Source organism: Actinosynnema sp. NPDC091369 (assembly GCF_044757065.1).
In the GTDB taxonomy this organism is placed as follows: domain Bacteria; phylum Actinomycetota; class Actinomycetes; order Mycobacteriales; family Pseudonocardiaceae; genus Actinosynnema.
On the sequence record NZ_JBIVUG010000014.1, the window covers coordinates 110,556 to 166,256 of the forward strand.

55 protein-coding genes (2 of these 55 running past the window's edge) are annotated in these 55,701 nt (G+C 70.9%); 25 read left to right on the top strand and 30 right to left on the bottom strand.

Going from position 1 to position 55,701, the window contains the following annotated elements; all coding sequences use genetic code 11:
* Positions 1-228, top strand: the final stretch of a protein-coding gene (locus ACIQMJ_RS34970; protein WP_387495238.1) for a winged helix-turn-helix transcriptional regulator. Its footprint begins 228 nt before the window's first position; the window shows 228 of its 456 coding nt (coding positions 229-456); the start codon falls outside the window, past its left edge; its stop codon occupies positions 226-228.
* Positions 229-571: 343 nt separating this feature from the next.
* Positions 572-934: a hypothetical protein gene (locus tag ACIQMJ_RS34975; RefSeq protein ID WP_499765276.1), complete on the top strand. Its 363-nt coding sequence runs from the start codon at positions 572-574 to the stop codon at positions 932-934.
* A gap of 12 nt (positions 935-946) precedes the next feature.
* Here the strand turns inward: ACIQMJ_RS34975 and polA are convergent, their stop codons facing one another.
* Complete coding sequence (polA, locus tag ACIQMJ_RS34980) at positions 947-3,622, bottom strand: DNA polymerase I (RefSeq protein ID WP_499765277.1); 2,676 nt, start codon at positions 3,620-3,622, stop codon at positions 947-949.
* 52 nt (positions 3,623-3,674) lie between these two features.
* Here polA and ACIQMJ_RS34985 point away from each other — a divergent pair, with 52 nt between their 5' ends.
* Positions 3,675-4,109, top strand: coding sequence for a hotdog fold thioesterase (locus tag ACIQMJ_RS34985; protein WP_499765278.1), 435 nt, complete (start codon positions 3,675-3,677; stop codon positions 4,107-4,109).
* A gap of 61 nt (positions 4,110-4,170) precedes the next feature.
* On the top strand, positions 4,171-4,725 hold the full coding sequence (locus ACIQMJ_RS34990) for a DUF4352 domain-containing protein (RefSeq protein WP_499765279.1): 555 nt from the start codon (positions 4,171-4,173) through the stop codon (positions 4,723-4,725).
* A 28-nt stretch (positions 4,726-4,753) separates the two neighbouring features.
* Here ACIQMJ_RS34990 and ACIQMJ_RS34995 read toward each other — a convergent pair whose 3' ends face one another.
* From ACIQMJ_RS34995 to ACIQMJ_RS35025, 7 genes are all read right to left on the bottom strand, one after another.
* Positions 4,754-5,458, bottom strand: coding sequence for an ABC transporter ATP-binding protein (locus tag ACIQMJ_RS34995; protein ID WP_499765280.1), 705 nt, complete (start codon positions 5,456-5,458; stop codon positions 4,754-4,756).
* Positions 5,448-6,188, bottom strand: a complete 741-nt coding sequence (locus ACIQMJ_RS35000; protein WP_499765336.1) for an ABC transporter ATP-binding protein — start codon at positions 6,186-6,188, stop codon at positions 5,448-5,450. The genes ACIQMJ_RS34995 and ACIQMJ_RS35000 overlap by 11 nt, the downstream gene beginning before the upstream one ends.
* Before the next feature lie 32 nt (positions 6,189-6,220).
* Positions 6,221-7,387, bottom strand: coding sequence for a branched-chain amino acid ABC transporter permease (locus ACIQMJ_RS35005; protein ID WP_499765281.1), 1,167 nt, complete (start codon positions 7,385-7,387; stop codon positions 6,221-6,223).
* Positions 7,384-8,346 (bottom strand): branched-chain amino acid ABC transporter permease, encoded by a 963-nt coding sequence (locus tag ACIQMJ_RS35010; RefSeq protein WP_499765282.1) that lies wholly within the window; start codon positions 8,344-8,346, stop codon positions 7,384-7,386. Before ACIQMJ_RS35010 ends, ACIQMJ_RS35005 begins: the two co-directional genes overlap by 4 nt.
* A gap of 126 nt (positions 8,347-8,472) precedes the next feature.
* Positions 8,473-9,648 (bottom strand): branched-chain amino acid ABC transporter substrate-binding protein, encoded by a 1,176-nt coding sequence (locus ACIQMJ_RS35015; RefSeq protein ID WP_499765283.1) that lies wholly within the window; start codon positions 9,646-9,648, stop codon positions 8,473-8,475.
* Positions 9,649-9,928: 280 nt separating this feature from the next.
* Positions 9,929-10,534 (bottom strand): ANTAR domain-containing response regulator, encoded by a 606-nt coding sequence (locus ACIQMJ_RS35020; RefSeq protein ID WP_073888656.1) that lies wholly within the window; start codon positions 10,532-10,534, stop codon positions 9,929-9,931.
* A 207-nt stretch (positions 10,535-10,741) separates the two neighbouring features.
* A complete protein-coding gene (locus ACIQMJ_RS35025) occupies positions 10,742-11,704 on the bottom strand; it encodes a hypothetical protein (RefSeq protein WP_499765284.1) in 963 nt (320 codons plus the stop codon).
* Positions 11,705-11,928: 224 nt separating this feature from the next.
* Between ACIQMJ_RS35025 and ACIQMJ_RS35030 the strand changes: the two genes are divergently transcribed.
* On the top strand, positions 11,929-13,518 hold the full coding sequence (locus ACIQMJ_RS35030; RefSeq protein ID WP_499765285.1) for a thiamine pyrophosphate-binding protein: 1,590 nt from the start codon (positions 11,929-11,931) through the stop codon (positions 13,516-13,518).
* Between the two features lie 10 nt (positions 13,519-13,528).
* Complete coding sequence (locus ACIQMJ_RS35035; RefSeq protein WP_499765286.1) at positions 13,529-14,038, top strand: DinB family protein; 510 nt, start codon at positions 13,529-13,531, stop codon at positions 14,036-14,038.
* A 116-nt stretch (positions 14,039-14,154) separates the two neighbouring features.
* Here ACIQMJ_RS35035 and ACIQMJ_RS35040 read toward each other — a convergent pair whose 3' ends face one another.
* Positions 14,155-14,739: a hypothetical protein gene (locus ACIQMJ_RS35040; RefSeq protein ID WP_499765287.1), complete on the bottom strand. Its 585-nt coding sequence runs from the start codon at positions 14,737-14,739 to the stop codon at positions 14,155-14,157.
* A gap of 90 nt (positions 14,740-14,829) precedes the next feature.
* Here ACIQMJ_RS35040 and ACIQMJ_RS35045 point away from each other — a divergent pair, with 90 nt between their 5' ends.
* From ACIQMJ_RS35045 to ACIQMJ_RS35060, 4 genes are read left to right on the top strand one after another with little or no spacing between them, the layout of a single operon-like run.
* The gene (locus tag ACIQMJ_RS35045; RefSeq protein WP_499765288.1) at positions 14,830-16,332 is read left to right on the top strand and encodes an aldehyde dehydrogenase family protein; all 1,503 of its coding nucleotides are present in this window, start codon (positions 14,830-14,832) and stop codon (positions 16,330-16,332) included.
* Positions 16,313-17,467 (top strand): NAD(P)/FAD-dependent oxidoreductase, encoded by a 1,155-nt coding sequence (locus ACIQMJ_RS35050; protein ID WP_499765289.1) that lies wholly within the window; start codon positions 16,313-16,315, stop codon positions 17,465-17,467. The genes ACIQMJ_RS35045 and ACIQMJ_RS35050 overlap by 20 nt, the downstream gene beginning before the upstream one ends.
* Position 17,468: 1 nt before the next feature.
* Positions 17,469-18,560 (top strand): CaiB/BaiF CoA transferase family protein, encoded by a 1,092-nt coding sequence (locus ACIQMJ_RS35055; protein ID WP_499765290.1) that lies wholly within the window; start codon positions 17,469-17,471, stop codon positions 18,558-18,560.
* Between the two features lie 43 nt (positions 18,561-18,603).
* The gene (locus tag ACIQMJ_RS35060) at positions 18,604-19,443 is read left to right on the top strand and encodes a S1 family peptidase (RefSeq protein WP_499765291.1); all 840 of its coding nucleotides are present in this window, start codon (positions 18,604-18,606) and stop codon (positions 19,441-19,443) included.
* Here ACIQMJ_RS35060 and ACIQMJ_RS35065 read toward each other — a convergent pair.
* The gene (locus ACIQMJ_RS35065) at positions 19,440-20,714 is read right to left on the bottom strand and encodes a phosphoinositide-specific phospholipase C-related protein (protein WP_499765292.1); all 1,275 of its coding nucleotides are present in this window, start codon (positions 20,712-20,714) and stop codon (positions 19,440-19,442) included. The genes ACIQMJ_RS35060 and ACIQMJ_RS35065 overlap by 4 nt on opposite strands.
* Before the next feature lie 89 nt (positions 20,715-20,803).
* Here ACIQMJ_RS35065 and ACIQMJ_RS35070 point away from each other — a divergent pair, with 89 nt between their 5' ends.
* Positions 20,804-21,223 carry a CoA-binding protein gene (locus ACIQMJ_RS35070; RefSeq protein ID WP_499765293.1) on the top strand — a complete coding sequence of 140 codons (420 nt, stop codon included), beginning with the start codon at positions 20,804-20,806 and terminating at the stop codon, positions 21,221-21,223.
* On the opposite strand, the gene ACIQMJ_RS35075 is transcribed toward ACIQMJ_RS35070, so the two are convergent.
* Together ACIQMJ_RS35075 and ACIQMJ_RS35080 are read right to left on the bottom strand one after the other, a co-directional pair.
* The gene (locus ACIQMJ_RS35075) at positions 21,224-22,408 is read right to left on the bottom strand and encodes an MFS transporter (RefSeq protein ID WP_499765294.1); all 1,185 of its coding nucleotides are present in this window, start codon (positions 22,406-22,408) and stop codon (positions 21,224-21,226) included. It abuts the gene before it with no gap.
* A 70-nt stretch (positions 22,409-22,478) separates the two neighbouring features.
* Positions 22,479-22,862, bottom strand: a complete 384-nt coding sequence (locus ACIQMJ_RS35080) for a RidA family protein (protein ID WP_499765295.1) — start codon at positions 22,860-22,862, stop codon at positions 22,479-22,481.
* A gap of 90 nt (positions 22,863-22,952) precedes the next feature.
* Here ACIQMJ_RS35080 and ACIQMJ_RS35085 point away from each other — a divergent pair, with 90 nt between their 5' ends.
* The gene (locus tag ACIQMJ_RS35085; protein WP_499765296.1) at positions 22,953-23,753 is read left to right on the top strand and encodes an alpha/beta fold hydrolase; all 801 of its coding nucleotides are present in this window, start codon (positions 22,953-22,955) and stop codon (positions 23,751-23,753) included.
* 124 nt (positions 23,754-23,877) lie between these two features.
* A complete protein-coding gene (locus ACIQMJ_RS35090; protein ID WP_499765297.1) occupies positions 23,878-25,878 on the top strand; it encodes an NACHT domain-containing protein in 2,001 nt (666 codons plus the stop codon).
* Here the strand turns inward: ACIQMJ_RS35090 and ACIQMJ_RS35095 are convergent.
* The 6 genes from ACIQMJ_RS35095 to ACIQMJ_RS35120 form a co-directional block, all read right to left on the bottom strand.
* A complete protein-coding gene (locus ACIQMJ_RS35095) occupies positions 25,847-26,287 on the bottom strand; it encodes a hypothetical protein (RefSeq protein ID WP_499765298.1) in 441 nt (146 codons plus the stop codon). The two genes, ACIQMJ_RS35090 and ACIQMJ_RS35095, sit on opposite strands and share 32 nt — an antisense overlap.
* Before the next feature lie 60 nt (positions 26,288-26,347).
* Positions 26,348-27,145 carry a pentapeptide repeat-containing protein gene (locus ACIQMJ_RS35100; protein ID WP_499765299.1) on the bottom strand — a complete coding sequence of 266 codons (798 nt, stop codon included), beginning with the start codon at positions 27,143-27,145 and terminating at the stop codon, positions 26,348-26,350.
* Positions 27,142-28,944: a DNA helicase RecQ gene (gene recQ, locus ACIQMJ_RS35105; protein ID WP_499765300.1), complete on the bottom strand. Its 1,803-nt coding sequence runs from the start codon at positions 28,942-28,944 to the stop codon at positions 27,142-27,144. Before recQ ends, ACIQMJ_RS35100 begins: the two co-directional genes overlap by 4 nt.
* A 249-nt stretch (positions 28,945-29,193) precedes the next feature.
* The gene (locus tag ACIQMJ_RS35110) at positions 29,194-29,814 is read right to left on the bottom strand and encodes a hypothetical protein (RefSeq protein WP_499765301.1); all 621 of its coding nucleotides are present in this window, start codon (positions 29,812-29,814) and stop codon (positions 29,194-29,196) included.
* 3 nt (positions 29,815-29,817) lie between these two features.
* On the bottom strand, positions 29,818-31,476 hold the full coding sequence (locus ACIQMJ_RS35115; protein ID WP_499765302.1) for a DEAD/DEAH box helicase: 1,659 nt from the start codon (positions 31,474-31,476) through the stop codon (positions 29,818-29,820).
* A 4-nt stretch (positions 31,477-31,480) separates the two neighbouring features.
* Entirely contained in the window at positions 31,481-33,814 is a 2,334-nt protein-coding gene (locus tag ACIQMJ_RS35120; RefSeq protein ID WP_499765303.1) for an ATP-binding protein, read from the bottom strand.
* Positions 33,815-34,124: 310 nt separating this feature from the next.
* On the opposite strand from ACIQMJ_RS35120, the gene ACIQMJ_RS35125 reads away from it, so the two are divergent.
* The 4 genes from ACIQMJ_RS35125 to ACIQMJ_RS35140 all read left to right on the top strand — a co-directional run bounded on the left by ACIQMJ_RS35125 (position 34,125) and on the right by ACIQMJ_RS35140 (position 39,325).
* Positions 34,125-35,450, top strand: a complete 1,326-nt coding sequence (locus ACIQMJ_RS35125) for a DNA cytosine methyltransferase (RefSeq protein ID WP_499765304.1) — start codon at positions 34,125-34,127, stop codon at positions 35,448-35,450.
* A gap of 391 nt (positions 35,451-35,841) precedes the next feature.
* Positions 35,842-36,240 carry a very short patch repair endonuclease gene (locus tag ACIQMJ_RS35130; protein WP_499765337.1) on the top strand — a complete coding sequence of 133 codons (399 nt, stop codon included), beginning with the start codon at positions 35,842-35,844 and terminating at the stop codon, positions 36,238-36,240.
* 41 nt (positions 36,241-36,281) lie between these two features.
* Positions 36,282-37,769 (top strand): PIN-like domain-containing protein, encoded by a 1,488-nt coding sequence (locus tag ACIQMJ_RS35135; protein ID WP_499765305.1) that lies wholly within the window; start codon positions 36,282-36,284, stop codon positions 37,767-37,769.
* A gap of 86 nt (positions 37,770-37,855) precedes the next feature.
* Positions 37,856-39,325 (top strand): AAA family ATPase, encoded by a 1,470-nt coding sequence (locus ACIQMJ_RS35140; RefSeq protein ID WP_499765306.1) that lies wholly within the window; start codon positions 37,856-37,858, stop codon positions 39,323-39,325.
* A gap of 24 nt (positions 39,326-39,349) precedes the next feature.
* On the opposite strand, the gene ACIQMJ_RS35145 is transcribed toward ACIQMJ_RS35140, so the two are convergent.
* Positions 39,350-39,556, bottom strand: coding sequence for a DUF397 domain-containing protein (locus ACIQMJ_RS35145; RefSeq protein WP_499765307.1), 207 nt, complete (start codon positions 39,554-39,556; stop codon positions 39,350-39,352).
* Positions 39,553-40,437 (bottom strand): helix-turn-helix domain-containing protein, encoded by an 885-nt coding sequence (locus tag ACIQMJ_RS35150; RefSeq protein WP_499765308.1) that lies wholly within the window; start codon positions 40,435-40,437, stop codon positions 39,553-39,555. Before ACIQMJ_RS35150 ends, ACIQMJ_RS35145 begins: the two co-directional genes overlap by 4 nt.
* A 300-nt stretch (positions 40,438-40,737) precedes the next feature.
* Here ACIQMJ_RS35150 and ACIQMJ_RS35155 point away from each other — a divergent pair, with 300 nt between their 5' ends.
* The 4 genes from ACIQMJ_RS35155 to ACIQMJ_RS35170 all read left to right on the top strand — a co-directional run bounded on the left by ACIQMJ_RS35155 (position 40,738) and on the right by ACIQMJ_RS35170 (position 43,758).
* Positions 40,738-41,022 (top strand): HC3 family zinc finger protein, encoded by a 285-nt coding sequence (locus tag ACIQMJ_RS35155; RefSeq protein WP_499765309.1) that lies wholly within the window; start codon positions 40,738-40,740, stop codon positions 41,020-41,022.
* An 88-nt stretch (positions 41,023-41,110) separates the two neighbouring features.
* Positions 41,111-41,695: a helix-turn-helix domain-containing protein gene (locus ACIQMJ_RS35160; RefSeq protein ID WP_499765338.1), complete on the top strand. Its 585-nt coding sequence runs from the start codon at positions 41,111-41,113 to the stop codon at positions 41,693-41,695.
* A gap of 236 nt (positions 41,696-41,931) precedes the next feature.
* A complete protein-coding gene (locus ACIQMJ_RS35165) occupies positions 41,932-42,744 on the top strand; it encodes an AraC family transcriptional regulator (RefSeq protein ID WP_499765310.1) in 813 nt (270 codons plus the stop codon).
* Between the two features lie 138 nt (positions 42,745-42,882).
* The gene (locus ACIQMJ_RS35170) at positions 42,883-43,758 is read left to right on the top strand and encodes a dioxygenase family protein (protein WP_499765311.1); all 876 of its coding nucleotides are present in this window, start codon (positions 42,883-42,885) and stop codon (positions 43,756-43,758) included.
* Positions 43,759-44,177: 419 nt separating this feature from the next.
* Here the strand turns inward: ACIQMJ_RS35170 and ACIQMJ_RS35175 are convergent, their stop codons facing one another.
* Entirely contained in the window at positions 44,178-44,330 is a 153-nt protein-coding gene (locus ACIQMJ_RS35175; protein WP_499765312.1) for a hypothetical protein, read from the bottom strand.
* A 388-nt stretch (positions 44,331-44,718) separates the two neighbouring features.
* On the opposite strand from ACIQMJ_RS35175, the gene ACIQMJ_RS35180 reads away from it, so the two are divergent.
* From ACIQMJ_RS35180 to ACIQMJ_RS35190, 3 genes are all read left to right on the top strand, one after another.
* Entirely contained in the window at positions 44,719-44,919 is a 201-nt protein-coding gene (locus tag ACIQMJ_RS35180; RefSeq protein WP_499765313.1) for a cold-shock protein, read from the top strand.
* A 489-nt stretch (positions 44,920-45,408) separates the two neighbouring features.
* Positions 45,409-47,220, top strand: coding sequence for a tetratricopeptide repeat protein (locus tag ACIQMJ_RS35185; protein ID WP_499765314.1), 1,812 nt, complete (start codon positions 45,409-45,411; stop codon positions 47,218-47,220).
* A gap of 133 nt (positions 47,221-47,353) precedes the next feature.
* Positions 47,354-47,533, top strand: a complete 180-nt coding sequence (locus ACIQMJ_RS35190) for an RGCVC family protein (protein WP_499765315.1) — start codon at positions 47,354-47,356, stop codon at positions 47,531-47,533.
* 1 nt (position 47,534) lies between these two features.
* Here the strand turns inward: ACIQMJ_RS35190 and ACIQMJ_RS35195 are convergent, their stop codons facing one another.
* The 5 genes from ACIQMJ_RS35195 to ACIQMJ_RS35215 form a co-directional block, all read right to left on the bottom strand.
* On the bottom strand, positions 47,535-48,014 hold the full coding sequence (locus ACIQMJ_RS35195; RefSeq protein ID WP_499765316.1) for a YbaB/EbfC family nucleoid-associated protein: 480 nt from the start codon (positions 48,012-48,014) through the stop codon (positions 47,535-47,537).
* A complete protein-coding gene (locus tag ACIQMJ_RS35200) occupies positions 48,011-48,496 on the bottom strand; it encodes a hypothetical protein (protein WP_499765317.1) in 486 nt (161 codons plus the stop codon). The genes ACIQMJ_RS35195 and ACIQMJ_RS35200 overlap by 4 nt, the downstream gene beginning before the upstream one ends.
* 23 nt (positions 48,497-48,519) lie before the next feature.
* The gene (locus ACIQMJ_RS35205; protein WP_499765318.1) at positions 48,520-49,881 is read right to left on the bottom strand and encodes a putative T7SS-secreted protein; all 1,362 of its coding nucleotides are present in this window, start codon (positions 49,879-49,881) and stop codon (positions 48,520-48,522) included.
* Complete coding sequence (locus ACIQMJ_RS35210) at positions 49,881-50,180, bottom strand: WXG100 family type VII secretion target (RefSeq protein ID WP_499765319.1); 300 nt, start codon at positions 50,178-50,180, stop codon at positions 49,881-49,883. Before ACIQMJ_RS35210 ends, ACIQMJ_RS35205 begins: the two co-directional genes overlap by 1 nt.
* A 129-nt stretch (positions 50,181-50,309) precedes the next feature.
* The gene (locus ACIQMJ_RS35215; protein WP_499765320.1) at positions 50,310-50,804 is read right to left on the bottom strand and encodes an RrF2 family transcriptional regulator; all 495 of its coding nucleotides are present in this window, start codon (positions 50,802-50,804) and stop codon (positions 50,310-50,312) included.
* An 82-nt stretch (positions 50,805-50,886) separates the two neighbouring features.
* On the opposite strand from ACIQMJ_RS35215, the gene ACIQMJ_RS35220 reads away from it, so the two are divergent.
* On the top strand, positions 50,887-51,630 hold the full coding sequence (locus tag ACIQMJ_RS35220) for an SDR family oxidoreductase (protein WP_499765321.1): 744 nt from the start codon (positions 50,887-50,889) through the stop codon (positions 51,628-51,630).
* A gap of 48 nt (positions 51,631-51,678) precedes the next feature.
* On the opposite strand, the gene ACIQMJ_RS35225 is transcribed toward ACIQMJ_RS35220, so the two are convergent.
* The 4 genes from ACIQMJ_RS35225 to ACIQMJ_RS35240 form a co-directional block, all read right to left on the bottom strand.
* Positions 51,679-53,835, bottom strand: a complete 2,157-nt coding sequence (locus tag ACIQMJ_RS35225; RefSeq protein WP_499765322.1) for an MMPL family transporter — start codon at positions 53,833-53,835, stop codon at positions 51,679-51,681.
* Between the two features lie 5 nt (positions 53,836-53,840).
* On the bottom strand, positions 53,841-54,428 hold the full coding sequence (locus ACIQMJ_RS35230) for a TetR/AcrR family transcriptional regulator (RefSeq protein WP_499765323.1): 588 nt from the start codon (positions 54,426-54,428) through the stop codon (positions 53,841-53,843).
* A 104-nt stretch (positions 54,429-54,532) separates the two neighbouring features.
* Entirely contained in the window at positions 54,533-55,522 is a 990-nt protein-coding gene (locus tag ACIQMJ_RS35235) for an alpha/beta fold hydrolase (protein WP_499765324.1), read from the bottom strand.
* Positions 55,523-55,609: 87 nt separating this feature from the next.
* On the bottom strand, positions 55,610-55,701 hold the final stretch of the coding sequence (locus tag ACIQMJ_RS35240) for a vWA domain-containing protein (RefSeq protein ID WP_499765325.1). 1,132 nt of this gene lie beyond the right edge of the window; the window shows 92 of its 1,224 coding nt (coding positions 1,133-1,224); its start codon lies beyond the right edge, outside the window; it ends in the stop codon at positions 55,610-55,612.

Consider the following 55,701-nt stretch of genomic DNA (forward strand, 5'->3'; position numbering starts at 1 on the left):
CGGTACGAGTACCGGCTGACCGAGAAGGGCCTCGACCTCTACCCGGTGCTGATGGCGCTGCGGAAGTGGGGCGACCGCTGGATGTCACCGGCCGAAGGTCCCTCGTTCGACCTGCACCACCGCACGTGCGGCGGGGATGTCGGCGTGCACGTGGCGTGCGAGGGCTGCGGCGCGGAGCTGACCGCGCGGGACGTCCGCGTCACGCCGCTGCGCGACTCGGGCGCGTGAGCACAGCACCTGCCCCACGGCCGCGCCCGCGACCACCGAACACCGGGCCGTCGACCCTGGCCACCCCTTCCGCCACGACGAATGCCGACCCGCCGACCCGCCGAGCGAAGTACGACTGTCCGCACCCCGCGCCGGTGACGCCCGCAGCGGTCAACGACCGGGAAAAGCGTCACCAACCGTGCGCGTTACCGCCCCCGGTCACCTCTTTCCGGTGATTATCGCGTTCCACCGGACAACGGCGTGGCACTCTAACCGGGCATTGCCGGAACAGAAAGGCGACTCCTATATTCGGACAGGCTCGGTGCGATAAACCGAGCCTTTCCCCCGATGAGGAGAAAACGCGATGATGAAGACGGCAAAGGCGTTGGCGGTGACGGCACTGGGTATCGCCCTCGCGTTCGGCCCCGCGGTCGCCGCCACCGCGGCGCCCGCCACCCCGGGCACCGCGACCACCGCTTCGGCGAGCCCGCGGTACGAGAACCTGGGCGGGGTGAACCTCTGGGAGTTCTGCCGCAAGCTCGGCCACCGCGACGTCACGAACGAGTCGCCGCACACCGTCTACAGCTGGTACTGCGTCCGGCAGGACGGCAGCCTCGAGGACATCAACATGTACGCCGCCTGCCAGTGGCAGTACAACAAGCAATGGGCCAAGCCCGCCTACTGGGACGAGAACGACGAGTACAGCTGGTACTGCTACCTCGACTGACCGGGTCGATTCTCAGTGGGCGGCGGCATCCCAGGAACGGCCGACGCCCACTGAGACCTCCAGCGCCACCGACAATTCATAGGCCCCGCCCATCTGCGCGCGGACCAACTCCTCCACTTGTTCGCGCTCGCCCTCGGCGATTTCCAGCACGAGTTCGTCGTGCACCTGCAACAGCATTCGCGACCGCAGACCCGACTCCGCCAGCGCGCGGAACACGCCCAGCATCGCGACCTTGATGATGTCCGCCGCACTGCCCTGGATCGGCGCGTTCAACGCCATCCGCTCGGCCATCTCCCGGCGCTGCCGGTTGTCGCTGGTCAGGTCCGGCAGGTAGCGCCGGCGGCCGAGGATCGTCTCGGTGTAGCCCTTCTTGCGCGCGTCCTCGACCACGGCGTGCAGGTAGTCGCGCACCCCGCCGAACCGGGCGAAGTACGCCTCCTTCTGCTCCCGCGCCTCGGCCGCAGAGATCCGCAGCTGCTGCGCCAGCCCGTACTCCGACAGCCCGTACGCCAGGCCGTACGACATGGCCTTCACCCGGCGGCGCTGCTCTGCGGTGACCTCGGAGGTCGGCACCGAGAACGCGCGGGAGGCGACGAACGTGTGCAGGTCCTCGCCGCTGCGGAACGCCTCGATCAGGCCCTCGTCCTCGGACAGGTGCGCCATGATCCGCATCTCGATCTGGCTGTAGTCCGCGGTCATCAGCTCGGCGTAACCCGGCCCGACCACGAACGCCTCGCGGATGCGCCTGCCCTCGTCGGTGCGGATCGGGATGTTCTGCAGGTTCGGGTCGGTGGACGACAGCCTCCCGGTCGCGGCGATCGTCTGGTGGAACGTGGTGTGGATGCGGCCGTCGTCGGCCACCGACTTGAGCAGCCCGTCCACCGTGGACTTCAGCCGGGTCACGTCCCGGTGCGCGAGCAGGTGCTGCAGGAACGGGTGCTGGGTGGACTCCAGCAGGTTCTGCAGCGCGTCCGCGTCCGTCGTGTACCCGGTCTTGGTCTTCTTCGTCTTCGGCATCTGCAGCTCGTCGAACAGCACGGTCTGGAGCTGCTTGGGCGAGCCGAGGTTGATCTCCTTGCCGATCACCGCGTAGGCGTCCTGCGCGGCCTGCTTCACGCCCGCGGCGAAGTGCGCCTCCAGCGCCGCCAGGTGCTCGGCGTCGATCGCGATGCCGACCGCCTCCACCTCGTCCAGCACCATCATCAGCGGCAGCTCCAGGGTCGCCAGCAGCGACTCCTGACCGGTGGCGACCAGCTCCGCGTCCAGCGCGTCGGCCAGCTCCGCCACCGCGAACGCCCGCACGATCGCCGCCTGCGCGGTCTTCTGCCGGTCCTCCTCCTCGTCGGCCAGCAGCGACAGCTGGCCGTCGTCGGGCTCCTCGGCCCGCAGCTCGCGCTTGAGGTAGCGCAGCGCCAGGTCGTCCAGCGCGAACGACCGCTGGCCGGGCCGCACGAGGTAGGCGGCCAGCGCCGTGTCGCTGCTCACCCCGCGCAGCGTCCAGCCGCGGGCCCGCAGCGCCCGCAGCGGCAGCTTCAGGTCGTGCGCCGCCTTGCTCACCGACTCGTCGGCCAGCCACGCGGCCAGCGCGTTCTCGTCGGCCTCGGTCAGCGCCGCGACCTCGACGTACCCGCCCTCGCCGCCGACCGCGGCCAGCGCCAGGCCCTCCACGTCGCCGCCGGCGGCGCGGATCGCCACGCCGACCCGGCCGGAGCGCGCGTGCGCGTCCAGCCAGGCCGCCAGCCCGCCCGCGGGCACCGCGCCGCCGCTGACCGCGAAGCCCTCCTCGGCCTCCGGCTCGGCGGTGGACAGGGTGGAGAACAGCCGGTCGCGCAGGACCCGGAACTCCAGCTCGTCGAACAACCGGTGCACGGCGTCGCGGTCCCACGGCCGGGCCTGGAGCTCCGCCGGGCCCAGGGGCAGCTCCACGTCGCGCACCAGCTCGGTGAGCTGCCGGTTGAGCATGATGTTGGCCAGGTTGGCGCGCAGCGCGTCGCCCACCTTGCCGGGCACCTCGTCGATGTGGTCGATCAGCCCGTTCAGCGAGCCGAACTGGGTGAGCAGCTTCACGATCGTCTTCGGGCCGACGCCGGGGGTGTTCGGCAGGTTGTCCGACGAGTCGCCGCGCACCGCCGCGTAGTCGGCGTACAGCTCGGGCGGCACGCCCTGCTTCTCCAGCACCAGCTCGGGGGTGTAGCGGGCCAGCTCGGACACGCCCTTGACCGGGTACAGCACCGTCACCTTGTCGGTGACCAGCTGGAGCGCGTCGCGGTCGCCGGTGCAGATCAGCACCTCGAAGCCCAGCGCCGTGGCCTGCGTGGTGAGCGTGGCGATCAGGTCGTCGGCCTCGAAGTTGGGCTTGGACAGCACCGGGATGTTCAGCGTGCCCAGGACGTCCTCGATGAGGCTGACCTGGCCGCGGAACTCGTCCGGCGTCTCGCTGCGACCGGCCTTGTACTCCGCGTACGCCTCGGTGCGGAAGGTCTTGCGCGAGACGTCGAACGCCACCGCCACGTGCGTCGGCTTCTCGTCCCGGAGCAGGTTGATGAGCATCGAGGTGAAGCCGTAGACCGCGTTGGTGGTCTGGCCCGTGCCCGTCTGGAAGTTCTCCTTGGGCAGCGCGAAGAAGGCGCGGTAGGCCATGGAGTGACCGTCGACCAGCAGCAGGCGGGAGGCTTCTGAAGTGCTCACGGGCCGAGTCTAGGGTGGGGGTCCGACAGTTCTGCACCGACTGGAGCAACCCGTGACGCCAGCACCCGAGGACATCCCCGGCGCCGACCAGGACGTCGCCCACGAGCAGCTGACCTCGAAGCTCGGCATCGAGATCACCCGATGGGATGCCGACCGGCTGGTCGGCACCATGCCGGTGAAGGGCAACCGCCAGCCGTACGGGCTGCTGCACGGCGGCGCGAACGCGGCGCTGGCCGAGACGCTGGGTTCGATCGCGGCGGCCATGCACGCGGCGCCGGAGCGGCTGGCCGTGGGCCTGGAGCTGTCCTGCACGCACCACCGGGCCGTCACCGAGGGCGTCGTCACGGGCGTGTGCACGCCGATCCACCGTGGACGCAGCACCGCCACGTACGAGATCGTCATCACCGACGACCAGGGCCGGCGCGCGTGCACGGCCCGGTTGACGTGCTTCCTCAAGGACGCCCCGAAAGACCAACCGAAGGTGTGAAGGTGCGGTTCGGCCGGCCGAGGTGTGCAATTCAGGGTGACCCGGTGAGTCGGAGGTGGGCGTGCGGCGCGTGGTGCTGGTGATGGCCGTGGTGTTGGCGGCGGCCGGGTGCGGTGACGCTCCGGTGGTGGCCGGTCCGGAGACGACGGCGAGTTCGGCGGAGACCTACCCGGTGCCGCCGCAGACGGTGCGGCCGGACGAGAAGCCGCTCAAGATCCCCACCACCTCGGACGGCGACACGGCGTTCACGCTGGTCGGGCTGACCGCCGAGATGCCGACGCTGATCGGCAGCCACGCCGAGTTCCACGCCAAGGGCCAGTTCGTCCGGATCCGGATGAGCGTGATCAACAACGGCCGCAGCAGCGTGTCGTTCGACGCCCGCAGGCACGTGCTGATCGACGACCACGAGGTCGAGCACCAGGTGGACTCGCAGGCCATGACCATCAAGCGGCAGCCGGAGACGATCGACCTCGGCGCGAACGTGCGCCTGGAGTACGACGTCTACTACGACCTGCCCGAGGACGCCAAGCCGCTGGCCCTGCGCGTGTACGGCGGTCCGACGCTGACCGACCTGAAGGACGAGTCGAGCACGGAGATCCCGCTGGCCCAGCCGTAGCCGGGCCGGCGGGATCCCGCGGCGACCGTCAGTGACCGCCGAGGTACGCGGCGCGCACCTGGGGGTCGTCCAGCAGCTCCGGTCCGGGGGCGCTCTTCACGACCCGGCCGGTCTCCAGCACGTACGCGCGGTCGGAGAGCTTCAGCGCCTGCTGCGCGTTCTGCTCGACCAGCAGCACGGTCGTGCCGCGCTTGTTGATCTCCTTGATGATCTCGAAGATCTGCGCGATGAGCATGGGCGCGAGGCCCATCGACGGCTCGTCCAGCAGGAGCACCTTCGGCTTGGTCATCAACGCCCGGCCGATGGCGATCATCTGCTGCTCGCCGCCGGACATCGTGCCGCCGAACTGGTTCTTGCGCTCCGCGAGCCGCGGGAACAGCTCGTAGACCTCGGCCAGGTCGGCGTCCAGCGCGTCCTTGCGGGTGTAGGCGCCCATCAGCAGGTTCTCCTGCACCGTCATGCCGGGGAACACCCCGCGGCCCTCCGGTGACTGGCCGATGCCCGCCATGACCCGCTTGTGGCCGGGCATCTTGGAGATGTCGTCGCCGTTGAACAGCACCTGGCCGCTGGTCAGCGGCCGCAACCCGGAGATGGTCTTCAGCGTGGTCGTCTTGCCCGCGCCGTTGGCGCCGATGAGCGAGACGATCTCACCGTCCTGGACCTGGAGGCTGATGCCCTTGATCGCGGCGATCTTGCCGTAGTGGACGTGGATGTCCTTGAGCTCAAGAAGCATCTTCGGACACCCCCAGGTAGGCTTCGATGACCTTCGGGTCGTTCTGCACTTCTTGCGGGAGCCCTTCTGCGATCAGCTGGCCGAAGTCCAGCACCGCCACGCGGTCGCTGACGCCCATGACCAGGCTCATGTCGTGCTCGATCAGCAGCACGGTCCGGCCGCTGTCGCGGATCTTGCGGATCAGCGCCTGCAACGACTCCTTCTCGGCCGGGTTCATGCCGGCCGCCGGCTCGTCGAGCAGCAGCAGCTTCGGGTCGGTGGCCAGCGCGCGGGCGATCTCCAGCCGCCGCTGGTCGCCGTAGGGCAGGTTCTTCGCGGTCTCGGTCATCCGGCCGGGGATGCCGACGAAGTCGAGCAGCTCCCGGGCCAGCTCGCGGCCGCGCTTCTCCTCCTTGCGGTGCCACGGCAAGTTGAGCGTGGCGCCGATCGCACCGGTCTTGTGGTGCGCGTCCGCGCCCACCATCACGTTCTCCAGCGCCGACATGTTGTGGAACAGCCGGATGTTCTGGAACGTGCGGGCGATGCCCTGCTTGGTGATCTTGAACCGCTTGCCGCCGTCGATCCGGGCGCCGTTGAACAGCACCTGGCCCTCGGTGGGCTGGTAGACGCCGGTGACCACGTTGAACACGGTGGTCTTGCCCGCGCCGTTGGGGCCGATCAGGGCGAAGATCTCGCCCTGGCCGACGCTGAGCCGCGCTTCGCGCAGGGCGACCACGCCGCCGAAGCGCATGGTCACGTTGTCCAGCTGAAGGACGGGAGTGCTCACTTGGCCGCCTCCGTCGTCGAGACATCGGTGTCCGGACCCGCGACCTCGGCACCCATGGTGCCCATGCCGCCGGTGCCCTCGTGCAGCTCGGCCTTGCGCCGCCGCGAGGGCAGCAGGCCCTCCGGCCGCAGGGCCATCATCAGCACCAGCACGCCGCCGAACAGCAGGATGCGGTACTCGGCCGGGTCCTTGCCCAGCGCGTCCTTCAGCCAGCCGACCTCGCGGAACCGCTCGGGCAGCCAGGCGATGACGAACGCGCCCAGCATGACGCCGGGCAGGTTGCCCGCGCCGCCGAGCACGACCGCGGCGAGGATCGTCGCGGACAGGATGAACGGGAACGTGTTCGGCTCGATGAACACGGCCTTGCCCGCGTAGATGCCGCCGGCCAGACCGCCGATCATGGCGCCGATGGCGAACGCGAGCAGCTTGAACTTGAACGTCGGCACGCCCATCAGCTCGGCCGCGTCCTCGTCCTCCCGGATCGCCGCCCACGCGCGGCCGACGCGGCTCTTCTGCAACCGCACCGAGAAGATGATCACCAGCACGATGGCGAGGACCATCAGGTAGTAGTACGGCGCGGGCAGCACGCCGAACTCGATGCCGATCGACGGCATGTCCGTCGGGTGCGGGATGTTCGGGATGCCGCGCGCGCCACCGATCTCGTCGGTGTTGTTCGCGGTGATCCGGATGATCTCACCGAACCCGAGCGTCACGATCGCCAGGTAGTCGCCGCGCAGCCGCAGCGTCGGCGCGCCGAGGATGACGCCCGACACCGCCGCCAGGAAGACGCCGAACACGACCGTCGGCCAGTACCACCAGCCGTGCTCGGTGGCGAAGTAGGCCAGGGTGTAGCCGCCGATGGCGAAGAACGCCACGAAGCCGAGGTCGAGCAGGCCCGCCTGGCCGACCACGACGTTCAGGCCGACCGCCAGCAGGATGTAGGTGCCGATCGGGTAGATCAGCACGGTCGTCCAGTCCGCGCCGGGCGACATGAACGAGCCGATCCACGGCGCGGGCAGGATCAGCGCGAAGACGATCGCGCCGAGGTACACCAGGTACCGCTGCCAGGTCTTGGCGCGTTCCCACCAGTCGCGTGCGCCGTCGAACAGGGCGCCCACGCGCCTCAACGGATTCGCGTTGCCAGTCACTCCGTTGCCTTTCATGCGCGGGCCTTCTGCAGGGATTCGCCGAGGATGCCGGTCGGCCGGAACATCAGCACGACCACCAGGACGGTGAACGCGATGACGTCCTTCCACTCCGAACCCAGGAAGATCGCGCCCCAGTTCTCGATGAGGCCGAGCACGATGCCGCCGAGCAGCGCGCCGCGGAGGTTGCCGATACCGCCGAGCACGGCGGCGGTGAACGCCTTGATGCCGAGCACGAAACCGACGTTGAAGACGGTGTTCTCGAACTCCATCAGGTACAGCGCGCCCGCCACGCCCGCCATCGCGCCACCGAGCAGGAACGTGACCCGCACGATGTTGTCGATGCTGACGCCCATGAGCACCGCGGCCTCGGGGTCCTGGGCGGTGGCGCGGATGCCGCGACCGATCTTGGTCTTGTTCACCAGGCGGTCCAGCGCGATCATCATGATGACCGCGGCGACCACGACGATGATGTGGTCGGTGCGGATGGCCGCGTTGCCGATGGAGAACACGGTGTCGCGATCCACGATGCGCGCCGAGGACTGCTGGTTGCGGCCCGCGTTGCCGGTCAACCACGGGATGATGACCAGCGCGAACAGCTCTTGCAGGAACAGCGACGCGCCGATCGCGGAGATGAGCGCGGTGAGCCGGGTCGCGCCCTTGCGGCGCAGCGGCCGGTAGGCCACCAGCTCCAGCAGCATCGCGGCGCCGCCGGAGATGGCCGCGGACGCCACGATGATCAACAGCATCACGCCGAACAGGGCGATCCCGGTCAGCGGCGACGCGGGCGCGATCGCGGTGATCACCACGAGCGACGTGAACGTGCCGATCATGAAGATCTCGGAGTGCGCGAAGTTGATCAGACGCAGCACGCCGTAGACCATCGTGTAGCCGAGGGCGACGAGCGCGTAGATGGAGCCGAACACCAGTCCGCCCACCGTGCTGGGCAGGAACTGGTTGAGGAAATCATCAAGCATGACAGGTTTGCCTCACGAGACGGGCGGGGAGAGAAAGTTCGCCATAGTGGCGGGGAGCGGGAGCTGTCGTTCCCACGACACTCCCGCTCCCCAGCGCGCTAGCTTGCTTGCCTGATCCGTCCCGGATCAGCCCTCGAGCTTCGCTTCCTCCGCGGCACCCAGCAGCTTCACCTTGCCGCCGACGACCTGGTAGATGAAGATCGCGTTGTTCTCCGGCTCGCCGTTCGCCTTGAACTTGATCGGCTTGGAGACGCCCTCGAAGCTGGCGGTCTTCAGGTACTCGTTGATCTTCTCGCCGGTGGTGTTGCCCGCCTCGACGGCCTTGATGAACGCGGTCGCGGCGTCGTAGCCCTCGGTCGCGTAGATGGCCGGGTCGACGTTGGCGCTCTTCTTGTAGTTGTCGAAGAACGTCTTCAGCGCGCCGGTGACGTCGGGCGTCGGGATGTTGCACGGGCAGGCCAGGACGGCGCCCTCGGCCGCCTCCGGGCCGGCACCGGTCACGAGCTGCTGGTCGAGCGAGCCGTCACCGGAGGCGAACGTGGCCTTCACGCCACCGTCGCGCAGCTGCTTGAGCAGGCGGCCGGCCTGCGCGTAGTAACCGCCGAAGACGATCACGTCGGGGTTCGCCGCGGCGACCTTCGTGACCGTGGACGAGTAGTCGGACGCGTCCTTGGCGAACTTGTCGCGCTCGACCGCGACGCCCGAGCCCTCGAACGACTTGGCGACCGCGTCGGCCAGGCCGACGCTGTACTCCTGGTCGTCGGACAGGACGAACGCCTTCTTCGGGCTCTTCGCCTTGATCAGGAAGTCGGCGATGCCGGGGCCCTGGTCGGCGTCGTTGGCCACGACGCGGTGCCAGTAGGTCCAGCCGTTCTCGGCGAGACCCGGGTTCGTCGCCGACGGCGAGACGCTGGGGATCTTGCCCTCTTCGAGCTGGCCGCCGATGGCCTTGGACTCACCGGAGAAGGCCGGGCCGATGAGGGCCACGATCTTGTCCTGGGTGATCGCCTTCGTGATCAGCGAGGTGGCCTGGTCGGCCTTGCCCTGGCTGTCGTACTGGACCAGCTCGATCTTGACCTTGGGGTTCTTGGCGTTGTACTCCTCGACCGCCATCACGGCCCCGTTCCGGGGCGGGATCACGATCGCCGCGTTCTCACCGGTGAGGTCACCCATGAACCCGATCTTGACCGAGGTGACGTCGCCTCCCGCTTCGCCACCGCCGCCGCCTCCAGCGCAAGCCGCGAGCACCAGCGACGAAGCCGCCGCCAGCGCCAGAACTCGGCCGAGTCGTGCTCCTGACACCGGAATACCTCCCATGACACCAACCATCCCGCCGGTAGGCGGAGCCCTCACACGAGGGCGTGGGTTAGGGAGGGAACGTAGCTTCAGTTGAGTTCGGTGAACAGGTGGTCTTACTGCTCTGTGTCCACATCGTGACGCTAGTCACCGGGAAATGCCCCGACGTTAACAAGCTTAAATCCAGCTCAAATCGCCGCAGGTCACAACGCCATTGCGGGCAGTAACCGAGAATGACCAAGCGGACTGTCCGATACTCGAACGGGTATCACTCGCGGGGGATAGTTCACCCGAAGTTTTCGATGACGGCTTCGGCCACGGCCTTCATGGTCGTGCGGCGATCCATCGCGGTGCGCTGCACCCAGCGGAATGCCTCGGGCTCCGACAGACCCTGCTTGGTCATCAGCAATCCCTTGGCGCGCTCGACGACCTTGCGCGTCTCCAGCCGCTCGGTGAGCCCGGCGACCTCGTTCTCCAGCGCCTGGAGCTCCGCGAACCGGCTCATCGCCAGCTCGATCGCGGGCACGAGGTCGCGCTTGGCGAACGGCTTGACCAGGTAGGCCATCGCGCCCGCGTCCCGCGCGCGCTCGACGAGGTCGCGCTGGCTGAACGCGGTCAGGATGACGACCGGCGCGATGCGCTTGCCCGCGATCACCGACGCGGCCTCGATGCCGTCGACCTTGGGCATCTTCACGTCCATGATCACCAGGTCGGGCCGCAGCTCGGTGGCCAGCGTGACCGCCTCGTCGCCGTCGGCGGCCTGACCGGCCACCTCGTACCCCTCCTCGCGGAGCATCTCGACCAGGTCGAGGCGGATGAGGGCTTCGTCCTCGGCCACGAGCACGCGCCGGGGCGCGACCTCGGGCTGGGCCTCGGCAGCCTGTTGGGTCACCGGGGTCCTCCTGACACTCTGACGGCGGCTCGACGCGGTCGCGTCGGACGAAACCGCAGTCTACCGGCGTGCACCGCCGCGTCCGCGCGGTTGGGCCGTGATCACGGCCACCGGTGACGACTTCGTCGGATCGGACGGCCCCGCTGCGCCGAACGCCGTGGGTGCACGCCTCCCCGGGCAGGTGTCACCCGCCCGGGGAGGCGTCGCTCACCTCACCGCCTGCGGCGGCTCCCACCACCCCGTGACGCCCTCCGGCCACTCCATCGCGGCCAGCGCGGGCTCGTGGTCGGGGTCCGGTCCGTCGACCTCGCGCAGGAACAGGTCGTACCAGCCGGTGGACAGGCCGAGGCCGCCACCGGCGCTGGGCGTCTCCACCGCGCCGGGCAGGCCGAACACGGGGTGCAGCAGCCGGTCGGCGACCCGGGGCACGCCCAGGCTCGCGGGCCACTCGACCCACCACCGGTCGCCCTGCGCCAGCGCCCGCACCCACGGCGCCGCGCTGAACAGGTGGTACCGCCGCAGCACGGCGCTGCCCACGCCGGTCGGGTACGGCGTCTCGTCCAGGTGGTCCCGCTCGACCGCGGTGAGCGGGCCGTCGATGAACGTGCCGCCCAGGTTGCGGCCTCTGAGCAGGGTGCGCACGTACTTCATGCCCTCCGCCCACGCCCGCTCGTCCACGCCCGCGAGGTGCACCGCCGCGTCCAGCCCGACCAGCCGCAGCTCCACCGACCGCGGGTGGTGGACGACGCGCAGCCCCGGCACGCCCGCCACCCACGACTCGTCGTGGCGCGGCAGCAGCTCGTACAGCAGCGGACCCAGGGCGTGCTCGGTGAGGTGCACGCGCGGGTGCTCGCCGGGTTCGACGGTGCGGAACGCGTGCGCCGGGCGCAGCATGCTCGCCGGCGGGCGCAGTTGGAGGTGCCCGCCCGCGTCCAGACCGGCCTTGAGCAGCACGCACTCCAGCGCGCGCTGGTCGTCGCCCTCGGCGTCGGGCAGGAACAGGCCGCGCACGTCGGCCCGGCCGCGCAGGGCGTCGACCACGCGCTCGCGGCGGTCGTCGGGCAGGTCGTGCAGCACCGCCTTCACCGCGGGCACGGCCTGGGTGAGGTTCTCGCCGGTGTAGCTCCGGCGGAGGTCGACCAGCTGTTCGGTCAACGACGATCGCGCCATGGCAGTCCTCGCTCCCGCCGCCCGGCTCGGCGCAACAAGGACGCGTCACGCGTCGGTCAACGGTCGTCGGTGGTACCGCAACGAGCAGGGGTGCCCTCACCCCGCGGCGGATCACGCCACCCGGTTGCCGGGGAGTGGCTCCAGCCTCACGTCTGCTCGCACACGCCGGTTCCGACGATAGCGCAACGTTGCCGGGGAGGCGTCGCGTCCCTAGCGTCTGGCTCATGGTGAGCGGGGCGGAGCGGTTGCTGGGTGTGCTGGCCGCGCACGGCGTCGAGGTCGTGTTCGGGTTGCCCGGTGTGCACAACCTGCCCGTGTGGGAGGCGCTGCGGACCTCCGGCATCCGGCTGGTCGGCGTCCGGCACGAGCAGACGGCGGTGTACGCGGCCGACGGCTACGCCCGCGCCACCGGCCGGCTGGGCGTGGCGCTGGTGACCACCGGGCCGGGGGCGGCGAACTGCCTGGGCGCGACCGGCGAGGCGTACGCGTCCGGGTCGCCGGTGCTGGTGATCGCCACCGACATCCCGTCGACGCTGCGCCGTCCCGGCGAGTACCGGGGCACCCTGCACGAGACCCGCGACCAGCGGGCGATGTTCCTGCCGGTGGTGAAGGGCGGGTGGACGCTGCGGGCGGCCGAGTCGATCGGCGTCTACGCCGACAGCGCCGCGCTGCTGGCCACCACCGCGCCGCAGGGACCGGTGTACCTGGGCGTGCCGACCGACTTCCTCACCGCGGACGCGGGCGTGTGGAACCGCATCCCGACCCGCGCCCCGTCCACGCCGGACGTGACGCCGGGGGTGGAGCTGGTGGCGTCGGCCGAACGGCCGCTGATCTGGGCCGGTGGCGGTGCGGCGCGGTCGGGCGCGGGAGCGGCGGTGGGCGAGCTGGCGGCGCGGATCGGCGCGCCGGTCGTCACCACGTACGGCGCGCGTGGCCTGGTCGACCACCCGCACGTGGTGCACGGGCCCGTGCACCTGCCGGAGGTCGGGGCGCTGTGGGACGAGGCCGACCTGGTCATCGGGGTGGGCAGCGACTTCGACGGGATGATGACGCAGAACTGGCTGCAACCCGCGCCGCCGAAGCTGCTCAACGTCAACGTGGAGGCGATCCGCAACTACCGGCCCGACGTGACGCTGCGCGGCGACGCGCGGATGGTGGTGTCCGCGCTGGCCGACGCCGTGCCGGCGCGGCCGGGCAACGGCGTCGCCGACCGGGTCGCCGAGCTCAACGGCCTGGTGCGCGCGGCGGTGGAGGCGGACGAGCCGCGGGCCGTGCCGCTGCTGGAGGCGCTGGAGGGCCGCCGGGTGGTCGCCGACATGTGCGTGGCCGGGTACTGGGTCGGCGGGTTCGGCCGGATCACCCGGCCGCGCGGGCTGGCGTACCCGGTGGGGTGGGGCACGCTCGGCTTCGGGTTCCCGGCGTCGCTGGGCGCGGCCGTGACCGGGCGGGTGGTGGCGGTGTGCGGTGACGGCGGGTTCCTGTTCGCGGTCGGGGACCTCGCCACGGCCGCGCAGGAGCAGCTGCCGGTGACCGTGGTGCTGGTGGACGACGGCGGTTACGGGATGCTGCGCCACGACCAGGCGCGGGCCGGGCACGAGCCGTTCGGGGTGGACCTGCGGTCGCCGGACTTCGTCGCGCTGGCGCGCAGCTTCGGCGTGGAGGCGTGCGCCGTCGACGGGTTCGGCGCGGAGTTCCGGGCGCGGCTGGACGAGTACGCGGGGCGCTCGGGCCCGAACGTGCTCGTGGTGCGCGCGGCGGCGTTGAAGCCACCGGTCAACACCTCACCGCGCTGGTACCGCCGCCGGGTGTCGTAGGGTGTCGAACATGAGTTCGAACGAGCGTGTCTGGCCCGCCGTCGACGCCCACGACGAGCTGCGGTTGATGACGGAGTTCCTGACCTTCCTGCGCCTGACGGCCGTGGCGAAGGTGGAGGGCCTGAGCTGGGAGGACGCCTCCGCCACGCCGATACCGACCTCGCCGGTGGTGAGCGCGCTCGGTGTCCTGCGGCACCTGACGGCGGTCGAGCGGTGGTGGCTGTCGATCGAGGCGGGCGGCGTGGAGCTGCCGTCGCTGTGGGGCGCGGACGCGGACGCGTCGTGGCGGCTGCACGACGGTGACACGGTCGAGTCGGTGATCGCCGAGTACCGCGCCGAGTGGGCCCTCTCGGCCGCCGCGCTGGAGGGCCTGGGCCCCGATGACCGCACGCGCGGCGACCACGACGGCCGGGGCCGCACGGTGCGCTGGGTGCTGGCCCACCTGGTGCAGGAGACCGGTCGCCACGTCGGTCACCTGGATTTCCTGCGCGAACTGGCGGACGGCGAGAAGGGCGAGTGACGGCGTTCCGGCGGTGATCGGCGACCGATTCACCGCCCGCAATCGCCGATCATCACCCGAGCGGGGAAAGAAGCGATGATCGGCGGGGCCGGAATTGTCGGTGGGGGCCGGCAGAATCACATCAAGGGTTCCCCTGGGCGGGGACCCCTTCGCAGACGTGGCCGCGTCGCCGACCGGTATGCCGTCCCGAGGGACGCGAGCCGCGCCGCGGGATCGCGCCAGGGCTCCAGGTCGAACTCGACCACCAACGCCGTCAGCAGTCCCTGCTCGAAGGAATCCCGAACCGGCACGGCGGCCTGGAGCGATCGGATCACTTCCGGCGCCCCCCACGAGTACGCCAGCCGCTCCAGGGCGGAATAGCCGGTACGACAACCGAGCGCCAGGAACTCCGGCAAGTCGGCGCCGACGACGTGGTTGGGGTTCTCGAACGCCATCGGCACCGTCATCACCACCGGCCGGGCGTCGCCCGCGGGCACGGCGCTGAAGTGGACGCCGTCACCCCCGGTCGAGGCGAACGTGATCGCGCCGGCCGGCGTGGCGGCGTGGTCGGACTCGACGAGCGGCCCTGCGGGGTCGTGCACGTGGAGGCCGATCGGCAGGAACACCGCGTCCCCGGAGTCCTCCCCGTCGTCCGGGACCACGCGGTGCGCCAGGTCGTGCAGGCGCGTCCAGTGGGAGCGGAAGTCGGTCTCTGCGGTCACCGGTCGAGCATCCCGGTCCCCGGTGGCGCGATCGGGGGTTCCGGCCGATCGTCTCTTGGCACCCGGGCGTGCGCGGGCGACGCTGGGGGGATGACGACCTACGTGTCCACCAACCCCGCCGAGCTGTCCGACGTCGTCACGCGCGTCGAGCTGGCGCCGGCGGAGGAGTTCGCGGAGGCGGCGCGGCGGGCGAAGCGGGCGCAGCGGGAGTGGGCGGGGTTGCCCGCGCCCGTCCGTGGGCAGGTGGTGGCGAACATCGGGCGGTTGGTGGAGGCCAACGCCGAGGCGCTGGCCCGCGTCGTCACGCGCGAGATCGGCAAGCCGCTGGTCGAGGCGCGGGGTGAGGTGCAGGAGGTGGTGGACACCTGCACGTTCTTCTCCGGCGAGGGGCGCCGGCTGTACGGGCGGACCGTGCCGTCGGAGATGCCCGACAAGCACCTGTTCACCTTCCGCGAGCCCGTCGGCGGCACGGTGGTCATCACGGCGGGCAACTTCCCGGTCGCGGTGCCGTCGTGGAGCATCGTGCCCTCGTTGCTGTGCGGCAACTCGGTGGTGTGGAAGCCCGCCGAGTACGCGGCCGCCTCGGCGCAGGCTCTCCACGACCTCGTGACGCGCGCCGGCGTGCCGCAGGAGGTATTCCGGATCGTGTTCGCGGACGGCGAGGAGACGTTCCGGGGGCTCGAACTGGCCCTGGAGCAGCGGGTGGTGGACAAGGTCGCGTTCACCGGGTCGTCGGCGGTGGGGTCGCGGATCGGGGCGTTGTGCGGTCGGCACGTCCAGTCGCCGTGCCTGGAGCTGGGCGGCAAGAACCCGATGGTCGTCACCGAGGACGCCGACCTCGACCTGGCCGTGCGGGGCGCGTTGTTCTCCGGCTTCGGCACCGCGGGCCAGCGGTGCACGTCGTTGGGCACGGTCGTCGTGCACGAGGACGTGCACGACGAGTTCGTGCGGCGGTTCGCGGAGGCCGTCGCGACCGCGGTGGTCGGCGACCCGTTCGACGAAGGCGTGCTCTACGGGCCGTTGCTGGACGAGAAGTTCGCGGTGGGCTTCGAGGAGCACCTCGGCTGGATCGGCGACCACCACGTCACGCACGGGTCCACCGGATCGGGCCGCATCACCGACGCCAACCCCCGCCGCGGTTTCCGCGGCGACCCGGAACGCGGCCTGTACTACCACCCGGTCGTCGTGGACGGCGTCCGGCCGGACGACGACCTGTTCCGGCACGAGACCTTCGGGCCGATCGTCGGCGTCACCACCTACCGCGCGCTGGACGAGGCCATCGAGCTCGGCAACCTGCCCGGCTACGGCCTGTCGTCGGCGATCTACACCACGGACCCGGTGAAGTCGTTCCAGTTCCGCAAGGGAATCGGCGCGGGCATGGTGAGCGTGAACAACTCGACCTCCGGCGCGGAAGCGCACCTGCCGTTCGGCGGGAACGGCAGATCCGGCAACGGTTCCCGCCAGTCCGGGGTGTGGGTGCTCGACCAGTTCACCCGCTGGCAGTCGGTGAACTGGGACCACTCCGGGTCGTTGCAGAAGGCCCAGGTGGACACGCTCGCGGTCGAGGCGGACCTTGACTTCCGGCTGGCCTGAGCGGGCGTCCGTCGTCATCGTGGGCGGCGGCGTGATGGGCGTGAGCGCGGCGTTCCACCTGGCCGAGGCCGGGGTGCGGGACGTGGTGCTGGTGGAGCGCGGTGCGCTCGGGTCCGGGTCGACGGGCAAGGCGGCGGGCGGGGTGCGGGCCCAGTTCTCCGACGAGGTGAACATCCGGCTGGGCGCGCGCAGCCTGGAGGCGTTCGCGCGGTTCCGGACCCGACCGGGCCAGGAGATCGACCTGCGCCGGGTCGGCTACCTGTTCCTGCTGTCCGAACCGGAGCACGTCGCCGCGTTCGAGCGGAACGTGGTGGCGCAGAACGCGTTGGGCGTGCCGAGCCGGGTGCTGGACGTCGCGCGGGCGCGGCGGCTGTCGCCGTTGATCTCGACCGACGGGCTGCTCGCCGCCGCCTGGTCCCCCGACGACGGCCACTGCACGCCCGAGTCGGTGGTCCTCGGCTACGCGACGGCCGCGCGGCGGTTGGGCGCAAGGCTGCTGACCGGAACGGGCGTGACGGGCGTCGACGTGGTCGGCGGGGAGATCCGCGGCGTGACGACGGACCGCGGCGCGATCGCGACGGGCACGGTGATCTGCGCGGCGGGCGCGTGGTCGGCCGGGGTCGGCCGGTTCGTCGGGGTCGACCTGCCGGTGACGCCGCTGCGCCGGCAGGTGGTGCTCACCGGGCCGGTGCCGGGGCTGCCCGCCGAGGTGCCGTTCACCATCGACTTCTCCTCCACGTTCTACTTCCACCGCGAGGGCCGCGGCCTGCTGGTGGGCATGTCGGACCCGGCGCAGGAGCCCGGGTTCCACCTCGACCGGTCCGACGACTGGCTGCCCCGGCTCGCGGAGGCGGTCGGTCGGCGCGCGCCCGCGCTGCTGGACGCGGGCGTCACCGGCGGGTGGGCCGGGCTGTACGAGGTGACGCCGGACCACAACGCGCTGATCGGCGAGTCGCGCGAGGTGAGCCGCTTCCTGTACGCCACGGGGTTCTCCGGGCACGGGTTCCTCCAGGGGCCCGCGGTCGGCGAGGTGCTGCGCGACCTGGTGCTCGGCCGCGCGCCGGTGGTGGACGTGTCCGCGCTGGACGTGTCGCGGTTCGCCGCGGGGCTCCGGCCCGAGCTGAACGTGGTGTGAGGTGGGAGTGGGCGCGCTGGACGGGGTGGTCATCGCGGACTTCGGGCGGGTGCTGGCCGCGCCGTACGCGACGATGGTGCTGGCCGACCTGGGCGCCGAGGTGGTGAAGGTCGAGCACCCGCGCGGCGACGAGACGCGGGCGTGGGGCCCGCCGCACGTCCGCGGTGAGGCGACGTACTTCCTCTCGGTGAACCGGAACAAGCGCTCGCGGGTGCTGGACCTGGCCACGGCGGAGGGCCGGGCCGCGGCGCGGGAGCTGGCGCTGGGCGCGGACGTGGTGGTGGAGAACTTCCGGCCGGGCACGATGCGCCGGTTCGGGCTCGACCACGCGACCTTGGCGGCGGCCAAGCCGGAGTTGGTCTACTGCTCGGTGACGGGGTTCGGCGCGGGTCGCGGCGCGGACCTGCCCGGGTACGACCTGCTCGTTCAGGCGGTCGGCGGGCTGATGAGCGTGACCGGTGCGGACGAGCCGACGAAGGTCGGCGTCGCGCTGGTGGACGTGCTGACCGGGATGCACGCGGCGGTGGGCGTCCTCGCCGCGCTGCGCCACCGGGACGCGACCGGCGAGGGCCAGCTGGTGGAGGTCGACCTGCTGTCCGTGCTGCTGTCCAGCATGGTCAACCAGAGCGCCGGGTACGCGCTGGCGGGCGTCGTGCCGGGCCTGCTGGGCAACCGGCACCCGTCCATCGCGCCGTACGAGGTGTTCCCGACCGCCGACCGGCCCGTGGCGCTGGCCGTGGGCAACGACCGGCAGTTCACCCGGCTGTGCGACGCGCTGGAGCTGCCGGCGGACCCCCGGTTCGCGACGAACGAGCTGCGGGTCGCGCACGTGGACGAGCTGGCCGGGCTGCTGGCCGCGCGGCTGCGTACCCGGCCGGCCGAGCACTGGTTCGCGCTGCTGACGCCGCTGGGCGTGCCGTGCGGGCCGGTGAACGACCTGGCCGGCGCGTTCGCGCTGGCCGAGTCGCTGGGCCTGCGGCCCACCACCGAGGTGGACGGGCTGGCGCTGGTGTCGAACCCGATCCGGCTGTCCGCGACGCCGCCGACCTACCGGCTGCCGCCGCCCCGACTGGGTGATGACGCGGGCGGGTGAACGGGCGTGCGCCGTCCGGTGGCGGCTGATTGGATCAACGCCCATGCGCCATCTGGTAGCGGTGCTCGCCGCGCTCGTGCTGTCCGTGTCCTCCGCGTCCGCGCTCACCGCACCGGCGTCCGCCGCGCCCGCGGCCCCCGCGCGGGTCCAGGTCGACTTCACCGGGACCGTGGCGTTGAGCGGCTGCTCGGGCGCGGTGGTCCGGCCGCCCGCGCACCGGCCGTCCGACCCGGCGCTGGTCATGACGAACGGCCACTGCGTGCGGTTCATGGACCCCGAGGAGGTCGTGGTCGACGCGCCGTCGGACCGGAAGTTCACGCTGCTCGCGGCCAACGGCGAGGGTTCGCTCGGCACCCTGCGCGCGTCGTCGCTGGTCTACGCCACGATGTACCGCACCGACGTCGCGCTGTACCGGCTCACCGCCACCTACGGCGAGGTGGAGGCGATGGGCGGCCGGGCGCTGGAGCTCTCGCCGGAGCACCCGGGCCGGGGCATCGACATCAGCGTGGTGTCGGGCTACTGGCGGCAGGTCTACTCCTGCAAGGCCGACGGGTACGTGCACGAGCTGCGCGAGGGCCGGTGGACCTGGAAGGGTTCGATGCGCTACACCGACGCCTGCGACACCAAGGGCGGCACGTCCGGCTCGCCCGTGGTGGACACGGCGACCGGCAAGGTGGTGGCGGTCAACAACACCGGCAACGAGGACGGCGACTGGTGCACGGACAACAACCCGTGCGAGGTCGACGAGCACGGGAACATGACCGTGCACCAGGGCATCGGGTACGGCCAGCAGACCCACCTGATCGTGCCGTGCCTGACCGGGGGCGGCCGGGTGGACCTGACCGCCCCCGACTGCGGGCTGCCGCGACCGGCCCTGGGCTAGAACCGCTCGCCGGACAGGGCCGCGACCGCGGCCATCGCGTTGCCCAGGTGGTAGTGGTCCACGGCCAGGTACGTCGGGGTCTTGCGGGCGGCCGGCTCGCAGAAGCGGCGGGCCCGGTCGGCGAGCTTGCCGTTGTCGGTGGTGGCGGTGCCGGTGAACGGGACGTCGCGGAAGTGGTTCATCACGAACAGCGGCCGGAAGCCCGGTTCGGTGCGGGTGAGCGGCGTGCTCCAGCGGCTGTAGCAGGACCAGTCCGAGGAGCCCAGGCCCGAGCCCATGGACCAGTGGTTCTCCACCGTCCACTCCGGCTGGTACATCACGCCGAAGCTGTCGCGCGGCACCGCGTCGCCCGACCGGCCGTGGTCGGTGAAGATCATCAGGCGCTTGCCGGTGGCGCGCAGGGTGTTCAAGGTCGGCCAGCCGGTGGTGCGCACGCCCGCCTGGTCCGGGCGGAACAGCACGTCCGCCAGGCCGGTGACGCGGCCCAGCTCGGCGCGCAGCACCTCGGCGGAGACGTAGTCCTCCAGGAAGACCGTGACGAACTCGGTGGGGTTGCGGCGCAGGAAGTCCACGATCCGCTGCACGTCCACCCACAGCGCGACCGGGCGGCTGACCCACGTGCAGCTGTTGTGGCACAGGATCGCGCCGTCCGGCGTCTGGTGGACGTCCAGCTGGAACCCGCGGACGCCGTCGGCGAGCTGCTGCTCGATGCCGCGGGCCTGGTTGGGCGCGAGGTTGACGAACGGCGGGGCGAAGCCGCCGTCCACGCCGTTGGCGTAGGCGTTGTGGGCGGTGAGGAAGGTGACCTGGTCCAGCCGCCGCTCCCCCTCCGGCGGGACGGGCGTGCGGTGCGGTGACACCGGGGTCAGGTACCAGAGGTCGGCCCCCGAGCCGACCCGCACCTGGTCCGTGCCGGAGGCGATCAGGTAGCGGTCGGCGCCGGGGACCTTGAGCCGGTGCCGGTCGCCGTCGGGCAGCACGTCCCACTGGGCGTCGGCGCTGCCGCAGGAGAGCAGCACGGCCTGGTCGCCGCTGCGGCCCAGGCACTGGGTGCCCTCGCGCAGCGTGCGGCCGGACAGGGTCCACTGCTGGTGGTCCTCGTCCCCCTTCGGCCGGCGCTGGAGCACGGACGTGCCCGACACGCCGGCGTTCAGGCCGGTGGTGGCGCTCTGCACGTAGTAGACGCCGTCGGCGGGCGCGGCCTGGGCGGTGAGGGGTGGCAGCAGGGCGGCGACGAGCGTGGCGATCAGGACCGATCGGGTGGCGCGCATCAAGAAGTCCTCTCGAAGGCTCCGCGGCGGCAGCAGTCCACAGGGTAAACGCGAAAGCTCTTCACGTCAGCCCGTCCTACGCTGGTGTCATGAGCGAACCGTGGGGCGACCCCGACAAGATCCGCCGCGTCCTGGCCGAGGGCGACACCTGGGCCGTGGTGGGGCTGGCCGACCACCCGCACCGCGCCGCCTACGGCGTGGCGAAGTTCCTCCAGCAGCGCGGCAAGCGGATCGTGCCCGTGCACCCGGACGCGCCGACCGTGCACGGCGAGCAGGGCTACGCGTCGTTGGCCGACATCCCGTTCCCGGTCGACGTGGTCGACGTGTTCCGCCGGTCCGAGGCGGCCGGGCAGTTCGCCGACGAGGCGGTGGCGATCGGCGCGAAGGCGGTGTGGTTCCAGCTCGACGTGCTCGACGAGGCCGCCTACCAGCGGGCCACCGAGGCCGGGCTGGACGTCGTCATGGACCGCTGCCCGGCCATCGAGTGGGCCGCGCACGGCCCCCGCTGATCAGCGCCGGACCGGCGGGAAGCCGTGCGCGCGGGCGGCCACGACGACGGCCAGCGCGGGCACGAGGAGCACCAGCGCGCTCCACGGCAGCGAGCCCGCGCCGAGACCGTCGAGCAGCAGGCCGCCCGCGACACCGCCGCCCGCCATGGCCGCGTTCCACAACGTGACCAGCAGGGCCTGCGCGGAGTCCGCGGCCTCGCCGCCCGCGTCACCGGCCGCCGTCGTCAGCAGCGTCGGCACGCCGCCGAACGCCAACCCCCACAACGCCACCGCGACGTAGACCAGGGGCGTGAGGGCCAGCGCGGTGACCGCGACCGCGAACAGCACGGCGGCGGCGATCATCAGCACGCGCAGGCGCCGGTCGATGTGCGCGCCCACGACCCAGATGCCCACCACCGACGCGACGCCGAACACCAGCAGCACCGCGTCGACCCGGTCGGCCAGGCCGAGCCGCGCCAGGTAGGCGGCGATGTAGGTGTAGAGGATCGTGTGCGCGAGCACGAACACCAGCGTCACCACCAGCACGGGCACCACGCCCGGCAGGGCCAGCGTGCGGAGGACCGGGACGCGGGCGCCCCGCGGCTGACCGGGTCGGTCCGGCACCGCCACCACCACCCAGGCGAGCAGCACGACGGCCAGCGCGGTCATCGCCCAGAACGCGGCGCGCCAGCCGAGCGCGCCACCGAGGAACGTGCCCGCGGGCACGCCGAGCGACAACGCGACCGGGATGCCCGCCATGACCAGCGCGGTGGCCTTGCCGCGCAGGTGGTCGGGCGCGACCCGGCGGGCGTACCCGGCCAGCAGCGCCCACACCACGCCCGCGGCCACGCCCGCGACGAACCGGGCCACGAGGGTGAGCGGGAAGAGCGCGGACGCGGCGGTGACGGTGTTGGCGAGGGCGAACCCCGCCACCCCGGCCAGCAGCAAGCGCTTGCGGGACCAGGTGGACGTGACGGCGGACAGCGGGATCGCCGCCGTGACCGTGCCGAGCGCGTAGACGGTGACCAGCTGGCCGGTCGCGGACTCGCTGACGCCCAGGCCCGCGCTCATGCCGGGCAGCACGCCCGCGGGCAGGGCCTCGGTCAGGACGGTGGTGAAGGCGGCCGTGGCCAGCGCGAGCAGGGGCCGCAGCGGCAGCCGGTCGGTGCTCGGCGGCGTGTCGGTTCGAGGAGTTGTGGTGCGCATACCGCATGGTCGAACCTGACACCGGTGTCACTTTCAATCCGCGGCCGGCGTGAGCCGGCGCACACCCCGGCTAGGCCCTCCGGCGGTGCGCCGTGACCTCGATCTCGATGCGCATCCTCGGGTCGGACAGGCCGCACTCCAGCATCGTCGCCGCCGGGCGCACCTCCCCGAACGCCGCGCGCAGCACCGGCCAGCACGGCTCGAAGTCCTTCGCGTCGGGCAGGTAGTACCGCACCCGCACCACGTCGGCGAACCCGCTGCCCGCCTCGGCCAGCGCCGCGCCGATGTTGGCCAGGCACTGCTCGGCCTGCGCCACCACGTCGTCGGAGATGGTCATCGTGGCGTAGTCGAAACCGGTGGTGCCGGAGACGTACACGTACTCGCCGTCGACCACGGCACGCGCGTAACCGACCTGCTCTTCGAACGTGGAACCGGACAGGATCGCTCGCCTCATGGGATCACCCTAAGCTCTCGACGACGCCTTCCCCCACGGTTTCCGCGCGGCGATAGCGGCTGTGCGGAGCCGGTCAGTACCCTGCCGCCCATGCCGGTCGTCGCGCTCAACGGGATCAACCTCAGCTACCACGTGGAGGGCGAGGGCGACCTCGTCGTGATGGTGATGGGCACCGGGAGTCCGGGCCGGGTGTGGCACGCGCACCAGGCGCCCGCGCTGCGCCGGGCCGGGTTCCGGGTGGCGACCGTCGACAACCGGGGCATCCCGCCGACCGACGAGTGCGCGTCCGGCATGGTCATCGGGGACCTCGTCGGCGACGTCGCGGCGCTGATCGAGTCGCTCGGCGGTCGGGCGCACGTCGTCGGCACGTCCATGGGCGCGCGGGTGACGCAGGAGTTGGCGCTGGCCAGGCCGGACCTGGTGGGCAAGGCCGTGATGCTCGCGACCGCAGGCCGCAACGACGCCGTGCAGACCGCGTTGTCGCGGGGCGAGCGCGCGCTGCACGACCAGGGGATCGCGTTGCCGCCTCAGTACTACGCGGCGGTGAACGCGGTGCTGAACCTGTCGCCCGCGACGCTGCGCGACCCGGTCGGCGTGCGGGACTGGCTGGACGTCTTCGAGTTCACCGGGTCCGCGGTGAGCAAGGGCGTGCGGGCGCAGATGGAGATGAACGAGTTCGAGAACCGGCTCGACGCCTACCGGGCCATCACCGTGCCGTGCCTGGTGGTGGGCTTCGCCGACGACCGCGTGCTGCCGCCGCACCTGGCGCGGGAGGTGGCCGACGCCATCCCGGGCGCGCGGTACGAGGAGGTGGCCGACGCGGGCCACTTCGGGTTCCTGGAGCAGCCGGCCGCGGTCAACCGGCTCCTGGTGGACTTCCTCACGAGCTGAACCGGTCCGGCCCGGCCGCCGTGCCGCACGGTGGGCACCGACGGTGACGGGCCGACCACGTTAACCCGCCTACCCCCGCGCCGCGAACGCCGTTACCGTCGATCGCGACCTGGTGGGAGGGCAGATGGACGCGCGACGGTTCGGCCGCACCACCCGTCTGGTCGCCCTGGCCGCGGTCGGCGGGGTGACGCTGCTGGTGCTCGTCCCGGTCGCGATCAACGCCGCCACCGGCGGGTCGGCGCTGCCGGTGCTCGGCCCGCACGCGCGCTGGCTGTGGCCGTCGCTGGTCGGGCTGTCCGCGCTCACCGCGTGCCTCGCGGCGTGGGACCGGCTGGGCGCGCTGCTGCTGCGAAGACGTCCCGCGCACCCGGCCAACCGGCGGGCCGCGCTGGACCGCGTCGAGCGGTACGTGCGGGCGCGCGTGGCCGGCTCGCTGGCCGAGCAGCTGCGGCTCAAGCTCGGCGTCGTGCCCAGGGTCGGGCCGCGCCTGTCGACGCGCCTGCGCCACCCGGTGGTCGTGGCGGGCGAGCCCGGCGCGGGCAAGACGACGTTGCTGCTGGAGCTGGCCGAGGCGCTGCTGGCGCGGGCCGCGCTCGACCCGGTCCGGCCGATACCCGTCGTGGTGGACCTCGGCGGGTGGCGGCGGGACGACGACTTCGGCGTGTGGCTGCTGGCCGTGCTGACCGAGCGGTACCGGATCGCGCCGCGGGTCGGCCGGGCGTGGCTGCGGGAGCGCAACCTCGTGCTGCTGCTCGACGGGCTGGACGAGCTGGCCCCCGCCGACCGGGTCGAGTGCCTGGCCTGGATCACCGCGCTGAACGTGCCGCAGGTCGTGCTGTGCACCGCGAGCGACGAGCACGAGCACCTGCCCCGGTACGACGTGGTGCGGGTGGAACCGCTGTCGCGCACCGTCGTCCAGGAGCTGATCACCGCGTGCGGCCCGCGCCTGGACGGCCTGCACGACGAGCTGGAGAAGAACCCGGAGCTGTGGGACGAGCTGCGCACGCCGCTCGCGTTCGGCCTGCTGGCGCTGGCGTACCGGGCCGGACGGGCGGAGTACCGGGGCGTGCTGGGCACCTACCTGGTGGAGTCGGCGGCACGGGGCGCGGTCCGGCCGGAGCGGACGGTGCGCGCCCTGCGGTTCCTGGCCCGCATCGCGCGGCGCAAGCACGACCTCGTGGCCCGACCCCGGCTGCCCGCGCGGCACGTGTGGCTGGACTTCGTCGGCCCCGACGCGGTGTGGCGGCTGTTCCGGCGGGCCGCGCCGGGTGCCTTGGCGGGCGCGGCGACGGCGTTGTGCTTCGTGGTGGGCGTGCGGCTGGGTCTGGTGGCGGCCGGGGTCGCCGCCGTGGCGTCGGTTCTGGTGCCGCGCAGCGCTTTCCGCGTGACGCGCGGCGACCCCAGGCGCGGGAACCTCTGGGCGGCCACGGGTTTCGCGGCCGGCGCGGTGGTGACCGGTGGCGTGGCGGCGCTCGGCGGGCTGCTGGGCGCGCAGGTGGCGCGGTGGCCCGCGGCGGTCGGCTACGGGCTGGTCGTCGTGGTCACGGTGCTCGTCGGGTACGGCGTCACGCGGGACCGGTACTGGGCGGTGGTGTGCGCGCTCGTGCCCGCCGGGGTGATGGTGGTGACGGGACCGTCGCCGGACCTGCTGACCGGGCTCGGCACCGGGCTCGGGGCCGGTGCGGTGGTGGGCGCGTTCGTCGGCGGCCTGCGCGAGGTGTGGTCCGGGGTGCGGGTCCGGCCGGTCGCCGGGCTGTACTGGCTGCCCCTGGCGGGTGCGGCCGGGGTGGGGCTGGCGGCGCTGACCGGCGCGGGCGTGCGGCCGTCGGCGTGGGGCGCGGCGACCGGGCTGCTGGTCGGCCTGGCCGTCACGCCGATCGCGGACCGGCCGGCGCACCTCGTCGCCGAACTGCTCGCCCGGCCGCTCGCGCTGGACGAGTTCCCGTTGCGCCGCAAGGCGATCCTCCAGTCCGCGCGGGACCGCGTGCTGCTGGTCGACGAGCACCGGTTCCCGCACGACCTGGTCCGCGACCACCTCGCCGAGTGCGACCCGGCCGAGCTGGCGGCCGACGTCGAGCGCCGGCGCGGCGGGCTCAACCCCACCGGGTCCGGCCCCACGGCTTGAACACCGACAGGGCGGTGTTGACCGTGTAGAGCGCCAACGACACGCAAGCCGCCGCCAGCACGTCACCACCGGCCGTGCCCACCACGCCGTCCGCCGCGTCGTGCAGGCCCGAGCGCAGCGAGAACGTCGTGGCGACCACGGCGACGACGGTCAGCACGAACTTCACCAGCACCCACTTGTGCTTCACCAGGCCCCACTTCGTGCCCAGCGACAGCACCACGCCGGTGGCCAGCGCGCCCAGCGCCAGCGGCAGCACCACGAGGTCGCCCAGCAGCTCCATCGCCTGGTAGAGCTGCGGCGCGTCGAACGCCGCCAGCGCCAGCACGAGCATCCCGATCGTGACGCCGAGCCAGCCCACGGACGTGATGACGTGCAGCAGCAGCCACGTCTTGCGCGCTTTCGGTCTCATGGCGCACAGCGTGGCGCTCGCCGTGCCGTCACCGCGTCGGCCCGGTGGCGGCTCGCGCGCCTACGCCCGTCGACGTACCCAGTGCGCGGGGCGGGTCACCGACCGCGGCAGCTTCGTGGCCTCGTCGCCCCTGGCCGCGTCCACTTGCGCCTGGGTGAGGAAGAAACCGCCGGTCAGGTTCGCGCCCGACAGGTCGGCGCCGCGCAGGTCCGCGCCGATGAAGTCGACCAGCCGCAGGTCCGCGTTCACCAGCTTCGCGCCGATGAGGTACGCGCCGCGCAGGTTGGACGCCCGCAGGTTCGCGCCCTTGAGGTCCTTGCCGATCAGGTCCGCGCCCCGGCGGTTCTTGCCCTTGCCCCTGGTCAGCTCGCTGGCGCGCAGCAGCAGGGCGTTCGCGCGCTCCCAGTGCGGTCCGACGTCCAGCGCCAGCAGTTCCCCGGGCGTGCCGGTGGTGAGGTCCTCGATCGTCGCCCTCAGCTCGCGGACGGCGGGGTGCAGCGCGCGGGCCGGTTCCAGCTCCAGCGCCTCGGTGAGGTACCAGAGCAGCTCGTGCAACTGCCGCATGACCGGGAAGACGTCGAACATCGCGCCCGCGGACGACGGGTCGTCACGCCAGCTCGTGCCGCCGAACGTCACCTGCGCCACCTGCTGGCCCGCGCCGAAGCAGTCGTACACCGTGCAGCCGGTGAAACCCGTGTCCCGCAGCTTCGTGTGGATGCCGCAGCGGAAGTCGTCGCGCAGGTTCGGGCACGGCGTGCGGGCCGGCTTGTCGATCGCGAAGTCGACCGACTCGGCGAACGCGGGCACCACGCAGCACAGGGCGAAGCAGCGCGTGCAGTCGGCGCGGAGGTCGTTCATGCGCTCAACGCGTCCAGGATCTGCTGACCGTACTTGGCGAGCTTGTTCTCGCCCACGCCGCTGATCGCGCTCAGCTCGTCCAACGTCGACGGCGTGGTGGCGGCGATCTGCCGCAGCGTGGCGTCGTTGAAGATGATGTAGGGCGGGACGCCCTGCTCGCGCGCCTGCGCCGTGCGCCACGTGCGCAGCTTCTCGAACACCGGCGCGGCCTCGGCGGGCAGGTCCACCGGCGCGCTCTTGGCCGCCTTGGCGGTCTTGACCTTGGCCGCGCGTCCCGCCTCGCGCCGCATCGGCACCTGGCGGCCCTGGTAGAGCACCTCGTCGGCGGCGGGCGTGAGCACGAGCGTGGAGTACTCGCCCTCGACCGCGAGCAGGCCCTGCGCCAGCAGCTGGCGGACCACGCCGCGCCAGCCGCTCTCGTTCAGCTCCGTGCCGATGCCGAAGACCTTCAACTGGTCGTGGTCGTGCTGGATGACCTTCGCGGTCTTGCGGCCGAGCAGGATGTCGATCGTCTGGCCCGCGCCGAACTTCTGCCGCCGCTCGTTGCGCAGCCGGACCACGGTGGACAGCACCTTCTGCGCGGCCACCGTGCCGTCCCACGTCTCCGGCGGGGCGAGGCAGGTGTCGCAGTTGCCGCACGGCGTGCTCGACTGGCCGAAGTAGTCGAGCAGCCGCACGCGGCGGCACTCGACCGTCTCGCACAGCGCCAGCATCGCGTCCAGGTGGGCCATGAGCTTGCGGCGGTGCTGCTGGTCGCCCTCGGAGTCGTCGATCATCTTGCGCTGCTGCACGACGTCCTGGAGGCCGTAGGCCAGCCACGCGGTGGACGGCAGCCCGTCGCGGCCCGCGCGGCCCGTCTCCTGGTAGTAGCCCTCCACGGACTTCGGCAGGTCCAGGTGGGCGACGAACCTCACGTCCGGCTTGTCGATGCCCATGCCGAACGCGATGGTGGCGACCATCACCAGGCCGTCCTCGCGCAGGAACCGCGACTGGTTGCGCGCGCGGGTGCCCGCGTCCAGGCCCGCGTGGTAGGGCAGCGCCGGGATGCCGTTCTGGTTCAGGAACTCGGCGACCTTCTCCACCGAGTTGCGGGACAGGCAGTAGACGATGCCCGCGTCGCCCGCGTGCTCGGTGCGCAGCAGCTCCAGCAACTGCTTCTTCGGCTCGTTCTTGGGCACGATCCGGTACTGGATGTTCGGCCGGTCGAAGCTGGACACGAAGTGCTTCGCGGCGCCGAGGTTGAGGCGTTCGGCGATCTCGGCGTGCGTGGCGCGGGTGGCGGTCGCGGTGAGCGCGATGCGCGGCACCTCGGGCCAGCGCTCGTGCAGGTGGGACAGGGTCAGGTACTCGGGCCGGAAGTCGTGGCCCCACTGGGAGACGCAGTGCGCCTCGTCGATGGCGAACAGGGCGATCCGGCCGCGTTCGAGCAGCCGGGTGGTCTGCTCGGTGCGCAGGCGCTCCGGGGCGAGGTAGAGCAGGTCCAGCTCGCCCGCCAGGAACTCGGCCTCGACCAGGGCGCGCTCGTCGGGGAACTGGGTCGAGTTGAGGAACCCGGCCCGCACCCCGAGGTCGCGCAGCGCGTCCACCTGGTCCTGCATCAGCGCGATCAACGGCGACACGACCACACCGGTGCCCTCGCGCACCAGGGAGGGGATCTGGTAGCACAACGACTTCCCGCCCCCGGTGGGCATGAGCACCAACGCGTCCCCGCCCGAGATGACGTGGTCGACGATGTCCTGCTGGTCCCCGCGGAAGGACTCGTACCCGAAGATCCTTCGCAGCACCTCTTGCGAAGCCATCGCACGATCCTAACGGACCACTCCGACACTTCCGTCCGGCCAAGCCAGGAGGACGTTGCGCCGGTGCCACTCGAAGTACCGCGCCGAGCGCTCGTGGTCCGACCGGAACGACCGGTCGGACCACGAAGCGCCAGGGGCTGACTCGGCACGGCGTCTCGTCAACGGCTACGGCACGCCGTTCGACGCGCAGCGGCTCGCGAAACCCTCAAATTCGGCCCCTCACATCGGACGAGCAGAGGCGAGGGAGCATCAAGGGTTGAGCGGAACGTAGTCCGGATTGGAGACCATCTGGCGATGCAGGTGCAGGACCTCGAAGTCGCCCCGCCGACCAATCGCCTTCTGCCACTCCAGGTCCTCGTCCGAGATGTGCTCTCCGTCTCGGGTGGTCACGACGATCACGGCTTCATCACCGCCTCCCTTGGTCTCCGTGAGGGCCGCCCAGAATAGGTCTTTGAAGCTGTTGGGCCGTCCCCACAGCACAAGACGCGATTGTCCGCCATTGACCGCCGTGCAACGGTTGGGCTTGATGGTGATCGAGTCCTGCTTTACCGACCACGACTCCCCGAGTGCCGCGTTCACCACCTCCTGCGGACCTTTGAATCGCTTGGGCAGGTAGCGCACATAGGAGCCAATACCTTCCTGCGCCCGCCCGTACTCTTTCATCGCGACGTCTTTGAGCCACACACGGACGTCTTTTTCCGCTCCGTACATGAGCATCACCTGACCGACTTCACGATCATCTACCCATCTACGGTACTGCTCAGTCTTCTTGCCGTTCGAGAGAAGCTCCCAGTCCATCTCATCAGCGCGGCGGTACATCGCGTAAATAATCTGATCCCGCTTGCCAGGCGGTAATTGCAAGGCAGCCACGCGTCACTCCCGGTTTTCGATTACATCAGGAAACTGAAGACGGTATTCGTCGTACGCGGTCTCGAGACTGGCAGCGTCTTTGATCCACTCCTCCATTAGCGCGGCGACTCGCTGATCGCTGAACTCGATCCGGGACCGGCTCGATTCCTCCAGAACCTCAACCTGACCGCCGCCGAGAGACTGCTTGAGATTCATGGCCGCCGCGATTCGGCGCAGATCACTTACAAAGTCCAGTACAACGACCCTGGATTTACCTTCGCGTAGTCGCAGACCTCGACCGAGCTGCTGGACAAAAATTCGGCGCGAGTGCGTGACGCGAGCAAAGCACAGGATGTTCACATCAGGAACGTCCACGCCCTCGTTCAATATGTCGACAGCCGTGAGGATCGGTGTCTCACCGGCACGAAACGCGAGCAGGCGCCTTTGCCGCTCGCGCTTGGGCAAAGAAGCATGCACAGCCTGAGCACCTGACCAGAAGGGAGTGCGGTCCAACAGTCGCGCGAGCCGTTCCGCGTGTTCGACCGTCCGACAGAAAACGATAGCTCTTGGCTGGTCGGTATCAGCCCACACCGAGGCTAGTTGGTCGCGAATGGCCTCGTCACGCTGCGGAAGGAAGAGCCGCGAGTTCAAATCAGCCAGACCGTAGGAGTGCCTGCTTGCATCTTTAACGACATCCCAGTCGACATCATCGACGAACAGTCTGTAGTCGACTTGCGCCAGATATCCGCCACGCATGCCGTCCTCGATCCCGAGGCTGAAGCTCGGAGGCCCCAGTTGGTCGGTGATATCATGCGCGTCCCCTCGCCACGGCGTGGCAGTGACGCCGAACTGCCTCGACCGCTCGAGCAATCGCAAGAGTTCGTCGTATTGACCTTCTGCCCCCAGGTGGTGCGCTTCATCGATCATCACCAGAGCCGGGCGGTAGCCGAACCGAACGACGGAAAGCGCGGACCCCACCGTTGCACAGGTCACGCCCGACAGGTCGTCGACCTTGTTGTCGCCGGTCAGCAGCCTCGTCGGCACGTGCTTGGGCAGATGCCGCCACAATGCGCGCTCGAGTTGGTGGACAAGATCCTTCGCATGTGCGACAACGAGGATCTTGTCCGCCGGATGGCGACTTAGGTGGACATTCAACACCTCACCCCCCACGACCGTCTTACCCAAACCGGTCGCGAGGATCAGAAGACCTCGCCCAGTCGCATCGAGATCATCTTCCAGGCGTCTCACGGCTTCGTTCTGGTACGACCGCAACCTCAACTCACCGAAGCGGTCAGGAAGCTTCTCGAAAGCGCTCATGAGATCATCGCCGGTCCAGAGGCGTATGGCCGGGCCCAGCCTCGCCAGCTCCTCCGCACGGCGTTTCGCGGCGACGCTGAACTGGGTGTTCGTCACGACGACCGCACGGTGGGCACGATACGTCGCGCGAGCACGTGCCACTTCGTCCACGGCCTCGGCCCCCACCGCACTGTGGCGCTTCCACTTGCACTGGATCACCCAGTCCTCGGCACCCCGTCTGGCCAGGATGTCGCCGCCCTCGTCGCCAGGCCCGTCGATGTTCGCCACGAACGAGCAGCCGATGTGCCACATCAGCCGCTCGATCCGTCTGGGGAACTGCGAGGGCCCCGCGTCACGCAGGCTCATCGCGTCGAGGAAGTGGCCCACCCGGCTAGTCCCCGTCGGCCAAGGCACGGACGACGAGGCGACAACTGGACCGTGCTCGCGTCAACTCCTCCAGGTCGAGCCGGGGACGATGTTGCTCCAGCAGGGCCAGGTCACTCAGCGGATTCACCAATCGTTCGACTACGAGTTCCCTGGCAGTCGGATCACCGATCACCTGGTAGGGACGTTGGAAGACCTTGCCGTCAAGAAACACCTCAGGCGCCGCTTTGATGATCCGGACCACGGCGTTGGCGGGTGCGTAGCGGACGAAGTCACCGCTGGCGATTTTGTCTCCCCAATGCGCCGCGTACGGGGCCTCGATCGCGTACCGACGTTCCGCATCGGCGCGTTCCCGCTCCGTGAGCAACTCCCAGTGCACGCTCGGATCGTTGGCGATGTAGGCGACCATCCCGGATCTGACGAGGTTCAGAATCCGTTCCGCCTCGTCAGCCATGGCGGGCGGTGTCAAGGGGACCATGTTACTGATCGACTTCAACTTCCGAACGACGTCCGTAAGAGGTGTGGAAGTCGCGCCCGCGCGCACACGGAGGAACTCGGCCGCCTCGACCAGGGCGAGGTCCCGGATGTCGGTTCCTTGGGAGCGGAAGAGATCGTCATCGACGTTCACGAACACCTCTAGGCGCGGCGACCGGGCCATGAAGGCAACCACGGGAGCCTCGTCGCCCTTCGAATCCTTGAGCGGCGTGCCCCGCACAGCCCATACCACGAGATCGACCGATCCGAGGTCTTTCAAGGTGTACTGTCCGGCAAGGTCCACGACCTGCTCGCCTGCTCCGCGGTAGGTCTGCAGCCGCTCAGCGAGCGTCGGCTCCCTGGGGGGGAGTTCCGGCGAGGTGCCAGACCCAGGAGAGGACACCCTTTCGTCGCCACCTCCGACGATTACACCAGGCGATTCGGACAGGTCATCAGGGACGCCCGGAAGGATACCACCGCCGTCAGCAGGCTTCGGTTCCGAAACGGGGTGGTCGTGCGAGTAGGCGGCCCGGTACCAGACTTCGTCCGTCTTGTACTCTTCGTCGCCCTTGCGAAACTTCTCCGCCCACTCGAGCGCCTTCTCGTGCAGTGGACGCCGCCCATCACCGGGGATGAGGTAGTTCAGCCCCGGGTCCTGCCTGCGATATCCCGTGTAGAGCTGGGCCAACGGGCTAACGTTCTCAGGCAGTTTGAGATTCCTCGCCTTTTGCGGGCGCAGCGGACTCGAACCGCGGATCGCGTTGATCACCTGGCGCCACTCATGGGTGTCGAACTCGAAGGCGTTCTTCTGGTAGTTCGGGGTCACGTGGTCACAGTGGATCTCGCCGACGATACGTCCTGTCGGGGTCTTCGCGTCGATGGGATACTCAAGTTCGGGCTCACCGAGTTCGTCCTCGTCCTGCCACGTGAAAACACGCTTGTCCCGGAGGAGAATCTTCCGACCGTTGCGCAAAAAGTCGATCCCGTAGTCGGAGCGGTGGACGTAGCGCTGGATACCGAGCCAACCCCAGATGCGGCGCTCACGCAACTGAAGTCGCTCTTGCCCACACTCCTCACAAGCTTCGGCGTCGCCCTGGTTCCAATGACCGCACGAGAGACATGCCTTCTTGCTTTTCAACTCCTGGTCCAAGCGCAAGATCACCGGGATCTCGACACCACGTCTCGTGACGAACCTGGACTCGTCCCACACACAGGGCAGCCGGGGATCAACCTTCTTGTTGTTGATAGTCAGGAGGTAGCCGCGTTCACGGAGCAGGAAGCTGTAGATGTCGCCGAGCTTCTCCCTGATGATCGCCTGCGTACGCGGTCGGCGCAGCATGTCGAACTGCTCCGACTTGAGGTCGCTAATAGTAACCGTCGTACCGTGCTCGGCCGGGTCCGCCTTCGGTACCAGGCGGTATGGCGCCTGGTACTCGGCTGACTCCGCAATTCGCGGCAGGTCGAGGACGACCTCAACCCAGTGCGGGTCACCGGCACGACTGGACCGCACCGTCGTGTGCCTTCCCAGCCGCGCGGTGCTGATGTTGAACCCCATGCCGAACAGGCCGAGCGAGCCGTACCGACCGTTGCTCGTCCAACCAGCGCTGATGGCGTTGGTGATCGCCTCGAGGCTCATCCCCCTACCGTTGTCCTTGACGACGATGCCGGCCGTCGAGCGGCTGGCATTCGCTGGTGGCAGCGTGATGGAGACGACTGGCCGATCAACCTCACTGCCGGCGACCTGAAATTCGTCGAACGAGTTGTCGACGAGTTCGGCGATGCATTGCCAGTGTGCGAACTCGATGTCTCCTAGCACTCCGAGGATTCTCGGATGTGGCGTGACGTTGATGAACTGACTCTCGCTCACGCGTCTCCTCGTTCACGACCTCGTGCCGCCGTCGCCTTCGCGAACCGATGCGTCAGGCGTCCTCCCGACGGTAGCGATGCTCACGCCGCGACCCCCGAACCCGCTACGCCAGTCCCGCCACACTAGTACCGTGCGTGCTCCGCCGTGCACCCCGCTGCCGAGACCTGAAGGCTGGTCTCCTGAGCGACATCGCGAGCCGAGCCAGGCTGTTACAGGAGTGCCGCGCGGCTCAAGACTCCGACGACGTGCTTCAACTGCGGACATGCGGATGGCGCGTGCCCTGGGCGGCCGACTTGGTAGGGTCTCGCGCATGGTCGAACCGCGAGCAGGACAGCACCGGCACCGCACCGCTGTCGAACTGTTCGCCGGCGGCGGCGGCCTAGCCATGGCCGTCCAGAACGCCGGATTCCGGACGCTGCTGTTCAACGAGTTCGCCAAGCGGGCGTGCGATACGTTGGAGGCCAATAAACTCGCCGTCTCGGTGCCCGAGGACGGAAAACCCTGGATCCCCACTTCGGAGCAGAAGCCACCACTTGTGCGTGGAGATGTCCGGCAACTCGACATGTCCTACCTGGCTGGGCAGGACGTCGACCTGCTCGCCGGGGGCCCACCGTGCCAGCCGTTCAGTCTCGGCGGGGTGGCGAAGGGCGACGAAGATCTCAGGAACATGTTCCCCGAAATGTTCCGGGCGATCCGCGAGATCCAGCCCAAAGCAGTCATCTGCGAGAATGTCCGCGGCTTACTGCGACCGTCTTTCATGCCGTACTTCCAGTATATTCTTCGCGAACTTGCGTTGCCCTTCGAGGAACGGGTTCCGGAGGCGTCATGGCAAGAACACGACGCGCATCTGCGAACCAGGATCGAACAACCAATGCAGGGCCCCGAAAGAAGATATGTCGTCCGCTACTTCCCAGTGAACGCGGCCGACTACGGCGTACCACAAATCCGGCATCGAGTCATCATCGTGGCATTCCGCGCGGACCTCGGCATCGACATCAGGGCGTTCGAGGATTCGGTCAAGAAAACAGAGTACTCCGATACCGCGCTGACCCGCTCGATGATGACCGACGACGGCCCTTACTGGCAGCGACATTACAACGTCCCGCCCGACGTTCGCACCGCAGTGATCAAGCGGCTCCCAATTACACCGCCGCTGGACGACGGTAAGAAGCCCTGGCGTACGCTGCGGGATGCCTTGGCCGGTGTGTGTGCCGATGACAAAGAGCTTCCTCCGATCCCTGTTGAGCACCTTGACCGAGTGGATCGCAAGCCCCAGGGTTACGAGAATCACATCGGATGGCCGGACGCGCGGGTCTACGCTGGCCATACCCCGAATGAACTCGACAAGCCGGCGAAGACCGTTAAGGCGGGGGTGCATGGCGTGCCCGGGGGAGAATCCGTGATGCTGTTGGACGAACTCGCGGAGAATCCGGCCCCTGGCGAGCCTCGGTACAAGTACCGCTACATGACGGTACGGGAGACTGCACGGGTCATGACCTTTCCGGATGAATGGATTCCCGCCGGCCCGCGCGGGGAGCAGATGCGCCAACTGGGCAACGCCGTGCCCGTACTGCTCGGTGAGGTATTCGCCAAGGCAGTCGCGACAGCCTTGGACAAGGCCGAGAACGCGGGATAGAACCGTGACGCCTCGCGCGGTGCGACCCCGGTCTCCGGCCGTACCGGAGAAGGCATGGAAAGCCCGCTCGGGGCGATCCCGATCGGCGGTTCAAGCAGAGCAGGACAGGGCAGCCGGAGGGCGTGCTTGCCGGTTCGTCGCACGAGAAGCGCAAGGGTACGTTCTGGCGAGCGTGGTACTCAAGGTGAGCCGTCGCGAAGCGACGATCAAGGCTCATCTCACGTATTCCGAGCATGGCAAGACGACCTCGGTGTACCTCGGAGAGGTCGGCGCAGCCAGCAGGGGGCGAAATCTCGTCGACGGATGGCGACTGGCTCAACAGAACGGACTACTAGCGAATGAAGCCGCCGATTCCGGTTCGTGGGCCTCATCCACAGCGGTCCGGTCCTCGATGAAGGGCAACCGAGGCAAAGATACCAAGCCAGAACTCGCGCTCCGGGCGTTGTTGCACCGGGCTGGATTACGCTACAGAGTCGGGATACGTCCGTTGCGCGACATTCGCCGAACAGCGGACATCGTATTCCCTCGAGTCAAGGTCGCGGTATTCGTAGACGGGTGCTTCTGGCACGGTTGCCCGGAACACCACCGCCCCGCGTCGACGAACAGTACGTTCTGGCAGGAAAAAATCAGGGGCAACCAGCTCCGGGATCGCGAGACGGACCGAATCCTCGCCGACGCCGGATGGGAAGTCGTACGAGTGTGGGAACATGAGAATGCCGAACTGTCAGCCGTTCGCGTCTCAGCTACGGTGCGCAGTCGTCGCGCCCAGGCCACACCGGAACAGCACTAAAGTTTTACTGCGGCAGACGGTCATTGTCGTTTGAGGGGAAGATGCCGGTGCGCGAGAATTCGCACGACCCGACCCAGGGCTTCCTAGCCGGGTTCGAGGGCTATCTATCTCCTTCCGATCAAGATTTCCGAGCCGTCCTCATGTCGGGAATGGTCGTGCTCGACACCAACGTCCTCTTGAACCTCTACCGGTTCGACGAGGACGCGCGAATGGATCTGTTAACCATCCTCGACCGACTTCGAAACAATGTGTGGATCCCTCATCAGGCTTTGGAGGAGTTCCTACGGAACAGGGAACAGACCATACTCAGCCGATCGAACATACGCCGAGACGCTCTTGAGTCGCTGAAGAAACCGGTTCGCGCTCTCGAACACGCGATGGAAAACTGGGCTCGAGGCGTAGGCCTGCCACAGGAAAAGCTTACAAAATATCTCGAGCAGATCAGCTCGCTCCACGACGCCCTTCGGGAAGCGATCGAAGGGCCAACTGCGCACGATCCCCTGACCAGCGCCCGCGATACGAACCACGACCCGGTACTTGCTTCGCTGCGCTCGATATTCGAGGGGCGAGTCGGCGAAGCCCTGCCGAATGAGGAGTTCGTCGCGGCACTGGCGGAAGCCAAACGTCGAGCCGACGAAAAGATCCCACCAGGCTACATGGACCGGGACAAGCCCGATCACCGCGGCCCCGGCGACTATCTCGTCTGGGAACAGACCCTGAGGGAAGCCGCCCGCAGATCAACGGACGTCCTCCTGGTGACGAGTGACATGAAAGAGGACTGGTGGCGGAAGGTCCGGGGCACACCGGCGGGTCCCCGGGTTGAACTGGTTGACGAATTGCGGCGTCGAGCCGGAGTTCGACTGTTCATGCTCCAACCTCAAGACTTTCTCACGATAGCTGGCCGTCTTCTCGACGTCGAAGTGCGACCCGACTCGGAGAATCAAATCGCAAGCACAGCGATTGGCACATCCGGATTGGGCAGCGGAGACGGTGACCGCGTACGACTCTACCTGACATCCGCCCTCGAAAGCGCCTTGGGAGCCGACACCGAGGTTCGCCCCGGCACGGGCCTCGACGAGTCCACATGGGACGTGTCCGTGGTGCTCCAAGGTGAACTGGCAGCCGTCATCTGGATCTATGACCCGATCAAGCCGTTCAACGACCTCGCGACGGGTTCGGTGATCACCACCGCACGATCGAGAGTCCTCTCAGTCGATAGCCCCGCCAATCGCCCCTGGCTTGCATGCGTGGTCGACTTAGCGAATCTGGCGACCCGCATGCGGACAGATGGCGAGGTATGGTCCCGTAAGCCCGACGGGGACGGCACGGTCATGACCAAGGTGTACGCGACGTTCGAACCGTACATCCGAGACCTGCGCGATGCGGGCTTCGACGACGTTCAGGTGATCGCAGACCTCGATCAGCCAGAGGGACAAACCGCAGAGACGTTCCGGCGAATCGACAAGGTGGTCGAGCAAATTGCTCATCAACTTCGCGAGTGGGGCGGTGACAGCGCGCTCTCACTTTAGTGGGTCGCCGCAGCCCACTCACGAGGCCCACTTCCGCGTAGCACTGCGTGGCAGACATGGGTGCCCATTCCGTGGATGATGGGTACGTGGGGGAACTGTCCAAGGACGAGGCGAAGGCGCTTGCCGTCGGTTTGCGGCGGTTGGTGCAGGCGGCGGCGGAGCTCGTCGAGCAGGACGGGGAGTCGGCGCCGTTGGTGCGGCGCGTCCGGGAGCACCTCGGGTGTGAGTTGGCGCAGGTCCTGTCGGTCGCCACGCGGTTCGAGGTGTGGGAGCACGTCAACCTGCACCTGGGGGTGGAGGCGTACCTGAGGGCGCACACGCCGGACGCCGAGTGGTTCGGGGTTGGTGGGCAGCACCGGGGCCACGAGGACATCATGGGCATGCTCCTGGCGGCACGGCACTCCGGCGGGTACGCGCTCGGGGCGGCGGACTACGCGACAGCGGCGGTCGGGCCGGAGGACAGCGTCGAGGTGGTCCAGCTCGGGTTGGCGGCGACGACCGCGCCCGACGGGACGCCGGTGCTGGTCGGCATCCGGGGACCGAACGACTTCGGGCCGCCCGCGTGCCGGTTGGAGGTGCTCGCGGCCGATCGCGCGGCGGCGCGGGCCGCGGGGGCGGAGATCGAGCGGCTGATGCGGGAGCACGACGCGTTCCGGCGGCAGGTCCTGGCGTTCGGGGTGAGCGAGCACCGGGGCAACGAGCTGGTGACGTTCCTGCCGCGGCCCGCGCTGGACGCCGACGACGTGGTGCTGCCCGACGGCGTGCTGGACTCGATCGAGGAGCACGTGGTCGGCATCGCCGAGCACTCCGAGCGGCTGCTCGCGGCGGGGCAGCACCTCAAGCGCGGCCTGCTGCTGCACGGCCCGCCCGGCACCGGCAAGACGCACACCGTGCGCTACCTGATGAGCCGGTTGCGCGACTGCACGGTGATCCTGCTGACCGGCCAGGCGATGCGGCTGATCGGGCAGGCGGCGGCGCTGGCGCGGCGGTTGCAGCCGTCGATGGTCGTGGTGGAGGACGTGGACCTGGTCGCCATGGACCGGGGTTTCGCGGCCGGCCCCACCAACCCGCTGCTGTTCACCCTGCTCGACGCGATGGACGGGGTGGGCGCGGACGCGGACGTCACGTTCGTCCTCACCACGAACCGGGCCGACGAGCTGGAACGCGCGCTCGCCGACCGGCCGGGCCGGATCGACCTGGCCGTGGAGGTGCCCCGCCCGGACGCGGACGGCCGCCGCAGGCTGGTCGAGCTGTACGGCCGGGACGTCGACCTGCGCGCCGACCTCGGGCCGGTGGTCGAGGCGACCGAGGGCGTCACGGCGTCATTCATCAAGGAACTGCTGCGCCGCGCCGTGCTGAACGCGGTGCGGGCGGGCGGCACGGGCGGCGTGCCGGTGGTGGGCGACGAGCTCGCCGACGTGGCGCGGGCCATGGCCGACGAACGCGCGTCGCTCACCGGCATCCTGCTCGGCGGCTCGGAGAGCACGGCGGACGGGCCACGACCGAGCACGGCCGGCCCGGCGCAACCGGGACTGGCACCGCGCGAGTCGTGGTGAGGGCGCTCCGGAGGTGCTGAGGAACTACTGCTCGCGGTCTTCGCGCTTCACCCTCGCGATGAACGTGCTGAAAGAGCCGGCGGGGAACGCGAGGCCGACACCAGGACGCTTGGAGTCGCGGAGTCCCACCGAGCCCTCGACGTAGGCCACTTCGACGCAGTTCGACCCGCCACCGCCGTTGCTGCCACCGCTTCGACTGCTCTTGCGCCACAAAGCCGCGTCTTCGATCACTGAGGCTCACGCTCCAACTCTTCGATCACCTTGCAGATCAACGCGATCGAGTCGGCCGGGTTGAGGGCGATGCCGAGCAGGTGCCCGAACATCAGCGTACAGCGCCGCACGTCCTCGGAGTCTTCGAGATACAGGCTCCCACCGGGGCCGTCGGTGTAGCCGACATCAGCCGTGTCGTCGGAGAACCCGAAGATCGTGAACCAGCCGGACAGGCCGGGATGCGCACCGGCGTCGGCTCCCACCACCTGCAGTGTCACGTTGCTCCACGACGCCAGTTGGACGAGGCGTCGAAGCTGCCCCGTCCGCACGTCGATCGAACCGATCCGCGCCCGGAGCACACGCTCATCGAGCAGCACCCAGAGCTCTTGTGGGTCTTCGCGTGTGAGAACCGCTTGCCGAGCCATTCGCGTGGCGACGCGCCGTTCAAGTTCGCCGTGATCGATGCTCGGTTCGATACCGGAGATCACCGCGCGGGCGTAGCCCTCCGACTGGCAGAGGCCGGGCACGAGCAGCGGCTCCCAGACGCGCTGCACGGCCGCGCGCTCCTCGTACTCGCCGAAGTCCGCCATGTTGTCCGGCAGACCTCGTCGCCCCTTCTGCCAGTAGCCCTTGTCACGGGCGGCTCTCGCCCACAGCTTGAGCTTCGCGCGTTCCTCGGGGTCGTCGTGCCCGTAGATGGCCAGGAGGTCTTCGACCACATCGGGTTGCACCCGTGCTTGATCGTTCTCCATCCGGCTGAGCTTGGTGACAGACCACTTGCCGCTGCCCGGGATCGCCTGGAGCGCCCGGACGACGTCCTCTTGGCGGCGGTCACCGCGCAGTTCCTTGAGCCTGGCCGCCAGCCGCTTGCGCACGTTGGGCGGGATGTTCTCCGTGGCCACGCCGACCCTTCCTCACCGAACCACCTCGAACTGCACCGTACGGCCGGCACTGGACGGCAGCACGTAACTCGATCGGATGGACAACTAGCAACTTGCGGAACTTTGACTTGCCAAGCAGCAACTTGCGGCCGATTCTCGTGTCGCATCGTGTAATCGAAACAGGACCCAGCGTAACCAGGAGGGTTGCGTGACCATCACCAGGGCTACCGATCTCCTCGCCGTCATCCCTCATCCCGGCCAGGGCCGCGCAGCGCGCAGTGACAGCGAGCCCCTGCTCGCCCGCTCTCCCGGTCGGCCCTGATGGGCACCCGACCGTTCCGCTGGCTGCCCTACCAGGGACGTCGTCACGCGATCCCGGACTCCATGACGGCCAGAGACGAAGGCCGGACGTTGTGCGGAGTGGCCGTGACGGTGCCACACGAACCGCCGCCACGCTGCCCCGACGGCTGCTGGCCCACGTGCCGCGATTGCGACCGGAGATGGCGGGAGCAGGAAGGCATCCCCGTGTTCCCCTGGCCTCGCGAGGCGGCGGACGACGCGTCGACCCCCACAGCGCGACGGGGTTCTCGCCGAGGTCGGTCGTGATGGTGGCGCAGATCCCCGGTCCCAAGCCGCGTGCCGATCGAGTCCAGCTCGGGCACCCGGACACCTACCGACGACCCGGAGAGTGAAGATGATCAGGCACGATGGCCAGCTGCCCCTCTCGACGCCCAAGCCGTCACTGCGCGGTCGCGTGCTCGGGATCGAGCTGCGTCGCGTCCGGGAAGCCGCCGGGCTGACGGTGGCGGAACTCGCGGCGCGCAGCGGCCGGTCCCCCGACGCCGTGCAGCGATTGGAGAAAGGGCTCACGGACGAGTCGACGCCCGATCCGACAGTGCAGTGCGCGTGGGGCTCCCTGGCCACGAGCATGGTCAACATCCTGTGCCGCGCCTCGGAGCGGATCGACATCTTCGCGCCGCTCGGCATCCACCCCACCCTCGATCATCTCGGCGCCGACCGCTGCACCGCCTACGTCCTTGAGAGCACTACCGTCGACCGCCACGACGTGGTCGTGCGCCTGCTCCGGCACGAAGCCGGTGTGTTCCCCGGCATCGAGCACCACCCGCTGACCCGCTTCCGCCTGCCCGACAGCACGGCGGTCGTTTTGTACCCCTACCTGCACGCGGCGCACTTCACCGAAGAGCCAGAGCACCTCCTGGCGGCGTACACGCTGTTCGAGCGACTCGCCGAGTTCACCGGCACGGGCGATCCCGCTTAGCCGAGCTGACAGCGGCAGGCGCACCGCGTCGCCGACCCGGGGAACGGTGTGGGCCGAGAAGGTCAGGCCCGTTCCCCGGCACGTCCTGTCGTGCCAAGGTGGTCCGTAGCCAGAATTGGTCTGGACCTTCACCGGAGAGGGGACGGTAGGCGATGCGTGGCACCACCGTGTTACCCGGAACGCCCTGCCGGACCCCGCGCGACGGTGAGCTGCCCCTGCACCGGCTGGAGGTACCGGTGCCCGAAGCGCTGCCGTTCGCGGTCGGCACGTTCGACTCGATCGGGCCCCTGTCCCGCGCGTCGTTCCCGCACCGGCACACGTTCCACGAGATCGTGCACGTCACCGGCGGCACCGGCACGCACGTGGTGGACCTGGCCCGCTGGGAGCTGCGCCCGCCGCACCTGTGCGTGATCGCACCCGGCCAGGTGCACCACTGGGACGACGCGCGGGACCTCCAGGGCTCGGTGCTGCTGTTCACCGACGACTTCCTGCTCGACCACCCCGGTGACCGCGAGCTGCTGCGCCGGTTGAGCGAACGGCCCTGGCTCACGCTGGACGAGCAGGCGCACGCCCAGGTCGGCCGGTCGATCGCCGAGCTGCACGACGAGTACCGGCGCGGCGAGCCGGGCGTGGAGACCGTGCTGCGCGCGCTGCTGCACGTGCTCGTCGTGCGCGCCGCCCGGCTGTCCGCCACACCGGCCGCGCCGCCGCCCGCCCGGCCCGGCGCGGTCGCCGAGGAGTTCGTCCGGCTGTCCGGCCGCACCGACCACCGGCTGTGGTCCGTGCGCGCGTACGCGGAGCGTATCGGCGTCACGCCCGGCTACCTGACCGAGGCGGTGAAGGCGGCGACCGGCCGGACGCCGTCGCAGCTGGTCCGCCAGGCCCGCACGCAGGAGGCGCAGCGGCTGCTGGTGAAGACCGGGCTGAGCGTGCGGCAGGTGGCGAACCGGGTCGGGTTCGACGACCCCGCCTACTTCTGCCGCTTCTTCCGCCGCGAGACGGGCGTGAGCCCCGGCGCGTTCCGGCGCGCGGCCGACCGTTCACAGTGAGCGCCACCGGCAACGGAGACCGCGAGGATCACCACGAACAGCGGTCCCAGTCCATCGTCCGCGACCGAGCGCCGTCCGTACGTTCGTGGTGATCCCGAACCGAAAGCCCCCACGAGGAGCAGGCCCGAAGGAGCAGGCATGGACGCATCCACGGACGGCGACCGCGGCCCGGCCGAGAACCCGCTCGGCGACGAGGCGGACCCCCGCCACCTCAGCCGCAAGACGGTGCTGCGCGCCGCGGTGGCCGCGGGCGTCGCGCTGCCGGTGGCGATGATGGGCGTGCCCGCGCTGGCCCGCACGATCGGCGAGAGCGGCGGACCGCTGGAGCTGACGCCGACGTGCGACGACGGCGACGACCCGACCCCGCCGCAGACCGAGGGCCCGTACTTCAAGCCGAACTCGCCCCGCCGCACGTCGCTGGTCGACGCGGGAACGCCGGGCACCCGGCTCACCGTCACCGGGTACGTGTTCGGCCTGGCGTGCCTGCCGCTGGGCAACGTGCTGATGGACTTCTGGCAGGCCGACGTCAACGGCGTGTACGACAACACCGGCTACCGGTTCCGCGGCCACCAGTTCACCAACCCGGACGGCACGTTCTCGCTGACCACGATCGTGCCCGGCCTCTACCCCGGCCGCACCCGGCACATCCACGTGAAGGTGCAGGCCCCCGGGCGGCCCGTGCTCACCACCCAGCTGTACTTCCCGGGCGAGCCGCGCAACAACACCGACACCATCTTCGACCCGCGGCTGCTGATGGAGGTGCGCACCGTCGGCAGCGCGCGCGAGGCGAAGTTCGACTTCGTGCTGAACGTGCCGCAGAGCAGCACCACGCGACCGACCTCCACCACGACCACCCCGTCCTCGCCGGGTGGCGGCACGTGGGCGGTGGGCACGAACTACGCGATCGGCGCGACCGTCACCTACAACGGCGTCGGGTACGTGTGCTTGCAGGGGCACCTCGCCCAGCCGGGCTGGGAACCGCCGAACGTGCCCGCGCTGTGGCGCGCGGAGTGACCGCCGCCTGACCGGCCCCCCGGTGTGCACGGCACCGGGGGGTTCCGCGCGCACCGGGGTCGGTGCAGGGGTCGCGCTGGGGCTCCACGGCCGTCCGGTGCAACCATGTTCCGTCGCTGGGGGGCCGGAATGTCGCACCAGGACGTGAGCGCCCCGCGGGCGTTGATCGAACAGGCTCGCGCGCACACCGAAGCGCTGCGCACAGCGTCGCACGACCACCCCGGCGTCCGGCGGCTGGATCAAACGACCTGGACCGGCTCGCGGTCGACGTGGACGAGCTCGCGGTGGCGACGGAGGCCGCCGCCGTGCCCGTGCCGCCCTGGTGCCCGTGCCGGACACGCCGGACTTCCGGCACGGCGCGGACGACGAGGGCGGCTACCGCCCGTTCTACCGGTGGGACCGGGTGGTCGCGGCGCCGGTCAGGAGGTGCCGCCGGTGCTCTGCGGCGGCACGTCGGCCGGCTCGCGGAACAGGTCGGTGTAGGAGCGCTGCTCGTCCCGGCGCACGAGGGCGACGTCCTCGGGCCGGTCCGTGTCCGGGTGGCTGAACAGCTCTTGGTACGTGGATGACATGTGTTTCCGACTTTCTCCGCGCCCGCTGCGTGCTCACGGTCGGCGGTGCCGGTCCGGAGATCCCCGCACGGCGCGAGGGGTGTTCGGGGTCTGAAAAAGAACTTCCCCGATGGCACCCACGTTACACGTAGTGACACCATCGGGCTCACCGCTTTACCCAAGGGTGATCTGGGTCACTTCGGGCGGCCGGGCGGGAAGGAACCCGGGCACCGCCCGGTTGTACGGGGCGGTCGTCAATCTTGTGTCCGTGTTTCCACTGAAGTTTCGCGGAATGATGTTGCGGACGAAGCTCTTTCTTTGCCTTGCGGGACAAGCCGGAGAAGTCGTCGTCTGAAATCCGACCCGACGCCCCGACCGGGGCGCCGCACCCGGCTCGCAAGGAGAGATCATGACTCAGGGCACCGTGAAGTGGTTCAACGCCGAGAAGGGCTTCGGCTTCCTCGCCCAGGAGAACGGCCCGGACGTCTTCGTGCACTACTCGGAGATCGAGGGCAACGGCTACCGCAGCCTCGAGGAGAACCAGCGCGTCGAGTTCGACGTCAACCAGGGCCCCAAGGGCCCGCAGGCCGTCGGCGTCCGCGCCCTCTGACCTGCTCCTACCGGCGGTGACGCCGGCGGAGACGTGAACCCCCGACGCCCCTGGGCCCCGATCCGGAGCCCAGGGGCGTCGGGGTTCACCGCGCGGCACGACCGGTTCCGCGTCACGACCTCGGCCGGCGCGACCGGGATCGACACCGCCGAAGCCCTCGACCTCGGGTAGTCCCGACAGGACGGCGATCAGCCGCAGGTCCGCCTGCTCGGTCGCCGACAGGTGCCGGTCCAGCAGCGCGCCGTCGAGCACGGACAGGCACTCGTCCGCGCGCGGCAGGATGTGCCCGAGCAGTCCCGCCGCGGCGTGGGCGTCGTGCAGCGCCGAGTGCGCCCGCCCCGCGTCGGCGGTCAGCGGCACGCCCAGCCCCGTCCGGCGTAACTCCCGGCTCGGCGCGGGAATCCCTCACTCCACAATGGACCGTTCACGGGCGGTCGTCCGCCCTGGTGATCCACTCGGGTTACGATTCGGCGCCGACCTGGAGGGGCCATGGGACACGAGGGATCCGAGCACTGCGCCGACGAGCGGTTGGACGCCGGGGGCGAAGTCGCCCTCGCCCGCTTGATCCTGGCCGGCGGCGACCTCGACCACGCCGCCCGCCACCTCGCCGACGCGCTCGCGACCGACCCGCGGCTGCCCGACGCGCACGAGGCGCTGGCCGAGCTCGTCGCCCGCGCGGGCGGGCCGCGGGAGGCGTTGCGGCACTTCGAGCCCGAGCCGGAGCGGGCGTTCATCGGCACGGTCGCCGCGCACGCGCACCTGTGCGCGATGGCGGGCCACTGGGACCAGGCCGTGCAGGAGCTGTTCGCGGTCGCCGCCCACGAGCCGCACCGGCCGTGGCTGGACGTCGCCTGGCTGCACCGCCCCGACCTGCCCGACCTGCTCGACCCCGACGCCGCCGCCATCGCCGTGGCGCGGTTCGCGCAACCGCTGGCCGACCCGGTCGAACCCGCCGAGCGCCCGCCGCTGCTGCCCGCGCTGACCCTGCTGCGCGGCTGCGTCGCCCGCCACCCCGAGCACGCGATGCTGCTGTGGTGCGGCTCCACGCTGGCCCGCCGGCTCGGCGCGTTCGACGAGGCCGTCGCGTGGGCGCAGCGGTCGTTCGACGTCGAGCCGACCCACCAGGCGGCGGTGATGAAGGGCTACGCGCTGCGCACCGCGGGCCGGCCCGACGACGCCCTCGCCACCTGGCAGCGCGAAGCGGCCCGCACGCCCGACGACCTGGACCTGTTCCTCGACATCGCCGACCTGCTGGAGGCGATGGGCCGCCCGGCCGAGGGGCTGGAGTGGGCGCAACGCGCGGCCGACGCGAACCCCGAGCACCCGAAGGCCCTGGCCACCGCCCTGGGCCTGCGGCACGTGGTGGACGACGACGTGCGGCACCTCGTCGCGCTCGCCGACCACCTGCGGGACCGGCCGGACCACGGCTACGCCGCCGACGTGCTGGCCCGGCGCGCCCGGGGCCGCTCGTGGCTGGGCCGCGTGCCCGATCCCACCGAGGCCGTGGCCAACCTGCTGGGCGAGGTGCTGGAGCAGCACGAGCCCGCGCCCGAGGCCGTGCTGAACGTGACGCTGTCGGCCTTGGAGCCGCCGAGCGCGCTGCTGGCGCTGCGGTCGGCGTTCCCGCTGGCCTCCGTGACGCCCGAGCACGCGCCGGAACCGGACCTCAGGCTGCCGGTCCGCGAGGTCCGGCACACCGTGTGGACCTACGACGGGCTGCTGGCGCGCCCCGCCGTGCCACCGCCCGCGCCGGAGGCCGCCGAGGCGGTGCGCGGTGTCGCCGCGTTCCGCTGGCCGTCCCTGCCCGCCGCGTACGACCGGGCGGTCGTGCTGTCCGCGCTGGACCCGCGCGACCTGCTGGGCGTGCTGGTCCACCCGCCCGTGCCGCCGGACGACGAGGTGGGCCGCGCCCTGGCCCGCCACGCACCGCAGCTGTGGGTGCGCGCCGTGCAGGCGTGGGCGTGCCTCGGGCTGGCGCACCACCGCGCCGACGAGCCGTGGCCCGCCTCCCGCCGCCGCGAGATCCTGGCCGACCTGCTCAACGGGCCGGAGGACTGGGTGTCGGAGGCCGCCGGGCTGGCGCTGGTCGCCACGGCGTGGGTGCAGCCGGCGACGCGGGCGGACGTGCGGGAGCTGGTCGTGCGGCGGCTGCTGGACGCGGCGCGGGCCCGGCAGACCCGGGAGGTGACCGTGCTGGCGTCGCTGTGCGAGCTGGCCCTGGCCGTGCCGGACCTGGACGACCCGTTCGCCGCCCTGGCCCGCGACGTGCTGGCCGCCGAACGCCCTCCGGCCGAGGGCTAGCGCCGGTTCTGCGTGTACCTTCGGGTGCAGGCGGGAACCGTTCGAGCATCAGTCACGAGTTGCCGGTGTCCCGACGCCATCACGCACCGCCCGGAGATCGACGTGTTCCGCGGGTGCGGACAGGACAGATCCGATGAACCACGTCCTACCGACCGTCGAGTCGACCGCCCCCGGTGGCGCCACCGACGCCACCGGGAACCGCCAGTGCGTCGCGTGCCCGCACCCGTGGGCCTCCCACGACCGGATCGCGCTGCGCTTCTGCGCCGCGACCGTCAGCGGGAAGCACGGCCGGGGTTGCGTCTGCGGCTCCTGAGTCACCAGGCGTCGCGGCTGCGGTAGGCGGGTTCCGGCTCCTCGTCCTCCACCGGCGCGGTCCGGCGGACCACCCGCGGCGGCACGGCGGCCGGGAGTTCCCGCGGCGGCTCGTCGCCGAACACCCGGCGGTCCTCGGCCAGCACGCGGTCCAGCAGCGTCGTGTCGCCCAGCGCCGAGCGGACCACCTCGGCCTGCCTGCGGGCCGCGTCCGCGCGGGCCAGGGCGATCACGCGCAGCGTCACCGACGACAGCGCGGCCGGGTCGGTGGTGCGCACGGCCGGGCCGAACGCGATCGACTTGACCGCGCCGTCCGACCCGGCGACCACGGTCACCAGGCCGTCCCCGGACGACGCCGTCCCGACCACGTCCCGCAGTCCCTCCGCCATGCGCCGGAACGACTCCGCGCGCAGCCGGTTGTCGGCCGCGGCCGTGTCGATGGCCTCGATGCGGCGCAGCAGGATGTCGGCGGACTCCGTCACCGCGATGCCCCTTCGTCCGGTCGGATGGTCTTCAGGAACGCCTGGAAGTCGTCCACCAGGTCCTCGAACTGCTCGGGCGTCGCGCTGAGCACGATCTCCAGCACCGCCCGCCGGCGCGGGTCGCGCACGTCCGCCATGGCCAGGAACACCTGCAACTGCACCAGGTCCACGGGCCGGCCGCCGATGGGCGCGGTCAGCCGCAGCACCTGCGTGTAGGCCGACTCCAGCTCGTTGCGCCGACCGACCTCCACCGCGCCGACGCCGCGTTCCAGCCGCGCCGCGGCCCGGTCGGCCAGCTCCGCCAGCGTCACGTCGTCGCCGTGGACCTCGCCGCTGATCGTGATGTTCGCGGTGAACCCGGCGCCGCCACCGGGACGCAGCGCGACGAACGCCGCCTGCGGCGCGCCGACCTCGTCGGGCGGCGCGGACAGCCACCCGTCGGGCAGCGAGAACTCGATCGGCACCGGGAGCGTGGTGGCCATGGCTGGTGTCCTCCTGGGGTCGTTCATCGGCCGAACAGCCGACCGATCGCGCGTCCGGCGTTCTCCACGCCGCGGCCGACGTCCTTGGCGATCTCGCCCACGTCGTCCGCGACGTCGACCACCGTCTCCACGACCTCGACCGGGTCGACGCTGACGTCGAACCCGACCTTGCCACCCACACCGAACGCGAGCCCCACCGACCCGCCGACGTGGAACTTGCCGTCCTCGCCCAGGCCGAACTGCCCACTGGCGTGCGCGCCGACCCCGGCCCACGCCTCGCCGTTCACGCCGGCGCCGATGCCCGCGACCTCCGCGCCCGCCTCGCCGGACACCTTGGCCCCCGCGAACGCCTCCGCGTCGCCCTTCACGCCGAGCAGCCCGATGGTGCCCTTCGCCTCGGCGGCCACGCCGATCGTGCCCTCGGCGCTGCCGGACACGTTCGCGTGCTGCCCGAGCTTGATCTCGCCGTCCGCGTACCCGCTGGCCAGGTACGCGCCCGCGTGCGCGCCGACCGACACGCCCGCGTAGCTCGCGGTCGCCGTGTAGCCGGCGTCCGCGCCGAGCACGGAGCCGCCGATCCGGCCCTTGCCGGAGAGGGGCCCCGCGTCGAAGTCGCCGTCCTTCTCGCCGTGCTTGACGTCGACGTGCTTGTCGTCGCCCCACTCGCGCTCGTGCAGGTCGATGCCGAACTTCTCGGCGATCTCCCCGAGCGCTTCGGTGAGCAGCCGCTTGGACTCGCTGCCGGACTTGCTCTCGTACGAGCGCCCGTTGACGCCGTACTGCCAGCCGCCGGTGTCCTCGCCGTCCTCGTCCTTCTCGCGGTGCGCCGCGCCGAACGTCTCCTTGCCGAACGACTTCTTGTAGCCGCCCTTGCCGTCGGACTCCCAGCCGAGCGCCTTGGCGACGACGTCACCGATGCCGCGCAGGCCCTGGCGGGCGTCGTCGAGCACCTTCTGCGCCTCGGCGGCGCCCGCCTGGCCGGGGTCCTGGAACGGCGCGGCCGGCGCACCGGAGAGCGCCGCGGCGGCGTGCTCGGCGGCGGCCAGCCGGGTCGCGGCCTGCGCCTGGAGGTACAACTCGACGGCGCGTTGCGCCTCGCGCTGGCTCGCGACCAGCGCGTCGCCGTAGTCGGCCAGCAGCTGCCCGCCGCCGCCGAGGTCTTCCCCGGCGCGCAGCCAGCGGGGCGGTTCGGCCTGGAACGCCGACTGGAACGCGCCGCTCGCCGTGCCGCTCCACCCGCCCACGCCGATCCGGCCGAGGTCCGCGCCGACGGCCACGACCGTCCGCACCGCGTCCACGAGCTGCCGCAGGTCGCCGGAGATCAGCTCGGGCTCGCCGGGGACGAGCGCCTTGGGGTCCTCGGTCTCGCCGAGTCGTGCGGCCATCAGGACACCGGCCCTTGCGGGTTGAGCCGCCCGAAGACGTCCGCGCGCTCGCCGTCGACGTCCACATAGGACGACGCCGCCGCGCGCAGCCCGATGGCGTGCTCGTCGGCCTCTTGGCGCAGCCGCCGCACGTGGGCGCGCATCTCCTCGATGAACATCTCCCATGCGCCGGCGACCCCGGCGTGCCCGTACTCGCCGCTCGGACCGCTCCACACCACGCCCGCGGTGCGGTCCCCGACCTCGCCGATCTGCCCGGCCGCCCGCCGCAACTCCTCGGGCGCCGCCCCGAACCCACTCATGTCCGTCCCCACCAGTCCACTCGACACCACGCCGTCAGACGGCGCAGGCGCGTCGGCCGTTCCCAGGGGTACACCTATATCGGCAGGCGCAGTGCCCGCGCAGTCGTTCGGCCGAATCGGGTGCGCGCCTCAGGGCGTCCGACGGGTCGCGGACGCCGTCGCGGCGAGCAGGGAGCGGGTGCGGGCGGGCGCGGTCGGCGGCAGCTCGGCGAGCACGTCGGCGAGCGAGTCGGCGGCCAGGGTGCGCCGCCACGCGGCGTGCGCGTCGGCCATCTTCGCCGCGAGCACGCACGCGTCGCGGCAGTCCTCGGCGGGCAGCGCGCCCCGCCCCCGCTGCCGGATCTCCTGGCACTCGTACGGCGAGGACGCCCCGTCGACCGCCTCCACCACCTGCAACAACGTGATCTCGGCGGCGGGCCGGGCGAGTCGGAAGCCGCCGCGCGGGCCGGTCGTCGCGGCCAGCACGCCCGCCTTGACCAGCGCCTGCAACTGCTTGGCGAGGTAGGGCGCGGGCAGGTCGTAGTAGGCCGCGAGCTGGGCCGCCGACGCGGTGGCCCCCGGTTCGAGCTGCGCCAGGGTGGTGGCGCAGTGCAGTACCCACTCCGTGCTCACAGGCAGCTTCACCCGGCCAGTCTATCCAAGATATTGCGGATCTATTTAGTCCGCGATAGGTTCGTGGCAGGTACTCGGCAGTGGAAGGATCGTCATGCGGATCGCAGTGGCCGGCGCGACCGGCAACATCGGCTCCCTCACCGTCGCCGCCCTGGAGCGCGGCGGGCACGACGTGGTGCGCGTCAGCCGCTCGGCGGGCGTCGACCTGCGGACCGGTGAAGGGCTCGACGCGGCGCTGGCCGGTGTCGACGCGGTGGTGGACGCCACGAACATCGCGGCGGTCGACCGCGCCCGGACGGTGGAGCTGTTCGGCGCGATGACGCGCACGCTGCTCGACGCCGAGGCGCGCGCCGGCGTGCGGCACCACGTGCTGCTGTCGATCGTCGGCATCGCCGACATCGAGGGCAACGCGCACTACGCGGGCAAGCGCGAGCAGGAACGCCTGGTCACCGAGGGGCCCGTGCCGTGGACGATCGTGCCGGCCACGCAGTTCCACGACTTCGCGGAGATGGTCGCGGGCTGGGCCGAGCAGGACGGCGTCGCGGCCATCGCGCCGCTGCTCGTGCAGCCGATCGCGCCGCAGGACGTGGCCGAGGTCCTCGCCGAGATCGCCGTCGGCGAGCCGCAGGGGCGTTACGCGGACGTCGCGGGCCCGGAGACGCAGGACCTGGTCGACATGGCGCGGCGCACGCACCAGGCGCGTGGCCGGGACGTGCGCCTGGTGCCGACGTGGTCGGGCGTGTTCGGCGTGGAGATGAGCGGCAACGCGCTGCTGCCGGGCGACCGCGTCCGCATCGCGCCGACCACGTTCGACGAGTGGCTCGCCAAGTCGGTCTGAGCCCGCGGGAGCGGTCCGGCGCCGGGGTCGGCGCCGGACCGGTCGGGGTCAGCGCCCCGCGTCGACCAGGACCTTGCGGTCCTCCTCCAGCGCCGCGCCCTCCACGTCGAGGGCGGGCAGCCGGCGCAGCCACTTCGGCAGCCACCAAGCCTTCTCGCCCAGCAGGGCCAGCGCGGCGGGCACCAGGACCATGCGGACCACGAACGCGTCGACCAGGATGCCGATGGCCAGCGCGAACGCGATGGACTTCATCGGCCCCTCGCCCGCCGGCACGAAGCCCGCGAACACCGAGAACATGATCAGCGCGGCGGCCACGACCACCGGCGCGGCCTGCCGGAACCCGGTGTGGATCGCGGTCAGCGGCGCCTCGCCGCGGTGGTGCGCCTCGTGCATCCGCGACACCAGGAAGATCTGGTAGTCCATGGCCAGGCCGAACAGGATGCCCACCATCAGGATCGGGGTGAGGCTGAGCAGCGGCCCCGTGCCGTCGAGGTTGACCGCGTCGGCCAGCCAGCCCCACTGGAACACCGCGACCGTCGCGCCCAGCGACGCGCCGATCGTCAGCAGGAAGCCCAGCACGCCCACCAGCGGCACCAGGATCGACCGGAACACCAGCACCAGCAGCACCAGGGCGAGACCCACGACCAGGCCCAGGTAGACCGGCATGGCCTCGTCCAGCGCCACGGCCACGTCCACGCTGACCGCAGTGGCGCCGGTGACGTAGGTCGTCGCGCCGTCCACGTCGGCCAGCCGGTCGCGCAGGTCGGTGACCAGCTGCTCGGTGGCCGCCGTCGCCGGGCCCGACTCCGGGATCACGGTGACCATCGCGGCCGTGCCGTCGGCGTTGGGCCTCGGCGGCGTGACCAGCGCGACGTCCTCCGCGCCCTGGATGGAGGGGATGGCGGCGGCGGCCGTGGCGGCGGCGTCGTCCCCCTCGAACAGCACGATCAGCGGGCCGTTGAAGCCCTCGCCGAAGCCGTCCGCGAGCATCCGCTCCGCGCGGGCCTGGCTGGACTCCGCGGCCGGGGCGGCGACCAGCGTCGTCTCCATCGACAGCACGGGCACGGCGATCGCGCCCAGGCCCACGACGGCCAGCAGCAGCGCCACGACCCGGTGCCGGGCGACCGCGCCGATCCAGCCGCGGAAGAAGCCGCGCCCGTCCGACTCGACGTCCGCGGCGGGTGCCGCGGCGCGCTCCTTGCGCGGCAGCACGCGGCGACCGAGGTAGCCGAGCACGGCCGGCACGAGCGTGACCGCGACGAGCACCGCGACCACGATCGTCAACGCGGCGGCCACGCCCATCTGGGTCAGGAACGGGATGCCGACCACGGCCAGGCCCGCCAGCGCGATGACCACGGTCAGGCCGGCGGTCACGACGGCGGAGCCCGCGGTGCCCACGGCGGTGCCGATGGCGTCGCCCACGTCCCGGCCCCGGCGCAGCTCCTGCCGGTAGCGGTTGATGATGAACAGGGCGTAGTCGATGCCCACCGCCAGGCCCAGCATCGCGGCCAGGATCGGGGTGGTGGACTGGAGGTCCATGAAACCGGTGGCGATGGTGACGCCCAGCGCGCCGATGCCCACGCCGACCGAGGCGGTCAGCAGGTTCATGCCGGCCAGCACCAGCGAGCCGTAGGTGACGGCGAGGACCAGCAGCGCGATGATCACGCCGATGACCTCGGCCGGACCGCCCACGTGCGGCGGCGCCTGGGTGGCCTCGCCGGTCGCCTCGACGGTCAGTCCGGTCACGCCCCGGGTGGCGTCGAAGAGGGCGTTGCGCTGCTCCTCGGTCACGTCGCCGGGCTTGGCCTCGTAGGTGACGGTGCTGTAGGCGACGTTCTGCCCGGCGTTCACGGTGGGCGCCTGCGGGTCGAGCGGGTTGCTCGCCGACGTGACGCCGGGCAGCTCCGAGAGCTGCTGCACCAGCCGGGCGAGCTCCGGCGCGTTCTCCGGGGACGTCACCTGCTGCCCGTCCGGCGCCTGGACGACCACGCGCGCGGTCGCGCCGCCGCCCTGGCCGAACTCGTCGGAGATCTTGTCCAGCGCGGTGGTCGACTCCTGCCCCGGGATGGAGAAGGAGCCGGACGTCGTCCCGGCCAGGGTCGTCGCGCCGACCGCCGTGCCGCCGAGCACGAGCAGCCACAGCAGGACGACGACCAGGCGGCGGCGGTGCGCGCCGGAGCCGAGTCGGTAGAGCAGGCGTGCCATGGGGGTCAGACCTCCCGATGGGATGGGTCGCGGGGGGATGGATCGCGGTGCCCGAGCGCGTCGAGGCAGGTGGCGATGATGTGCGGCCGCCACGCGGTCTTCTCGCCCGCGTGGTTGGCGGCCAGGCTGAGCACGGCGAGGGCGCTGAGCATGCCGATGACGCGGACCAGCCGCTCGGTGTCGCCCGCGTCCTCGTCCGCGCCGAAGACGGCGAGGACGTGCTGGGACAGGGCGTCCAGGCGGTCGCCGTCCACGTCGTCGGCGCCGAGCAGGCTGATCGCGCGGGACTCCAGCGCGATCAGGCCGGGCCGGTCCAGCGCGAAGTCGACCAGCAGCTCCACCGCCCGCCGGTCCCGCGCCGGTCCCGCGGGCACCCGCGTGGCCTGCGCGAACAGCTCGCGGCTGTGCGTGCGCCCGACGTCACGGGCGGCGTCGAACAGCGCCTGCTTGCTCGGGTAGTGGTGCAGCAGGCCCGCCTTCGACAACCCGACCGCGTCGGCCAGGTCCTTCACCGACGTGTGGTCGAACCCGTGCCGGGCGAACAGGCCGGCCACGCGGTCCAGCAACTGGTCCTCGGTGAGCGCTCGAGCCATGACTCCCACGGTACGGAAAAACCTACCGATCCGGTCGGCTTACCGACCGGATCGGTAGGTGGCTTCCGTCACTGGCCGCGAGCCTGCCGACGCGGGCGGCCCGGTCACCCGAGGAAGCGCAGCAGCTCCGCGGCGACGAACGCGGGGTTCTCCTCGACGAGCCAGTGCCCCGCGCCCGGCACGTCCACCGCGCGCACGATGTTCGGCATGCGCGGCGCGGCGGTGGCCCGGATCGCGTCGACCTGCCCCTGGGCGGCCAGGAGCAGGGTCGGCGCCTGGACCGGCGCGGCGGCCACGGTGTCGCGGACGTCCTGGTCCAGCGCGCGGTACAGCTCGAACCCGCCCGCCAGCGCCGCGGGCTCGCGGTAGGTCCGCGCGAACTCGTCGATCTCGGCGTCGCTGAACGGCGACCGGTCGGAGGTGCCGCCGAACGCCGTCCCGCCGAACGAGACCTGCGGGTAGAACAGGGCCAGGTACGCGCGGACGTCGTCGCCCACGACCGCCTCGGGCACCCGTCGCTGGGAGTGGAAGGCGATGTGCCAGCTCAACGTGCGGTAGGTGGCCGCGTCGATCGCGGGGCCGGGCAGCGGCAGGTCGAGGTAGCCGAGGCGGGAGGTGTCGGCGGGGAACCGGCTCGCGTACTGGAACGCGACCGCCGCGCCGAAGTCGTGCCCGATGACGGCGGCGTCCCGGATGCCGAGCCGGTCGGCGACCAGCCCGTGCACGTACCGCGCCAGCGTGGCCTTGTCGTAGCCGGTCGGCGCGCCCGTGCCATCGCCGAGGCCGGGCAGGTCGACCGCGTAGACGGTGTGGTGCTCGGCGAGGGCGGGCATGATCGGCCACCAGCCGTACCAGGTCTGCGGCCAGCCGTGGATCAGCACCACGGGCGTGCCGCTGCCCCCGGTCACGTAGTGCATGCGGACACCGTCGACCTCGGCGGACTCGTGCCGGAAGGTCCCTTGGAACGCCGGGTCGTCCCGCGTGGCGGCGGCGTGCGGCGGACTCGCGTCGGCGCCCGGCGTGGCGCAGGACGTGGTGCTTATCGTGAGCAGGACGGCGAGCGCCCCCGTGAACAGGCGCGTCGATGTGGTCATCGGTGTTCCTCCGGTCGGTGTGCGCCCAGTTTTGGCGGCCGCACACCGACCTGGCACGAGAACTTGCCGTTCCGGCAAGAGAGCGGATCAGCCGAGGGTGACCACCCGCGCCCACGCGGGCGGTGCGTCGGGCACGTAGTCGGGGTCCTCTTCGTCGTACCTGCGCTCGCGGGGGAACA

What these genes read in the sequence shown, in the direction of transcription:
- ACIQMJ_RS34975 (WP_499765276.1), top strand. Translation starts at nt 572, where the DNA reads ATGATGAAGACGGCAAAGGCGTTGGCGGTGACGGCACTGGGTATCGCC.
- ACIQMJ_RS34995 (WP_499765280.1), bottom strand. Translation starts at nt 5,458, where the DNA reads ATGCTTCTTGAGCTCAAGGACATCCACGTCCACTACGGCAAGATCGCC.
- ACIQMJ_RS35000 (WP_499765336.1), bottom strand. Translation starts at nt 6,188, where the DNA reads ATGCGCTTCGGCGGCGTGGTCGCCCTGCGCGAAGCGCGGCTCAGCGTC.
- ACIQMJ_RS35005 (WP_499765281.1), bottom strand. Translation starts at nt 7,387, where the DNA reads ATGAAAGGCAACGGAGTGACTGGCAACGCGAATCCGTTGAGGCGCGTG.
- ACIQMJ_RS35010 (WP_499765282.1), bottom strand. Translation starts at nt 8,346, where the DNA reads ATGCTTGATGATTTCCTCAACCAGTTCCTGCCCAGCACGGTGGGCGGA.
- ACIQMJ_RS35025 (WP_499765284.1), bottom strand. Translation starts at nt 11,704, where the DNA reads ATGGCGCGATCGTCGTTGACCGAACAGCTGGTCGACCTCCGCCGGAGC.
- ACIQMJ_RS35030 (WP_499765285.1), top strand. Translation starts at nt 11,929, where the DNA reads ATGGTGAGCGGGGCGGAGCGGTTGCTGGGTGTGCTGGCCGCGCACGGC.
- ACIQMJ_RS35035 (WP_499765286.1), top strand. Translation starts at nt 13,529, where the DNA reads ATGAGTTCGAACGAGCGTGTCTGGCCCGCCGTCGACGCCCACGACGAG.
- ACIQMJ_RS35045 (WP_499765288.1), top strand. Translation starts at nt 14,830, where the DNA reads ATGACGACCTACGTGTCCACCAACCCCGCCGAGCTGTCCGACGTCGTC.
- ACIQMJ_RS35060 (WP_499765291.1), top strand. Translation starts at nt 18,604, where the DNA reads ATGCGCCATCTGGTAGCGGTGCTCGCCGCGCTCGTGCTGTCCGTGTCC.
- ACIQMJ_RS35065 (WP_499765292.1), bottom strand. Translation starts at nt 20,714, where the DNA reads ATGCGCGCCACCCGATCGGTCCTGATCGCCACGCTCGTCGCCGCCCTG.
- ACIQMJ_RS35070 (WP_499765293.1), top strand. Translation starts at nt 20,804, where the DNA reads ATGAGCGAACCGTGGGGCGACCCCGACAAGATCCGCCGCGTCCTGGCC.
- ACIQMJ_RS35075 (WP_499765294.1), bottom strand. Translation starts at nt 22,408, where the DNA reads ATGCGCACCACAACTCCTCGAACCGACACGCCGCCGAGCACCGACCGG.
- ACIQMJ_RS35080 (WP_499765295.1), bottom strand. Translation starts at nt 22,862, where the DNA reads ATGAGGCGAGCGATCCTGTCCGGTTCCACGTTCGAAGAGCAGGTCGGT.
- ACIQMJ_RS35085 (WP_499765296.1), top strand. Translation starts at nt 22,953, where the DNA reads ATGCCGGTCGTCGCGCTCAACGGGATCAACCTCAGCTACCACGTGGAG.
- ACIQMJ_RS35090 (WP_499765297.1), top strand. Translation starts at nt 23,878, where the DNA reads ATGGACGCGCGACGGTTCGGCCGCACCACCCGTCTGGTCGCCCTGGCC.
- ACIQMJ_RS35095 (WP_499765298.1), bottom strand. Translation starts at nt 26,287, where the DNA reads ATGAGACCGAAAGCGCGCAAGACGTGGCTGCTGCTGCACGTCATCACG.
- ACIQMJ_RS35100 (WP_499765299.1), bottom strand. Translation starts at nt 27,145, where the DNA reads ATGAACGACCTCCGCGCCGACTGCACGCGCTGCTTCGCCCTGTGCTGC.
- recQ (WP_499765300.1), bottom strand. Translation starts at nt 28,944, where the DNA reads ATGGCTTCGCAAGAGGTGCTGCGAAGGATCTTCGGGTACGAGTCCTTC.
- ACIQMJ_RS35125 (WP_499765304.1), top strand. Translation starts at nt 34,125, where the DNA reads ATGGTCGAACCGCGAGCAGGACAGCACCGGCACCGCACCGCTGTCGAA.
- ACIQMJ_RS35130 (WP_499765337.1), top strand. Translation starts at nt 35,842, where the DNA reads ATGAAGGGCAACCGAGGCAAAGATACCAAGCCAGAACTCGCGCTCCGG.
- ACIQMJ_RS35135 (WP_499765305.1), top strand. Translation starts at nt 36,282, where the DNA reads ATGCCGGTGCGCGAGAATTCGCACGACCCGACCCAGGGCTTCCTAGCC.
- ACIQMJ_RS35155 (WP_499765309.1), top strand. Translation starts at nt 40,738, where the DNA reads ATGGGCACCCGACCGTTCCGCTGGCTGCCCTACCAGGGACGTCGTCAC.
- ACIQMJ_RS35160 (WP_499765338.1), top strand. Translation starts at nt 41,111, where the DNA reads ATGATCAGGCACGATGGCCAGCTGCCCCTCTCGACGCCCAAGCCGTCA.
- ACIQMJ_RS35170 (WP_499765311.1), top strand. Translation starts at nt 42,883, where the DNA reads ATGGACGCATCCACGGACGGCGACCGCGGCCCGGCCGAGAACCCGCTC.
- ACIQMJ_RS35175 (WP_499765312.1), bottom strand. Translation starts at nt 44,330, where the DNA reads ATGTCATCCACGTACCAAGAGCTGTTCAGCCACCCGGACACGGACCGG.
- ACIQMJ_RS35180 (WP_499765313.1), top strand. Translation starts at nt 44,719, where the DNA reads ATGACTCAGGGCACCGTGAAGTGGTTCAACGCCGAGAAGGGCTTCGGC.
- ACIQMJ_RS35185 (WP_499765314.1), top strand. Translation starts at nt 45,409, where the DNA reads ATGGGACACGAGGGATCCGAGCACTGCGCCGACGAGCGGTTGGACGCC.
- ACIQMJ_RS35190 (WP_499765315.1), top strand. Translation starts at nt 47,354, where the DNA reads ATGAACCACGTCCTACCGACCGTCGAGTCGACCGCCCCCGGTGGCGCC.
- ACIQMJ_RS35200 (WP_499765317.1), bottom strand. Translation starts at nt 48,496, where the DNA reads ATGGCCACCACGCTCCCGGTGCCGATCGAGTTCTCGCTGCCCGACGGG.
- ACIQMJ_RS35205 (WP_499765318.1), bottom strand. Translation starts at nt 49,881, where the DNA reads ATGGCCGCACGACTCGGCGAGACCGAGGACCCCAAGGCGCTCGTCCCC.
- ACIQMJ_RS35210 (WP_499765319.1), bottom strand. Translation starts at nt 50,180, where the DNA reads ATGAGTGGGTTCGGGGCGGCGCCCGAGGAGTTGCGGCGGGCGGCCGGG.
- ACIQMJ_RS35220 (WP_499765321.1), top strand. Translation starts at nt 50,887, where the DNA reads ATGCGGATCGCAGTGGCCGGCGCGACCGGCAACATCGGCTCCCTCACC.
- ACIQMJ_RS35225 (WP_499765322.1), bottom strand. Translation starts at nt 53,835, where the DNA reads ATGGCACGCCTGCTCTACCGACTCGGCTCCGGCGCGCACCGCCGCCGC.
- ACIQMJ_RS35230 (WP_499765323.1), bottom strand. Translation starts at nt 54,428, where the DNA reads ATGGCTCGAGCGCTCACCGAGGACCAGTTGCTGGACCGCGTGGCCGGC.
- ACIQMJ_RS35235 (WP_499765324.1), bottom strand. Translation starts at nt 55,522, where the DNA reads ATGACCACATCGACGCGCCTGTTCACGGGGGCGCTCGCCGTCCTGCTC.